We start from the raw sequence: 57,671 nt of genomic DNA, 5'->3' as shown, positions 1-57,671 counted from the left end.
TTCCGGTTGATTGCCGATGTCGGGGGCAGGCTATCACCGGCACGGGTTGGTTCCTAGGACCGCGGTGAAGCTGGCCGATCCCGCGGCGCTCGCCGCCTGGGTTCAATCCGAGTCCAGCAACATCTCGTCGAGCTCGTCGGCATTCTTTCTCAGCGTCATGTAGAGAACCAGGGCGACGATGCAGCCGAGGAAGACCAGGCTGGTGAAGGTGGTGCCGAAGCCGAGGCCGCCATATTCGACGGGCTGCGACAGCCAATCGCCGAAGGACGCGCCAAGCGGCCGCGTCAGGATGTAGGCGAGCCAGAAGGCCAGGATGCCGTCCAGACGGAGCAGATAGTAGGCGAGAGCGATGAGCGCGATGACGCCGCCGAACAGCAGGCCCGTGGTCAGATAGCCCATGTCGAAGCTCTCGGCGACCAGATCGCCGGCGGCGGTGCCGAGCGAGAAGGTGAAGAGGATCGCCAGCCAGTAGAAGATCTCGCGCCGGGTCGTGAAGATGGTGTGGATCGACAGCGTCCGTTCGGCTGCGTACCAGACCGCGAACGTCGCCGCGAGCACCACGGAAAAGGCAATCGTGGTGGTCTGCAGGCGCACGCCGAACGTGTCGACGAGATTGTCGGTGATCAGCGTGCCGACGACGCTGATCAGCACCACCGCCAGCCAGTAGGCCCAGGGCACGTAGCGCTTCTGCGCGAACTGGGCGACAAGGGCGATGACGAGGACGCCGGTCATGATCAGCGAGGTGACGGTCAGTCCGAGCCCGAGATTGACGGCGAGATAGTCGGCCGCCGTCTCGCCCATGGTGACGGCCATCAGCTTGATCAGCCAGAAATCGAGAGTGACGTCGGGAACCCTGTTTTGGTTTGGTGCGGTGGGAAGCGCGAGCATGGCAGATATCCCGATGTCGATGGTTGCGGTGGCGATCCGGCATCCGGACAATAGGCAAGCGGCTTCACCCCAGCCTGTCCGCTGGCATACAAATTCGTAAGGATCGCCGTCGTTGACGCAAAAGGCCTTTACGAAAGCCTCGCGGTGCGCTGATAGAAGGCGAGCGCCTTGTATCCGCCATCAATGGCGTGCCCCAGTGGCCGGGCTCGCACGGAGCGCCCCAGGAAAACCCGAATGACCTACGCCTCCCTCAAGCCGGTTTCGAAGGCTTTCGATCAGCGCAAGCGGCTGATTTTCATCCGCATCGCGGCGGCGCTGGCGGTGCTGCTCCTGTTCCTGACCAAACCGGCGCTCAGCGAAGGCTCGGATGGGCACGAAACGCTCGAACTGGTCGGCTTCTGCCTGGTGCTGATCTGCGTCGTCGGCCGGCTGTGGAGCATCCTCTATGTCGGCGGCAAGAAGAATGAGGAGCTGGTTTCGACGGGACCGTTCTCGATGAGCCAGAACCCGCTCTACTTCTTCTCGACGGTCGGCGCGGTCGGCATCGGCCTGCTCTACGGCTCGCTGGTGGCCGCCGCCGCCCTTGGCGTTGCCAGCTTCCTCATCTTCCGCGTCACGGCGCGCAAGGAAGCCGAATATCTCCTGGGCAAGTTCGGCGCGGCCTATACAGCCTATATCAAGGCGACGCCCCGGTTCTGGCCGAACCCGCTGCTCTACCGCGACAATGACGAGCTGCGGTTCTCGACGCGCGCGCTGCGGCGCACCTTCTTTGACGGACTCTATTTCCTCGCCATCTTCCCGGCCATCGAGCTTATCGAGTATTTGCGGGAGACCGGCGTGATGTTCCCGGCCTTCGTCACGCTTTACTGATCGGCTAGCCGCCCAGCGGATAGGGCATGTAGCCGACGAAGCCTGATATCTTCCAGTTCGCCCCGACCTTCCGGCAGAAATACAGCGTCTGCCATTTCAGCCGGTCGACGCTGCCATCCGCCTTGGCGACGCTGCCGTCGAACTTCTTGTGCAGCACGGCGCGGTCGCCGTCGACATCGATGTCGCGCAGATTGGTGACGCGAAACAGCGCCTCGCGCAGCGGCTCGGCGAATTTGGTCGCCGCCGTCTCCTTGGCCTGGCGCAGCCACTCGTCGCGATAGATTTCCAGCCTGGGGAATTGCAGCCGCCAGGCATCGGCGTTGGCTAGGAAATGCGCGTGCATGCCAAAGAAGCTCTCGGCGACGAAGTCGTTCTCGACCATGGACCAGTCCTGGCCGATGAAGGCGTCGATGTCGCGCCGCACCAGCATCTCCCACAGCGCGTGGCGGTCGGCGTCGCCTGAAGGAAACGGGTTCTTGTCGAAGGTCATTGTCGGGGTCTCCGTCTCGCAAGGGCGTCTGTCCGTCGTGGCGTCGAGCCCGTCCGGCAAGCGCGTACGATGCAAGCGCTTCTGTAATAAAGCAACACGGATTTCGAAGAATGTTGCTTTCCAACAAAGCCCCTATCGGGATCGCCCCGATCGCGGTAAATCTCCCCCCAAAGCGGGTGCCGCCTCGGTGCCTCGCCGCGTCATCGGAGGAGCCATCCCGTGCCCAAGCAGACTTTTGGAACGTCCCACGTGCCGCTGTCGCCCGCCGTGCGGGCCGGCGATTTCGTCTTTATCTCGGGCCAGGTTCCGGTCGGCGGCGACGGCATCGTGGTCAAGGGTGGCATCACGGAACAGACCGAGCAGGTGCTCGCCAACGTCAAGGCCGCGCTGGCGCTGGCCGGCTGCACGATGGACGACGTGGTCAAGACCACTGTCTGGCTGGAGGATGCGCGCGACTTCGGTGCCTTCAACGCGGTCTATGCCAGGCATTTTCCAAAGAATCCGCCGGCGCGAACCACGGTCGAATCGCGGCTGATGATCGACATCAAGATCGAAGTCGAGGCCGTCGCGTACAGGCCGGCCTGAAAGACGAAGCAACAAGGCGGAGGCATCTCCATGCAATTCGACCTCCTGCTGAAGGGCGGACGGCTGATCGATCCGGCGTCCGGCATCGACGCACCACGCGATGTCGCCATCGCCAATGGCCGAGTCGCCGCGGTCGACGCCGACATCCCCGTGACCAGCGCCGCGCAGGTGGTCGATGCGACCGGTTGCATCGTCGCGCCCGGTCTCGTCGACCTGCACAGCCACGTCTATTGGGGCGGCACCTCGCTCGGCGTCGATGCCGACCGGCTCGCCGCGAAAAGCGGAACCACCACCTTCATCGATGCCGGCAGCGCCGGTGCGGGCAATTTTCTCGGCTTCCGCCGCCATGTCATGGAGCGCTCGAAGGTGCGCATCCTGGCCTATGTCAACATTTCCTTTGCCGGCATTTTCGGCTTCTCGCAGACGGTGTCGGTCGGCGAATGCAGCGATCTCCGGCTTTGCGAGCCGCGCGAGGTGGTGGCCGCGGCGCGCGAGCACGCCGACGTCGTGGTCGGCGTCAAGGTCCGCTCCGGCAAGCATGCAGGCGGCACCAGCGGCATCGCGCCGGTGGATCTGGCGCTGGAGGCCGCCGACAAAGCCGGACTGCCGCTGATGGCGCATATAGATGAGCCGCCACCCGGCCGCTCCGAAGTGCTGCCGCGCCTGCGCCGGGGCGACATCCTCACCCATTGCTTCCGGCCGTTTCCCAACGCGCCGGTCTTCGCTTCCGGCGCGGTGCGGCCCGACATGCGGCTGGCGCGCGAACGCGGCGTCATCTTCGATCTCGGCCATGGCATGGGTTCGTTCGACTTCGACGTCGCGCGCGCCATGCTGGCCGAGGGGCTGGCGCCCGACGTCATTTCGAGCGACGTGCATCTCTACTGCGTCGACGGGCCGGCCTTCGACATTCTGGTCTGCATGTCGAAGCTGATGGCGCTCGGCATGCCGGTGGCCGAGGTCTTGCGCGCGGCGACGCAAGCGCCGGCGCGGGCGATCGCCCGGCCGGACCTCGGCACGCTGGCGGTCGGTACCGTCGGCGACGTCGCCGTGCTGCGGCAACGCCCAGGCCGCTTCACCTTCGTCGATGCGGTTGGCGCCTCGCTCACCGCCGATCAGCGGCTGGTATCGGAAGGCATCGTCATCGGCGGCACCTGGTGGCCGAACGAAGCGGTCAACGATGTCGGCGAAACCGAGCGTTTCGCGGCGCATGCGCGACATACGCATGTCGAGGTGGCGGCCCGGCATTTCGGGCACCGGCATGAATGATCAGCCAATCTCCCCCTCGTGGGGGAGATGCCCGGCAGGGCAGAGGGGGGCGCGAAGGAACGCAAACCCTGGCCATCCTGCGACCTGCAAAGAACCTGTGCCAAGCGCAATTGCAATCGGCTGAGAGGCCGGCGGGACAGCGCCCCCCTCTGGCCTGCCGGCCATCTCCCCCACGAGGGGGGAGATCAGCAGCTTCACTGCCTGGCGTTACTAGGCTTGCCATAAACCGGCGTATCGATCCCTTCCATCCGCGCCTTGATCTGCAGCGCGACATACTTCGAATAAAATCGCGACAGGGCCAGATTGCCGCCGTGGAACCATAGGGCTTCCTGTGCGGTCGGTTTCCACATGTTGCGCAATTCGCCTTGCCAGGGGCCGGGGTCGCCCTTGACGCCGGAGCCGAGGCCCCAGCAGGGGCCGACCTTGTCGGCGACCTCGCGCGAGACAAGCGCCGCCACATTCTCGTTCATCGACTGGTAGCCGGTGCAGGCGACGATGGCGTCGGCCTCGAGTTCGCTGCCGTCCTCGAACAGGATGCCTTTCGGCGTCAGTGATTTGATGGCGACGCCGCTGCGGATGCCGACCTTGCCGTCGATGATCAGGTCCGAAGCCCCGACATCGATGTAGTAACCGGAGCCGGTGCGGTAGGCCTTCATCAGCAGGCCGGTTTCGTCGTCGCCGAAATCCAGCGCGAAACCTGAAGCGGCGAGCCGTTCATAGAAAGCGGCGTCGCGCGCGCGGATGACGTCGTAGAGCGCGCGCTGGCCCTTGGGCACCAGCGCGAACGGCGTCGAGGCGACGATCATGTCGGCCTTTTCGGTGGTGATGCCGCGCGCCAGCGCATCCTCCGAAAAGATCTCGAAGCCGACCTGCATCAGCGTGTCCGACTTGACCACGGTGGTCGGCGAGCGCTGGATCATGGTGACGTCGGCGCCGCTCTCCCAGAGATCGACGCAGACGTCATGCCCGGAGCTGGCCGCGCCGATGACAGCGACCTTTTTGCCGCGGAATTTCTCGCCACTGGCATACTGGCTGGAATGCAGCAGTTCGCCCTTGAACTGGTCCGCGCCGGGCAGCTCGATCTTGCGCGGCGGACCATAGGCGCCGGTGGCAAAGACGATATGCTTCGGCTTCAGCGTGATGCGCTGGCCGACGCGATCGACCACCACGGTCCATTCTTTCTCCGCCTCGTCGTAACTGGCGCTGAGGCACCTGGTGGCGACCCAGTAATTCAGCTCCATGACGCGCGTGTACATTTCCAGCCAGTCGCCCATCTTGTCCTTGGGCGTGAAGACGGGCCAGTTGTCGGGGAAGGGAATGTAAGGCAGATGGTCGTACCAGACCGGATCGTGCAGCACGAGGGTGCGATAGCGGTTGCGCCAGGAATCGCCCGGCCTTGCGTTCTTCTCGATAATAATGGTGGGCACGCCGAGCTGACGCAGCCGTGCGCCGAGCATGATGCCGCCCTGGCCGCCGCCGATGACCAGGCAATAGGGCTGCTCCGAGACGCCGAGCTCGCGCGTCTCGCGTGCCCGCGCCTCCGACCAAGTCTCGCGCTGGGGGTCGGCCTTGTGGCGTACGCCGAGCGGCCGCGCCGGTCCCTTGCGCTCCTCGAACCCCCTGAGGTCGGTCATCGCCGTGAACAGGGTGCGGCAGCGCCCATCGCGCAGCCGCATGATGCCCTGGCCGGAAGCCACGGCGGTCTCGAAGGTGAACCAGGCTTCGATCGTGCCTTCGTCCGAGGTCGCCTCGCCAGTGATCCGCCATGCCGTTGGCTTGGTGGTCGCCAGCGTTGACTTGAGCATGGCGATAATGGCCTCGCGGCCTTCCATCGTCGTGACGTTCCAGGTGAAGGTCAGCAGGTCGCGCCAGTAGCAATCGTCGACGAAGAGGTTGGCCGCGGCGAGCGCATCGCCGGCTGCCAGCGCTTGCGCCAGGGAGTCGAGCCATGCGGTGGCCTGTTTCGTCGGTGCTATTTCGAGCATTTCTTCCCTCTTTCTTCTTCCTTCTCCCCTTGTGGGAGAAGGTGGATCGGCGCGCAGCGCCGAGACGGATGAGGGGTGCGCCACGGGGTGCCGTCGGTGCCAAGCTGGAACACCCCTCATCCGTCGCCTTCGGCGACACCTTCTCCCACAAGGGGAGAAGGAAGAACGCCTCATCAATCTCCGAGCGGCTCCATTTCCTTGCCCGTGCGGTGGATCTGGGCGTTGTACTTGATGCGGCGGACCGTCTCGCGGGCGGAGCCGTCGAGCTTGTAGGCCGAGGCCACCGCCAAAAGGTCGATCATTGCCAGGAAGGCATAGCGCGAGGCGGTCGGCTTCAGCGTGTCGGGATATTCGGGCACGGCGACCGTCAGCCTGACGTCGCAGGCGCGGGCGAGCTCGGTGTCGGGCGCCGTCACGGCGATCCCGTTGGCGCGGTAGTGCTTGGCGAGTTCGACGGCCTCGATCACTTCGCGCGTTCGCCCGGTCGCCGAGATGGCGATCACCAGGTCGCCAGGCTTCAGCGTCGAGGCGGTCATGCGCATCAGATAGGGGTCGCATTGGGCGCTGATCGAGATGCCATAGCGAAACAGCCGGTACTGGGTTTCCTGCGCCAGCGCCGAAGAGCTGCCGCCGAGCCCGAACACGGTGACCTGCCGGGCCCGGGCGATCAGCTCGGCTGCCTTTTCCAGCTCACCCGGATCGAGCTGCCGCTCGGCCTCCTGCAGTGCCCGGCGCGCTTCGCCGAACACCGCGTTCCAGAACGGCATGCCGGTGTCGCCCTCCCTGGCCGGCGAGGTGTCCAGATAGAGCGCGCCGACGACGAGGCTCTGTGCCAGCTTCAGTTTGAAGTCGCGCACGCCCTCGCAGCCGATGGCGCGGCAGAAACGGGTCACCGTCGGCTCGCTGACGCCGGCGCGCTGGGCAAGGGCGGCGTTGGAGGCGTCGACGGCGTATTTGACATTTTCGAGCACGACATCGGCGACGCGGCGTTCGGCCGGGCGCAATTCCGCGTAGGAATCCTTGACGAGCGAGATGATGTCGGGAATGCGCCGGACAGGCTCGCCCCCGGCTCCCTCTTCGTCCGCGATCGGATGGCTGGCAGCTTCGGTCATGAAGGCGGTCTTCCCTAGCCCGTTTTCGACCTGACCTCTTATCATGTTTGCACGCCGTCGTTCCATGCGCCCGGCACTGTTGCAACCGATGCGTGCCGCAAGGACGGCACCGCGTGCGCTTGTCTAACTATGTAGGAAAGCAACACGGATTTCAAGGCAAAGAAAATATCATAAAAACAACCGGCTAACACATATCCTAGATTCTGATGATACGCTTACCACCACCGGCGCTTGACAGCAAAGTAGGATAGTTACACACTGATTTCTGGCAGTCTGATGACCTATTGGATCATCACGCAATCTCCGAGGGGCGGATGAACGCGGGCGAAGCAACAACGCCGAAGCTTGGCGTGCAGGCAGCGACCAAGATCTATCACACGGCGTCAGGCGACCTCCTGGCGCTGGACCGCTGCAGCCTCGACGTCAGGGCCAATGAAATCGTCTCGATCGTCGGCCCGTCGGGCTGTGGCAAGACCACGCTGCTGTGGTCAATGTCGGGCTTGCACAGCCTGACCAGCGGCGAAATCCGGCTCGACGGCAAGGCGATCACCGGGCCGCATCCCGATATCGGTATCGTTTTCCAGGAAGCCAACCTTTTGCCGTGGCGCAATCTCGACGCCAACATCCGCTTTCCCTTCGAGATCAAGGGCGAAAAACCCGACCGCGCCTGGATCGCGCATCTCCTGAACCGCGTCGGTCTCGACGGCTTCGGCGGGAAGTTCCCGCGCGAGCTCTCGGGCGGCATGCAGCAGCGGGCTGCGATCGTGCGGGCGCTGGCGCTGAAGCCTTCGGTGCTGTTGATGGACGAGCCGTTCGGCGCGCTCGACAGCTTTACCCGCGAGGAGATGAACCGGCTGGTCGAGGAGATCTGGCTCGACACCAAGACCACCATCGTCTTCATCACCCACTCGATCGAGGAAGCGATTTTTCTCTCCGACCGCGTGGTCGTGCTGAGCGCGCGGCCGGGCAAAGTCGCCAAGGAATATCGCGTGCCGTTCGCGCGGCCGCGTTCGCTGGAGATCATGGCGACGAAGGAGGTTTTCGACCTCACCAACCGGATCAAGATGGACATTGTCGGCGAGCGCACCAGGCCGAAGGCGCCGGAACGCCCGAGTGCCGAGATCGTGAGGATCAGGCCGTGAGCGACGCCATTCCCGAATTCTCCAAGTCGAAATCAGGTGATGGACAGGATGTCAGCCTGAGCAACCTTTCGGCCTTCGCCAGTGGCCCCGGCATCAAGTCGGGCAAGGAGGTGGCGGCCATCCTCGCCGTCGCCGTCATCATCATCGGCGGCATCGAACTGGCGCTGCGGCTGTTTCACGTGCCGCTCTACATCATGCCGCCGCCGAGCTCGATCGGCTATGCGCTGTTCGACGAGTTTCCGCTGATCGCGCCGCATCTTGGCTACACGCTGGTCGAGCTGGTGTCCGGCTTTGCCATCGGCGCGGTGATCGGGCTGGTGCTCTCCGCCGTCATCACCCAGTTCCCCTTCGCGGAAAAGATCGTCGCGCCCTACATATTGCTGCTCGTCACCACGCCGATGCTGGCGCTGGTGCCGCTTTTGATCCTGCGCTTCGGTTTCGGCTACACGCCGCGTATCATCGCGGTGGCGCTGGCAGCCGGGCCGATGGTGATGATCAACGCCGCCACCGGCTTCCGCCGCGTCGACAGCGCCAAGATCGCGCTGGCACGATCCTACGGCGCCAGCACCTTGCAGATCTTCTGGAAGATCCGCGCGCCGATGGCGCTGCCGATGATCCTGGTCGGGCTGATGATCGGCGCCATCTTCGGCCTGCTCACGGCGGTCGGCGCCGAGATGGTCGGCGGCGGCTTCGGCCTCGGCAACCGGCTCACCACCTATTCGTCGATGATCCAGATGCCGCAATTCTTCGCCGTGGTGCTGATCCTGTCGATGCTGGGCATCCTGATCTACGTGCTGTTCTTCCTCATCGGCAAGAAATGGGCGAGCTGGGAGGCTTGAAGCAGAGGGCAATGACCGCGCCCCGGAGACGGGCGACTGACCAACATCAAACAAAAAGGGGAATGCCATGACCAACGACAATTTCATCCACAAGGCGGGAATGAGCCGCCGTACCTTCCTGCAGGTCACCGGCGCCGGGTTGGTGACGGCGACCGCGCTCGGCGCGTCGGGCCTCGAGGCCAAGGCCGAGGCCTATGGAAAATTCACCTGGATCTCGCCGCGCGGCACGCTCGAAGTGCTCGACGACTATCCCTACTGGGCGGCCAAGAAGGCCGGCTATTTCGATGGGCTCGACACCGACATGCAGCCGGGACCGTCCGACGGCACGGCAACGGTGAAGTTCGTCGATGTCGGCCAGGCCGACATGGGCTTTCCCTCGCCCGGCGTGTTCTCCTTCGCCATCCAGAACGGCATGAAGCTGAAGTCGGTGTTCCACATGGGCGCGCGCGACACGTTCTCCATCGCCTTCCGCAAGGGCGAGGGCTCGAACGACCTGAAGAAGCTCGAAGGCAAGACCATCCTGCTCGGTTCCGCCGCCTGGCAGTCGATCACCGATCCGCTGCTGGCCGCGCAAGGCGTCGACATCAAGAAGGTCAAATATGTCGAGGCCGGTTGGCCGACCTGGGGCACCGCGCTTGCCGGCGGCCAGGGCGACGCGGCGCTGTCATGGGAAGGCTTGCGCGCAGAATGGATCGCCAAGGGTCTCGACTTCGAATACTGGCTCGGCGTGAAGAACTCCAAGCTGCCCGCCAACACCTTCGTCGTGCGCGCCGCCGACCTCGCCGATCCCGACAAGAAGGCATTCCTGGAAAAGTACCTGCGCGGCTGGGCGATGGGCCTGGAGTTCGGGTATCAAAATCCGCGCGCGGCGGTCGAGGCGGTGTTCGAGCAGTTCCCGACGCTGGCCAAGAATCTCGGGCCGGAACTCGGCACCACCTCGATCCTGCAGCAGATCAACGTCTTCCGTGGCGACATGGACAAGCGCGGCGGCTGGGGCTCGCACGACATGGCGAGCTGGCAGGGCTTCTTCGACGAGATCCACAAGATCGGCCAGATCACCAATCCGGTGAAGGCCGAGGATGTCTGCACCAACGACCTGATCCCGGCCGCTAACGACTTCGACAAGGCCAAGGTCAAGGCTGATGCCGACGGCGTCAAACTGTCGGAAGGCTTCGCCGCGCTCGATGTCGAGAAGATCAAGGCGCATCTGTTCGATTCGGCGGTGAAGTAGCACCGGCAATTGCCGAAGTCGGCGCCGCCCCTCACCTGCCTGCCGGCATCCTCTCCCCGTATAGTGACGGGGAGAGGGGCGCTCGCGTCGATGATTTCGCCAATCGCTAACGTTGCGGCCAGCTACTTTCTCCCCGTCACTATACGGGGAGAAATGCCCGGCAGGGCAATGAGGGGCGGCGCCAACCTGGCGTGATTTGCTCTGGACGAAGCAACAAGGGCGGCAGCGCGCCGCGCACGATTCAATCAGGAACGGGAGGCAGTAGTGGCCGACAAGGTAAAAGTGCTGGTGGTGGGTCTCGGCAATATGGGTGCGTCGCACGCCAGCGCCTATCACCGCTCCGAGGGTTTTCAGATCGTCGGCATCATGAGCCGCTCGATCAAGAGCAACACCAAGATCCCAGCCGAACTTGCCGGCTATCCGCTCTACGAAGATTTCGACGTGGCGCTGAAGGAGACCAAGCCGGACGCCGTCTCGATCAACAGCTGGCCCAACACGCATGCCGAATACGCGCTGAAGGCGATCGCGGCCAACTGCCATGTGTTCATGGAAAAGCCGCTCGCGACCAACATCCAGGATGCCGAGAAGGTGGTGGCCGCCGCGCGGGCGAAAAACCGCAAGCTGGTGCTCGGCTATATCCTGCGCGTCCATCCCTCGTGGATCAAATTCATCGAGGTCGGCAAAACGTTGGGAAAGCCGCTGGTGATGCGCCTCAACCTCAACCAGCAGAGCAGCGGCAGCGCGTGGCACTGGCACAAGAACCTGATCGATTCGCTGATCCCGATCGTCGATTGCGGCGTGCACTATGTCGACGTCATGTGCCAGCTGACCGGCGCGAAGCCGGTCCGCGTGCACGGCATCGGCGCCAAATTGTGGGCAGAGGCCGACAAGCAGAATTACGGCCACCTGCACGTCACCTTCGACGACGGCTCGGTCGGCTGGTACGAGGCCGGCTGGGGGCCGATGATGAGCGAGACGGCCTATTTCGTGAAGGACGTCGTCGGGCCGAAGGGTGCGGTGTCGATCGTCGCCGGGCAAGCCGCCAGCACCGCTTCCGACGCTGAAGTGTCGAACTCCGCCGACATCGATCGCCACACCAAGACCGATGCGCTCAAGATCCACTATGCCGCGGTCGACGGCGACAAGAATTTCAAGAAACCGGACGAGATCGTCAGCATGGAGGACGAGCCCGGCCATCAGGAATTGTGCGACCGCGAGCAGGCCTTCTTCCTGAGCGCTATCCGCGAGGACCTCGATCTGACCGAGCAGATGGACGCGGCGGTCAACAGCTTGCGCATCGTGCTCGCGGCGGAACAGAGCATCGAGCTGGGGCGGACGGTCGAGCTGGGCTGACGCAAATCCGGCCGCTGGCGCTGGAGGAGGTGCCGGCACGGCCTGATCTTCCAGGGCAAAGATTGGAGCCTCCACAGGGACAATCGTTTCAGGTTCGCGCTGCCCCTCATTGCCCTGCCGGGCATTTCTCCCCGTATAGGGACGGGGAGAAAAACGCGGTCGCTGATGATTTCGCCAATCACCAGCGTTGCAGAAAGAGCGCCGACGATCGCGACAGCCTCCTTCTCCCCGTCACTATACGGGGAGAAGGTGCCGGCAGGCGGATGAGGGGCAGTGCCAACGTCGGCAATTGGCATCGAGAATTGGGAGAGAGACATGATCACCGACAGCCTGTTGAAAACCTACGCCGAGTCCGATGCGCTCGGCCTGGCCAGCTTGGTGCGTGGCGGCCAGGTTTCGCCGGCGGAGCTGGTCGAGGCGGCGATCACACTGGTCGAGCGGTTGAATCCGGCGCTTAACGCAGTCATCCACCGCCTCTACGACATGGCGCGCGCCCAGGCGCGGACAGTCGACACATCGGCACCCTTTGCCGGCGTACCATTCCTGCTCAAGGAACTGGCCTCGTCCTGGAAAGGCGCGCCGAACACCAATTCCTGCCTCTATCTGAAAGACGTCGTCGCCGACTTCGACACCGAAGTCGTTCGCCGCATGAAGGCGGCGGGACTGGTGCTGGTCGGCAAGTCGAACGCGCCCGAAAACGGCTGGTCGATCACGACGGAGCCAAAACTCTACGGCACGACGAAGAACCCGTGGAAGGAAGGCATCACGCCCGGTGGATCGAGCGGCGGCGCGGCGGCGGCCATCGCCTCGCGCATGGTGCCGATCGCGGAAGCAAGCGACGGCGCCGGCTCGATCCGCATTCCCGCCTCCTGTTGTGGCATTGTGGGCCTGAAGCCGTCGCGTGGCCGCGTCAGCCTCGCGCCATTCGGCGACTATTGGTATGGCGGCGCCTATTTTCTCTGCTGCTCGCGCACGGTGCGCGACACGGCGGCCTATCTCGACGCCGTCGCCGGCGCGTTGCCCGGCGAGCCCTATACGCCGCCGGTGCCGGATGCGTCCTGGCTCAGCCTGTCGGCGAGCGCGCCGAAGAGATTGCGCATCGGCTTCACCGTCACGCCGCCCAACGGCACGGCCATGGATCCGGAGGTGAAGGCTGCGGTGCTGGCGACCGTGGCGACGTTGGAGCGGCTTGGCCATGATGTCGACGAGCACGACATGCCGCTCGATGCCAACGGCGTGTGGACGACCTACACCAACATGACCTGCGTGCAGACGGCGGCGACCTTCGACTATCTCGAAACGGTGATCGGCCGGCCGGTAACGCCTGGCGATGTCGAGGCGGTGACCTGGGCGATCATCGAGCGCGGCCGCGCCACCAGCGGCATCAGGCACATCTGCGATGTCGAGCAGCTCAGGCAGGTCGGCCGCGACATTGTCGGCGACCTCAATGGCTATGATCTTTTCGTCACGCCCACCTTGACGCAATTGCCGCGCCCGTTCGGCTATTACGACATGTCGGAGACGGACATCGACCGCTACAACGCCAAATGGACGGACGCCGTCTTTGCCTTCCCGTTCAACATTTCAGGCCAGCCAGCGATCTCGCTGCCGCTCGGCTGGTCGAAAGGCGGCGTGCCGATCGGCGTGCAGCTGGTCGGCCGCTACGGCGACGAGGCGACAGTGCTGGCGGCGTCGGCGCAGCTCGAAGAGGAAATGCCTTGGAGGGACAGGCGGCCGCCGGTGAGTGCTTAGCAGCCAAGGGCCTAAGCATCGGCGTTCGCGCTCTACGGCGCCCCCCTCTGGCCTGCCGGCCATCTCCCCCACGGGTGGGGAGATTGGCGGCTTCGGCGCCGGCTCCTCTTCTTGCCATGTTGAAGATTGGCGACGGCGGCTACGACAGTCGATCTCCCCCCTCGTGGGGGAGATGCCCGGTAAGGCAGAGGGGGGCGCCGTAGAGTGCCAACGGCGATAGGGACCGCTACCCAATCACCTCCAGCCGCCTCGGCAGCCGGTTCATGGCGACCGGTCCATCCGGCGTGATCAGGAACTGGTCCTCGAGGTTGAAACTGGCGAGGCCGTCGATGTAGAGCGGGATCTCGAAAGCCAGCACCATGCCTGGCTCGATCACGACATCGCTGCCGGCCGCGATGAACGGCCATTGTTCGGAAAAAACCGACTGGCCGACGCCGTGGCCGAAATGGCCGCGGCGGTAGGAGCGCAGGCCTTGCCGCGCCAGGCTGTTGGTGGCGACGCGATGCACATGGGCGAGCGTGTTTCCGGGGACAAGCTCGGCCAGGCCATTCTCGAAGGCGCGCTCGGCAATGGCGTGCAGCTCCGCCTGGTCCGCCGAGGGCGGGCCGAAGGTGAAGTTGCGCGACATGTCGGAGGCGTAGCCGCCGACCGTGCAGACCATGTCGCATTTCAGCGGATCGCCAGCCACGGCCCCGGCGTCCGCGCCCTTGGCCTGGGCGCCGAGCGTCACATATTCGGCCGTGATGACCGGATGCGAAAGCCCGGCCGCCGCCGTGGCGACGCCTTGCCGGTAGAGCGCGACGAGGTCGCCCTGGCGCATGCCGGCCATGGCATCGACCTGCAACCGCTCCAGGCCGGCCTCGGACAGGAGGATGCCTTGCCGCAGGAGGTCGATCTCGCGCTGCGACTTGACGGCGCGCAGCCGGTCCAGCACGGGCGAGCCGTCGACGACGGGGCAATCAGGCAGCAACGCCTGGATGGCGGCAAAATCGGCGGCGGCAATGAAGTCGAGGTCGAGGCCGAGCGTGGCGCGCTCCAGCCCGAAATCGAGAAGCATGGCTTGCAGCTGGCGCACTGAGCCGGCGAGATCGAAAGTGGCGGGCCGCGAGAAATCCGGCGCGCGGTCGAGCGAAGCCAGGCCAGCCTCGATACGCTCCGCCAGAGGAAGGCTGTGAGGCCCTGTCTCGACCGGCGCGGATTCGATCCAGATCGGGTGCGAACGCACAACCATTTCGGGCGCCGAGGTCCGCAGCTGCGCCGCGTTGAAGTCCGCGACCACGACGCCGATCGGCAGGTCCTGACGGGCGGGGATGACGACGAAGCCGGCGCCGGCGCGCCGGAACAGGCCGGCCGGGCCGATCGACGCGCCGGTCGCATAATGGAAGGCCTCGGGCGCGCAGAGCACCAGCGCCGCGATGCCGGCGCGTTGCATCAAATGTGTGGCGCGCTGGCGATCGACAAAGCCCGTCATGAAATTTCTCCATATGCCCGAACCGGCAACGGAGCATTAAGGGTGCGGACAATCAAGCGGCCGACAATGGCTACTTGATCGATTCCAGCTTGGTCAGCGCGGCGGTGAAGCCGGCCAGCGATACCGGGATGGTGACCGGCTTGCGGGTGACGGATTCCATGCCGATGTTCAGATTGGTTCCCGATTTCATCGCCTTGACCAGATCCGGCGGCAGCGGCGTGGCGGCATAGGCGCCGTTCTGGTCGCTGGTCTGGATGGCGATGGTCGTCTTCTGGCCCTGGTCGACCTGATAGCTGGCGCCGGACGGCAGGAACAGGCCGTGCGGCAAAGCGAGCAGCATGGCAAGGCTGCCATTGGCATTGTCGCGGCGCACCGTCACGGTGAGCACGCGCTGTCCTGTCTTGGCTTCGGTCAGGTTCTGCGACAGCTGGCATTGAAGCTCGGCGTTCGCCGAGCCGCTGGAGCAGTTCACCGCCCAGGGATTGGCGTCGGCCGGCTTGGGCGGGGCCGATTGGGGCTGGGCCGGTTGGGGCTGGGCCGGCTTGGCCGCGTCCTCGGCAAGTGCGGGTCCAGCGACCGACAGGATGAGCCACAGAGTGACAATACCTACGGCCAAGCCTGAAATATTAGCTCTCGCTAAAGCAACTGTCATATTCCTTGTGCCCCGGCTGGTATTCCCGCAGTACGGCTTGATACAACACTCCAACCCGGCCTGGAAGCCGCGAGTCCAGCCAAGCAAGCCGGCAAATTTACTGTGTCCATATTGCCACAGGGAAGAACTTTGGCGGACGACCACAGCAGCCGCATCTTTAGGGACTCGCTATACAATAGAATTCCAGTAAATATCGGCACGCGGGACGTGTAGTCCCAGAAGGGCTCGCCAGGGGATGGGAACTACCGAGAAGTCTCGGCAAGTTGGTGGGATGGCGGCGCGTGGGGAGGGTTTCCACGTGCGCGCCGGCTATCGCCGTTCGAGTATTGCCAGGCATCTCTGGAAGACGACGGCGCTTACGTCGCTGGCACTGGCGCTCTCGGGCGCGGCTGCCTATGGCGACGATGCCGGTCTCTGGCAGCCGCAGATCCGGGCCATTATCGGCGCCGACAACAATGGCGGCAACGCTGCGCTCGAAGGCTTCATCCCGATCAAGCAGACCGCCGAATCGGTGCTGTTCCTGGATGTCCGGGCCAAGCACGATTTCAAGGATGCCTTCGGCCAGGATATCGGCCTTGGCATCCGCCGCATCGTCAACCCCGACCTGATGCTCGGCGGATACGCCTATTTCAATGCCGAGAGCTACGGCGGCACCCAGTTCACCGGCGGCACGCTGGGCGTCGAGGCGATCACGCCGAATTTCGACGCGCATGTGAACGTCTTCGTGCCGATCAAGGGCGACTCGACCGACCACTCGACCAGCTCAACCCTGTCGATGGTCTCCAACCAGCTGATCGAGCAGATCTCGGTGCTCGACCATCGCGATTACGCGGCCTGGGGCATCGAAGGCGAGATCGGCGCCCAGGTTCCGGTCAACCTGCCCGACAAGCATTCGCTGCGGCTGGATATTGGCGGTTATCATTTCGAGGATCCGCACGGCGATGACGGCAGCGTCACCGGCGCCAAGGCCGGCATCGAATATGAGATCGGTGATGTCTTCGGCACCGGAACGTCGCTGACCTTCACCGGTGAGGTGCGCAACGACAACCGCGACGACACCCAGTTCGCCGGCAGCGTGCGGCTGAACATCCCGTTCAATCCGGGCCACGGCTCGGACAGCACCGGGGCCATCGGCACGGACCCGGTCTATCCGGCCAGCGAAGGCCTGCGCAAGCGCGTCAACGAGCGGGTGCGCGGCGATATCGGCGTCAGGGTCCAGTCGCAGGACAAGATCGGCGGCTCGACGACGCGCGTCGCCATCAACGCCGCCACCAATGCCGCGTTCGGCAAGTTCTATTTCGCCGATGGCGGTTTGGCCGGCGCCGGCACGCAGGCCGACCCGACGACACTGGACGACGCGGTCACCAAGGCCGGCAATGGCGGTTTTGTCGTTGCCCTGGGTGGCAGTGGCAATCTGACGACTGCCGGCGTGACACTTGCCACTGGCCAGACCGTGATCGGCGGTGGCCAAAGCGTCACCGCGAAACTGTCCGGCGGCGGCACCGCCACCTTCAATCTGGGCGGCAGCGACGGCACGATCCAGGGCACCAACGTCGCCAACAACGTCATCACGCTCGGCACCGGCAACACGCTGAACGGCATCACCATCACCGGCGGCGCCGACGGCATCTTCGGCAACAACGTCACCGGCACGACGCTGACCAAGGTCACGGTGACGGGCGCCGGCGGCAACGGCGCCGAGTTCACCGGCAATTCTACCAACGTCAAGGCGTCCGATTTCACGTCCACGAATAACGGTCTCGACGGCCTGCACATCGAGGACAACGGCACCTACAATTTCACTGGCACGACGCTGCTGTCGGGCAATCTCGACGACGGCCTCGATATCACCGGCCAGGGCACCTACACCTTCGCGACGGTCAATGCGCTTGATAATACCGACCGCGGCATCACCGTGCAGGGCACGTCGAGCGGCGGCAGCTTCACCACCACCGGCGGCACTATCTCCGGCAATGGCGGCGTCGGCGTCTACATCGACCCGATCACCGCGCATGTGGTGCTGGATTCGATCAGCCAGACCGGCGGCACGTCGGGCGTGGTGCTCGACCACGTCTCGGGCAGCTTCACCGTCAACGGTTCGACGACGATTTCCAACACGACCGGAGCGGCGATCCAGATCACGGATTCGCCGGCGACAATCCGCTTCGGCGACATCAAAATCACCAATCCCGGCGCCGGCGGCATGTCGTTCAGCGGCGTCAACGCCGCCGTAGTCGCCGGCAACATCGTCATTTCCGGGCTGGGCGTCGGCTCTGGTCTCGACTTCTCCGGCAGCCAGACCAATTTCACCGCGCAGTCGCTCAACATCACCGGCCCAGGCGCCGCCGGCACCATCGGCATCGACCTCGCCGACACCACCGGCGGCGCCTCGATCATCATCACCAATGGCGGTTCCATTTCGGGTGTCGACACCGGTGTGCGCTTCGGCATAGCGGGCTCGCTGGCCCATTCGGCCAATGCCGAATTCAGCTTTGGCGGCGGTTCGATTGCCGGCAGCACCGCTTCGCTCGACGCGCGCGGCCTCAACCAGACGCTCGGCCACTACGCGTTCGGCTCGACCACTTTCAGCGGCGATCAGCTGTTCGACCAGCAGAATGTGATCTTCGTCGGCGGCGTCGGCTCGTCGGGTGATGGTTCTTCGACATCGAGCCTGCTCGCGATAAACCTGGCCGACGCCAACACCCAGAACAATGCGATCTTCGTGTTGGTCAACGAAGGATCTCCCATCGATACTGCCAACGGCTTCTCGCTCAGCGACGGGCAGACGCTGGCCTCGTTCGGCAATGGCCGCTCCTTCTCGCTCGGCGGCGTGCCGATCAACGTCACGGGCGACAACATCCAGCACGACCAGGTCGTTTCGGATCCGGGCGGCGGCGCGGCGACGCTGACCAATTCCGGCTCCGGCGGTGTCGTGACAGTGGCCAACGGCAATTCGCTGCTCGACTTCAACATTTCGGGCGGCAGCGACGCGGGCATCAACGCAACCTTGATCAACGGCCTGACGATCCAGGGCGTGACCCTCAGCAATGTCGACACAGGTCTTTTCCTCGGCAGCGTGACCGGCACGGTTTCGGTCCACGATCTCAATGTCCAGAATGCGAGCCAAACCGGCATCGAGCTTGTCGCCTCGAGCGCGACCGTCAATTTCACCGGCAACACGACGATCGGCAATGCCACCAATGTCGGGCTGTCCGCCAAGAATTTCGATGGCACCGCCACTTTCGACGACCTCGATATTACCGGCGGCGGCATAGGCGTCTCTATCGTCAACGACTCGAGTGGAACCCTGACTTTCGGGGCCGGCAGTTCCATCACCGGCACGAGCAGCAACGCCTTCTCGATCAGCAGCTCCACGCCCAACGTCACCTTCAACGGCACCATCAATCAGACCGCTGCCGCAAGCGCGGTGACAATCTCCAACATGACCGGCGGCAGCGCCACTTTCGCCGGCAAGATCACGGCCAGCACGGGCGCGGCCAACGCGATCGACCTGACCGGCAACACCGGCGGCGCGATCAACTTCACCGGTGGGCTCGACCTGACCGCGGATGGCGGCTTCGCCTTCAGCGCCGTCAATGGCGGTACGCTGACGGCAACCGGCTCCGGCAACACGGTGGCGACCGGTCTCGGACCGGACGAGAAGGGCATCCAGATCGCCGGCATGACGATCGGGACTGCCGGGGTGAACTTCTCCAGCGTCACCGTGGATGGTTCCGGCGGCGGCGTTTCGACCGGTATCGCCATCAGCAACACCAGCGGCGGCAACGTCACCTTCGGTGGCGTCGACCTGTACCGTATCAGCGGCGTCGCCATCAGCCTCAACAATGTCGCCAGCGGCGTCTACAGCTTCAACGGCACGACGAAGATCGACACGGTGGTCGGCGGAGGCCCCGGCTTGCTGGTTCAAAACAGTGCCGCGACCGTCAGCGTCAACAATCTCGTCACCACGAATATCGCCGGCGCCGATGTCAGCCTGACCAACAACACCGGTACCATCGGCATCGGCGGCACGATCACCAACTCCGGTACCGGCAACGGCGTCGTCGTCTCCGGCGGCAGCGCTGCGATCACGGTCTCGGCCGATATCTCCAGCTCAGCCACAGCACCGGGTACGGCGGTCAAGGTCGATGGCATCACCGGCGGCTCGGTGACCTTCAGCGGCGCGATCAGTTCGACCAGCACCGGTAGGCTTTTCGAGATCGGCTCGGCGGCTTTCCTGAGCGGCGGCACGATCAGCTTCACAGGCCCGTCACTGTCGGCGACAGGCGGCGGTGGAGCGTCTGCCATCGACCTCATCGGCACGGCCAAGTTGAACGTTACCGCTCCGCTGTCGATCACCAATGCCGCGAGCACCGGCCTGGTTGTCGGCAGTGTCGACAGCACCGCATCGGCAACCTTCGGAGCGGTCACGGTGACGGGCGCCGGCCCCGGCATCGCCATCGCCAACACTGCCGGTTCAGTCACCTTCGGCACGACCCAGGTCACGCTGGGCTCTGCCGCCAACGTGGCCGGCATCAACTTCTCATTCACCAATGCCGATGTCAGCTTCGGCACGACCACCGTGACGATGGGCGCCGGCGCCAACCAGAGCGGCATCAGCTTCGCAACTGCCAGTGCCGATGCCAGCTTCGGGGCAACCACCGTGACAATGGGCGCTGGCGCCAACCAGACCGGCATCAACTTCAGCGGCGCCTTTGCCACGGCCGATTTCGGCGTGACTCATATCACCGGCAACGGCGACCTGACCTCGCGCGGCATCGACCTGTCGTCGACGCAAGCCGACAAGACCATCACCTTCCAGGCCGGCTCCAGCATTTCCAATGTCGGCGTCGGCGTCGAACTGTCGTCGGGCGGCACCACGGCGACATCGGCCAATGCCAACTTCACCTTCGGCGACGGCAATGCGGGCAATGGCCTGCAGTCCTCCATCAGTGCGGCAGCCGGCGGCTACACGGTCAACACCATCGGGCTCAATCCGGCGCTCGGCAATTACAATTTCAACGATGTCGCCTTCACCGGCAGCGCGCATCTGGCCAGCGCGGTTGGTGGGACCATCATGGTCTCGCAGAACGGCGGCGTCATCGCCGCCGGCACGGACGGGCTGAGCGCGGATGTGAGCACCATTTCGGTGACCGCCGCCGACGCCATGAGCGGCAGCGGTGTGGTCTTCGCCTTTGTCGGCACGGTCGATCTCAGCGGCACGCCGTTCACGCTCGATTCGGGCCAGTCGATCACCGGCTTCGGCAACGGCAACTCGATCCTCACCTCCGGCACGGTCCAGCCGATCAACGTCCAGGGCAATCTCGGGGCAACCGGCGGCAACGTCACCGGCGACGAGGGCGTGGTCAAGAGCACGGGCAGCGATACCCTGCACCTGCTCGGCAGCAATCAGGTGAAGAACACCGCTTTCGACTTCAGCGGCGGCAGCGGCTCGGTCTTCCTCATCGACGAGAGCGCGGTCGGCTTCGGCAATGCCGGCGGCATCGTCGTTGACGGCGTCACGGTCAGCAATGTCGCCGTTGGCCAGACCGCCTTCAAGGTCGACGGCCTCACCACCAACGTGTCGATCACCAACAACAACATCAACGTCGCCGGCACGCTGCTCGCCGCCGATGGCGGCGATGGCAACATCACGCTCACGCGCGGCAATTTGCCCAACAGCGGCCCGGCCGGCACGCTGACCGGCGGCGGTGTCACGATCTCCAACCGCACCGGCGGCCTGGTCAATTTTACCGACAAGGCGACCATCGGCGGCAACGGCGTTTCGCTGACCAGCAACACCGGCTCCACCATTACCTTCGCGGATGTGGACATCACCACCAATGGCGCGACGGCTTTCACCGCCACTGGCGGCGGCACGGTCAATGTCACGACGGGCACGATCAGTGCCACGGGCGCCCAAGCGGCGGCGCTCGACGGCATCACCGCTGGTATCAACTTCGCCTCGACCAACGCCACGTTCGGCTCGGGCAACGGCATCGACCTGCAGGCTCTCAGCGGCACAGCCGCTTTCGGCACCGGCACGCTGACCAACACCGGCGCGGGCACGTCCTTCAATATCGGCTCGGCGACCGATCAGAGCGGCGGCAACGCCGTTATCTCCTATGGCGGCACCATCGCCAGCAACGGCACGGGCGCGGCGGTTTCGATCCAGGAACTGACCGGCGGCTCGGTGACGCTGTCGGGCAACCTCACCGACAACAACGCGGCAGCCGGCGGCAACATCATAGTTGCCGCTATCGACAACGGCACGGCGGCGACCGTTGCCTTCTCCGGCGCCACCAAGCAGATCAGCTCGGGCGCGACCGACGGCGTCAGCCTGACTGGCAATCCGAACGGCACGATTGACTTCAGCAATGGTGGCCTTGCCATTACGACAACGACCGCAACGGGCTTCCATGTAGCCTCCGCCGACACGGTCAGCGTCAGCGGCAGCGGCAACACCATCACCACGACGACCGGCACCGCGCTCGACCTCGGCAACGCGACAGTCGGCGCCGGCGGCGTCACCTTCGATTCCATCACGGTCGCCGGGGCGGCGACCGGCATTGCGCTGAACAATGTCAGCGGCGGCGCCGTCAGCCTCGGCGCGGTCGACCTGGAAGGCATCACCTCGCGTGGCGTCGACATTTCCGGCACGATCGGCTCGACGCTTGATTTCACCAGCCTCAACATCGGGCTCGGCGCCACCAACGCGATCGGCCTCGACCTCAGCGGCGCCGCGCTCGGCGCCAGCAACATCACGGCTGGCGATTTCGACGTCGATGGCGGCAGCTTCGCCGGCACGATCGGCATCGACATGGCCGGCACGACCGGCACCGGCACGATCCAGCTCGGCGACCTCGTCAACAACAACCCCGGTCCGAGTGGCCAGACCTCGACCATCGCCAATGTCGGCTATGGCGTGCAGTTCTCCAGCACCACCAACGCCAAGCTGGTCTTCGGCGACGGCCAGGGTCCGGCCGAATCGTCGATCGCCACCACCGGCGGTCAGGTCATCCACGCCACCGACACGCTGCCGACCAATGGCAACTACAATTTCAACGACGTCAATTTCACCGGCGACATTTCGAACCTGTCGACGATCAGCGTCTACTACGTCGTTGAAGGCGGCACCGGCGACGGCAGCCTTGCCAATCCGGGTAGCTATATCGGCGCCCAGGCGTCCACCGCCAACGTCGTGGTGCTGATCGACAAGAACGTCAACGGCAGCCAGGAAACCATCGATCTCAGCGGGACGTCGTTCCAGCTCGACGACGGACAGGTGCTGCTCGCCTTCAAGAGCGGCGACGCTGCCGTCGATGTCTCGCAGCTCGGCGTCGACGCCAGCGGCGGCGCCGGGGCGTCGTTCCATTTCACCACCGTGCAGAACTCGACGGTCGTCTCGGCCCCCGCCGGCATCGATACGCTGCGGCCTGTCCTGCAGAGCAACAACGCCGGATCGGTCGTCAGCCTGGCGACATCAGGCTCGGGCCTGATCACCGGTGGCGTCCAGAACCTCATCATCAGCAACACCGGCACCGGCGCCGGTATTTCCGGCAGCGCGTCGGCCGCCTCCAGTTTCTTCCTGAGGAACAACGACATCGCCGCCGGCGGCAGGGCGCTCGATTTCATCACCAGCGGCGGCGCAACGGCCGACAAGCTGCTGCTGTCGATCGACGGAAACACGCTGAAATCGACGGGATCGGCGCTGGCAGCGTCGTTCGTCGGCCAGAACATCAACGCGACGCAGAATTCGATCGCTGTCAGATCTTTTGCCGGCAACACGGTCACCGGCGGTACCGGCGGCGGCCTCGCCTTCAGCAATGTCACCTTCGATTCGACCGGCGCCGGCGGCACGGTCTCGGTGGGTACGCTCGACATCGGCACGACAGGCGCGCGGGTCCAGGGCGACGGCCTCAGCCTGACCAGCACCAGCGGCACGCTTGATCTCGGCACGTTCACTGTCTTCAACAACAACGGCACCGGCCTGCTGGTCGATGCCAAGGGTCCGCCAGCCACCACTTTTGCGCTCAACAGCAGCGGCGGCTCGGTCGACACCACCAGTGGCACCGCCATCGATCTCGACCCGTTGACGGTTGGCATGACGATCGGCAGCGTCACCGCGACCGGCGGCGCGAGCGGCATCATCTTCGACGGCGTCGCCGGGACCTTCACCGTCACCGGCGCCACCAACATCTCCGGCATGGCGGACGCCGGCATCAGCGCGGTAAACACCAATGCCGGCACCTTCAACTTCAACACGGTGACGGTCAACAACGTACTGTCGACCGGCGGCGGCATCGGTTGGGCCAGTGGTACGCTCAACGTCGGCGGCCTCGCCGACATCGACACGACGAGCGGCGCGGGCCTTACGCAGACCGGCGGCACGACCAGCTTCACCGGCGGCGTGACGATCGATACCACGACCGGCGTCGGCATTTCCGGAGGGGGTGGCGCCACGATGGGCATCACCGCCACTGGCGGCGCCGAAAGCGTGAATTCAACCAGCGGCACGGCGATCGCCTTGTCCAACGTCGCTGCAACCATCGCCCTGGATTCGACCTCGTCCGGCGGCGGCAGCACCAATGTGAACCTTGTCAACACCAGCGGCACGGTTAACCTTGGCTCGGGCGCGCTGACCGGCGCCGCGGCTGTCTCGTTCATCGTGAGCGGGGGCACGGCGGCAGTCAGCTATTCGGGCAGCGCCACCATGTCGGCCGCCGCCGGCACAGCCCTTGAAGTGCAGAACCGATTGGCCGGGGCCGGGCTCGTCTCGCTGAGCGGCAACCTGACGTCCAATGGCAATGGTATCTACCTGAACAACAATACCGGCGGCACAGTGACCGCCTCGGGGGCATCCAACAATTTCACCGGTGCGGGTTCCGGCGTTACGATAGTCAACAACACCGGCGGCACCTTCAACATCAACGGCGCAAGCTATACCATCGCTATGAGCTCGACCGGCGCGGGCGTCGCGATCAGCGGCAACAGCGCCCCTGTGGCGATCAATTTCGGCGGCGGTGGGCTGGCGATCACCACGGCGGCGGGCACGGGGTTCAGCGCCACGGGCGCCGGCACTGTTACCGCCGGCGGAAGCGGCAACACGATCGCCACCACCAGCGGCGGCACCGCACTGAACCTCAGCGGCATCACGATCGGCGCGGCGGGGCTCAACTTCTCCTCAGTATCCACCACCAGCGCCACGACCGGCATTTCGCTGGCCAATGTCGCCTCCTCGGGCGGCGGCGCCATAGCGCTCGGCACGGTCAGTCTGCAGGGCATCACCTCTCGCGGCGTCGACGTCACCGGCACGCAGGGTGCGGCGCTTTCCTTCAACGGTCTCGACATCGGCCTGAACGATAACGCGGCCGTGGCTTTCGACCTCAACGGTTCGACGATCAACGCGGCGATCACGGCCAACGATTTCGACGTCACCAATGCCGCCGCCGCCGGCACCTCGATCGGCGTCGACCTGCGAGGCGCCACCGGCGGCCAGACGGTGCGGCTCGGCGATGCGAACCTCGCCGGCAACAGTTCGAGCATCGCGGGCGTCAACACCGGCGTGTTCCTGAACGGCACGACGAACGTCGCCTTCACCTTTGGCGACGGCGATACCGCCGACCAGTTGTCGACCATCAGTGCCAGTGTCGGCATCGACGCTTCCGTCGCGCCGGCCGCGGGCACCTACAATTTCAAGGATGTGAACTTCCAGGCCACGCCTGGCCTCGGCTTCGGTGTCGGCAAGGTTTATTTCGTCGGCGCGGCGTCGACCGGCGACGGCAGCGGCCGCGACCAGAATAATCTGGCGACGCTGGCCGACGCCGAATTCAACGCGGCCGCAACGGACATCATCGTCCTCGTCAACGATGGCGGCACCATCACCGCACAGGGCACCAATGGCAACGACACGCTGAACCTGCTGACCGGCCAGCAGGTGCGCGGCTTCGACAATGGCAACATCAACCTGGCGCTGACGGTGCCGTCGACGATCCAGCTGGCCAGCAACACCATCTCCATCGCCGATCAGACGCCGGGCGGCACCACCACGCTGACAAGCGCCGATGGCAGCAGCGTCATCACGCTTTCGGCCAGCGGCAACATCATCGACGGCTTTACCATCAACGGCGACGACGGCGCGGGCGTGAATGCCGCGATCGGCATCAGCGGCGCGACGGCGAATGCCACGATCAGCAACATGACGATCAGGAACGTCACGGCCGCCGACATCGACTTCGGCGCCGGCGCAACCGGCACGACGACGCTGACCAATGTCTCCCTCATCGCGGCCTCGGCCGCGACCGGCATCAAATTCGGCGCGGCCTCCGGAACGGTCACCGCCACCAATGTCGATACCACGGGCGGCAGCGGCCTGTCCGTGATCGGCGGCAATGCGGCGTTCGGCTTCGACAGCACGAGCTCGGTCACCAGCGTTATCGGCACCGCGGTCAGCATCACCAACCGCACCGGCGGCAGCTTCGGCTTTGCCGGCGCGGTGACGTCGAACATCGGCGCCAGCGGCGTCGTCATCTCCGGCGCGACGGCAGCCAACACAGTCAGCTTCACCGGCGCCGTCACCCACAATAATGCCACCGGCGCCGCCGTCTCGATCAACAATGGCGGCCAGGCCTCGACCGTTAGCTTCGCCAACCTCGTGGTCACAACGGGCGGCTCCAACACGGCCTTCACCGCGACCAATGGCGGGACGGTCAATGTCACCACCGGCTCGATCAGCGCGAGTGCCGCCCAAGCGATCAACCTCAACGGCATCGCGGCCGGCATCAATTTCACCTCGACCACTTCGGGCGGCGGCGTCAACAATGTCGCCCTGACCAACGTCACGGGCACGGTAAACCTGGGCACCGGTGCGCTGAGCGGCGCCTCGGGCACCGCGTTCGACGTCAGCGGCGGCACCGCGGCCATCACCTATGGCGGGTCGATCGCCAAGACGAGCGCCGTCGGCAACGTCATCAGCATCGCAGGCCGCACCGGCGGCACGGCCACCTTCAGCGGCACGGTGTCGGCAACCGGCTCCAGCGCCGGCATAGCGCTTTCCAGCAACGGCGGATCGACGATCAATTTCACCAACACGCTGACGCTGACCGGCTCGAACGTCGCCGGCTTCAGCGCGACGGGCGGCGGCACGATCAGCGCCACCGGCACCGGCAGCGTGATCAGCTCGGGCACGGCCACAGCACTCAACGTCGCCAACACGACGATCGGTGCGAGCGACCTGACGTTCCAGCGCATCAGTTCCAGCGGCGGCAGTGCCACCGGCATTATCCTCGACACCACGGGTGCCCTGGGTGGCCTGCATGTGACCGGCAATGGTGCAACGGTCGGCGCCTCGGGCGGCGGCGTCATCTCCAGCAAGACAGGCGCGGATGGCAGCACCGCGCAAGGCGTCGGCATCTACCTGAACGGCACGACGGATGTGCAGCTCAACGGCCTGCAGATGAACGACTTCCAGAATTACGGCATTCTGGGCAACAACGTCACCGGCTTCACGCTGGACCATACGATCATCAACGGCAGCAATGGCACCAGCGTTGCCGGAGTCGGCGAAGGCAATGCCTATTTCACCGGCCTCAAGGGCACCGCTACGGTTTCGAATTCCACCTTCACCGGCGCGGCGCTGGACGCATTCCACGTCTTTAACAACAATGGCGAGACTCTCAACCGGATCACCATCACCGGTTCGACCTTCGCGACCAACGCCGCCGCAGGAAACTCGTCAGGCGACGCGCTGGTGTTCCAGGCGACGAACGGCGTCTTCAACGCGACCGTCCAGAGCTCGACATTCACCTCCGCGCGCGGCGACCTGTTCCAGCTTGATCTGCACGGCAACGTCCAGTCGGATCTGGTGTTCGGCGGCGCCACTGGAGCGCTCGGCAACACGCTGTCGAACAACAACCAGAACATCGTCTCGGGCGGCGGCGGCATCACGATCAGTTCGGGCGGCGCCGGCGACGTGGCGAACCTGACCTTCAACATCGCCCACAATACGATGCGCGATGCGCTGGGCACGGCTCTGGGCATCAGCACCGGCTCCGGCGCCAGCTCGTTCAACGGCACGATCGATTCGAACACGATCGGCGTCGCCGGCGTGGCGAACAGCGGATCGGCCCAGGGCAGCGATATCGGCTTCGTCACGTTGGGCGGCGCCGATTCCAGCGTGACGATCACCAACAACCTGCTCTATCAGTACAACAATGATGGCATTCTGCTGCAGACGGGTGATGCGGTCGATGGCGGCAACCACAAGCTGACGGCCGTGGTACAAGGCAACACCGCCAGCAATCCAGGCACATTCGGCAACCACGGTTTCGAACTGAACGCCGGCACGGTTGCTGGAGACGCCCAGACGGTCTCGCTGACCCTCGGCGGTGCTGGCGGCCTGGCCAACAATTTCACAGGTTCGGGTGCCAATGGTGGCACAGACATGCGTCTCCGCACGCGGTTCGATGTCCATGTTGGCTTGCATGGCGGCGCCGCGGCTTACGCGGGCGCGGCAACCGATGCCGCGGCTGTCATGAGCTATGTGCAAGCCATCAACAGCGGCACTGTCAGTGTCACGATCGGCACCGGTGGTACGGCGGGCTTCTATTCGACGCCATAGTCTGAACGGGCGACGAACTCGCCAGGCGATTCTTACATACGCCTCAATCGAGGCCTGTAAAGTATATAGTTAACAATATACTTGAAGTTGCCAGTAAGCGATCCGGTGGAGATTTATGAAAATTTATCCGGATTAAGTATTACCAGTAGACTTATAATTCGTGACGTGTATAGTCCGAAGCGGCAGTGGGAGGGTATCGCATGTCAGAGCCGTTTCTGTCCGAAATCCGCATCATGTCCTTCGGTTTCCCGCCCAAGGGGTGGGCGTTCTGCGACGGCCAACTGCTTCCCATAAATCAGAACCAGGCTCTGTTTTCACTGCTCGGCACGACCTTTGGCGGCGACGGCCGGGTAAATTTCGGCTTGCCGGACTTCCGGGGCAGGGTCCCGATCCATGTCGGCAACGGGCATGACCTCGGCGGGCGGGGCGGCGAGCAATCCCACACGCTGTCGATTGCGGAATTGCCGACCCATGTTCACCAGGCGAGAGCGACGAACGCCAACGGCACGGTGCCCCTGAACTCCGGGAATTTCCTGGGGGCTTTCAACAATGGCTATGCGCAGGCTACCAACCTGACCTCGTTGCACCCTGCCAGCATCGCCAATGTTGGCGGTTCGCAGGCGCACCTCAACATGCAGCCTTTCCTGACATTGAACTTCTGCATCGCCCTGCAGGGCATTTTCCCGTCGCAGACCTGAGGAAACGCGATCATGGCACAACCCTATGTTGGCGAAGTTCGCATGTTTGCCGGCAATTTCGCGCCGGCTGGGTGGATGCTCTGCGAAGGACAACTGCTGCCTATCTCGGAAAACGAGACGCTGTTCCAACTGATCGGCACCACCTATGGCGGCGACGGCGAAAGCACTTTCGCGCTGCCCGACCTGCGTGGCCGGCTACCGCTCCATCAGGGCAACGGCTTCACCCTGGCCGAGACTGGCGGCGCGGAGGAAATCACGCTGTCGATCCAGCAGATCCCGGCTCACTCGCATCCCATGCTGGCATCGGGCCAAACCGGTACCGGGACCAATCCGGGCGGGAATGTCCTCGACCAGACGACGGGGACGATCTTCATGTACATCGATGGCCAGGCGCCCGATGGGCCGATGGCCGCGACCATGGTGTCACCCGTCGGCGGCAGCCAGCCGCATAGCAATTTCCAGCCGTATCTATGCATCAACTTCATCATCTCGCTGTTCGGCATTTTCCCGTCGCAGACCTGAGAGGACCGTCATGGCCGATCCGTTCGTTGCGGAAATCCGCATTTTCCCGTTCAATTTCGCGCCCAAGGGCTGGGCGCTGTGCGACGGGCAGATTTTGCCGCTGTCGCAGAACACGGCGTTGTTCTCGTTGCTCGGCACGACTTATGGCGGCGACGGCAAGTCGAACTTCGCGCTGCCCAATCTCCAGGGCAGCGCGCCAATGCACCCCGGTCAGGGACCTGGCCTGTCACTGCACGATCTCGGAGAGAGTAGCGGCTCGGAGACGGTGACGCTGCTCCAAAGCGAAATACCGATCCATGCGCACAACGTTATGGTCGGAACCCAGGACGTCGCCGACGTCCAGGTGCCCAGCCCGTCGAGAATTCTCGGCAAGTCGGGTGGCGCTTTCGCCTATGTTCCAGGGACGCCGATACCCGCGCTGACGCCAATGAACGACAACATGCTCGCGCCTGCCGGCGGTGACCAGCCGCACAACAATCTGCAGCCTTATCTCACCTGCAATTTCTGCATCGCCCTGCAGGGCGTGTTCCCACCGAGAACCTGATTTTCGAGCCAACAAGGCGGGGCCGTTACCATGGCTAACGAAGACGCTCACTTACCCTCCCATGCGGCGCCAACCGGGCACGTGCCAGGCGTGTCGTTCTTCGAACTGTCGCGGCTGATGGTCGTCGGCATCGATTCCGCGGCGGGACGGCTGATCCAGAAGGCCCAAGTCGCGCCCAACGGGGCGTGGCCTGCCGCATGGTCTCCCATCGCCGCCGGCGCCTGGGTGATCATGACCGCGGGTCTCACCAAGGACGGGCGCGTCGCCGTGGTGGCCCAACCGACCGGCACCACCAACCTGTCTTTCATCACGGAGGACGCCAACCAGGTCGGTCCGGTCGAAAAATGGAACCCGCCGGTCGGCATTGGCGCGCCGCCCGGCGCAACAAGCTACCAGAAACTCTCGATGGCGCGCGACGCTGACGGCCGCGTCGAAATCTTCCTCACCGACAATCAGGGCCGCATCTGGTGGATCTACCAGAACCCGGACGTGATCGTTCAGGTTCAGAAAACCATCACGCCGCCCGGCACCACGACGCCGATCGTCGTCACCGTCGACGAGCTCAGGCCGCCCGCACAGCCCTGGAGCGCCTGGATACAACTGACCGGCCAGCTCGTGGCGGTCACGGCGCTGCGCCAGGCGGACGGCCGCATTGCGCTCTTCGGCATCAACTCAGCCCTTCATCTCTATCGCTGCCAGCAGGCCAAGGCCCAAGCGCTGACGGTGGCCGACTGGACGCCATGGGTGCAGATCGACGCCGGCTATCCTTTCACGGAAATGGCGCCGATCGTCGGCCCGCTGGGCGCCACCAATCTTTTTGCCATGACGCAGCCGGGCCAGGTCCTGCATACCAAGCAACTGCCGGCGGGCTCCGACACCTGGACGAACTGGGCGACGCCCGGTTACAGCAGGGTTCCCAGATACACGCTCTGCGCCGGCATCCAGGGGGACGGTGACATCATGCTGGTCGCCTCCGACCAGCAGCATGTCCACTCGTTCAACGCCCAATACGACGCGGCCACCCAAAACTGGTCTGGATGGCGTGATTTCAGCGCCTCCGGCGCCAACACACGGCTGTCGCTCGACTACAATGCCGATGGTCGCCTTGCCTTGTTCAGCATGATGATCACGAACGATGGGACCAATGGTCTGTGGACGATCAACCAGATGGCCATGGACAGTTCCGAATGGGAGTGGAGCTGGACGGCTCTGGCCACCGGCAACCTCAAGCAGATCGCGGTGGTGCGCGACCTGACGCCGCCGGTCTGACGTTGACCGCAAGCGGCGTGGCTTTGGTCTATCCCGCTCCGGCGTGGTCCCGGTCACGGCAGGCCGGCCTCGCTTTCCGTGCCGCCGCGGAGGCGGACATTGCCTTCCTGTCGCGGCTCTATGCCTCGACCCGCATGGAAGAGCTCGCCGTGACGGACTGGAGCGAGGCGCAGAAGGCCGCCTTTCTCGACATGCAGTTCCAGGCGCAGCACGCGCACTACCACAAGCACTATCCGCAGGCCGACTGGCTCGTGGTGAGCCATGCCGGGCAAGACATCGGCCGGCTCTATGTCGAGCGCTGGCCAAGCCAACACCGCATCATCGACATCGCTTTTTTGCCTGTGCATCGCCGCAAGGGCTATGGTGGCGCCCTGTTGCGCGACCTGAAAGACGAGGCATGCTTAGCCGGCAAACTAATATCGATCCATGTCGAGAAGAACAACCCAGCAAGGCGGCTCTATTTCGATCTCGGCTTTGTCGTCGTCGAGGACAAGGGCGTCTATGATCTGATGGCCTGTTCTCCGGCGGATCCATGATCGTTGGTTGGCGCTGCCCCTCACCTGCCTGCCGGCATCCTCTCCCCGTAAACGGGGCGAGGGGCGCTGTCATCGCCGCTTTCGCCAATCACAAGCGTTGCAGAAAATGCGCCGGCGTTGCGGCCAGCCGCTCTCGCCCCGTTTACGGGGAGAGATGTGCGACAGTGAGGGGCGGCGCCGACGGCTAAGATTGTCGCTTTTTGGCCCTGCAGCTCAAAACCGGCGTTAATTGAACACCGCTTCGTAGGTCCGGCCGGCCGCGTCGGCTGCAACCGGCACGATGAAGATGTCGTGGACCCCGCTGGTGCCGGCAAGGCTGTAGGTCGCCTGCGGCAGCGCGATCTCGCGCGGTCCCCGGAACAGCAGGGAAAAACCGCCGCCCGGGCGCGGGCTGGCCGCGATGCGGTTGACGGCGCTCAGTTCGAGCGAGATACGCCCGCCTCCGGTCTCGACGATGAACGCCTGCCCGATCGCTTGTTCGAAATCCGCGGCCGCCGCCATTGCGCTCGCCTCAAAGCCGTTTGCAGCACTGTCGCCGCTTCGCCGCGAGCTGTCCAGAACTGTTTAATTCCCGTCGTTCAGAACGGAAAATCGTCGAACACTTTCCTGGGGTTGTGCGCCATCGCGCGAAGCGCTCGGCGCCCAAGACAATTCACCGCCGCAAACCGCAAAATACAGCAGCCCATGTCCTTTTGCGCGTGCCGGCGACACTGTAGTACTTTGTTCCGATACGCGCCTGGCGCAACAAGACAGAGCTTCGGCAGCGACGCCGGACGCTGATTGGCCGGCTTGAACGGCTTGCGGGAGAAAAGGACGGACGATGGCTGAAAGTGGTGCGAAAACAGGGACGGCGCCGGCAAAGGGGGGCGACGCCATGCCGTTGTTCTATACGAGGCCAGAGGCGCTCAACCCGATCCGGCACGGCTCGCTGGGGCTGACCGCGCGCAGCGATTTTTCCTTCGCGGGCTCGGCGCACGCCATTCCGGTGGTGGCGTCGGAGATGCCGGCGGCGATGCGCTCCTACCCGATCGTCTTCATCGGCGCCGGCAAGGCGCCTGTCATCATCACCGGCGTGCGCCAGGACGAAAACCTGTTCGTCGATGCCGACGGCATGTGGAACGCGCCGCATTACATCCCGGCCTATGTCCGCCGCTATCCCTTCATCCTGGCCGAGGACCCGACGTCGGCCGGCCGGCTGACGCTGTGCGTCGACCGGGCGAGCGAGCGTGTCGTCGACCAGCTCGTGGCACCGTTCCGTGACGACAAGGTGCTGCCGTTCTTCAGCGGAAACGAACCGACCGAGGCCACCAAGCAGGCGCTCGCCTTCTGCAACCAGTTCCAGATCGACTTCAGGGCCACCCGCGAGATGGTCGACAAGATCGACGCGCATGGCCTGTTTTCGCCGCGCCAGAGCAAGGTGACGCTGGAAGGCGGCGAAGTGCTCAACCTCACCGATTTCCAGGTGATCGACGAAGCGGCCTTCAACAAATTGAGCGACGAGGCTTTCCTCGACCTCAGAAAGTCAGGCGCGCTCGACCTGCTCTATTGCCACCTCGCCTCGACCAACAGCTGGACCTCGCTGGTGCACCAGGCGTCGGTCCGCAAGGCGGAGGGGGCGAAGGGCTGATTTCTGGCGCTCATGGTTGGGGCTCTCAAGAACGCCCAAAGTCGAACGGCCTTCCGGGAGCCGGGGTTCGTCCGTAACAAGGAGCGAGCTGAAAGACTTGGGGGAGGCCGCCGCGGAAGCCGCATGATCAAGCAGATGCTTGGCCCGCGGACATCATGAACCCTGGCAAGATTTCGCCGGCATGAGGGCAGAGCCGTTGATACCGATGTGACTTGTGACTTTACGGCTAGTCACAGCTTTTTTGCTTGGAAGTGACCAGCTTCAGGGACACAGTGATGGTTCCATCCTCAGAGCCGCTTACGATGGTTTCCTCGAAAGTTTCATTCTTGATGCGAACGTAGTATTCCCCGGGTGAAGCCCCGTCTTGTGCTTTAACTTTAAAGGTAATTGTCGTCGTATCTTCAATGGTTACGTCGTTGTCGAATACCACTAGATATGGCTCGCTCTTTAAAGTGCCAGCATCGATAAAGTCAATTACCAGGTATTCCGTGTCGTTAAACCAACCACGGTCTGGGGCTACCGTCACACTGACCGTAACCGGATCTCCGCCTCTTACAGCATTCCCTTCAGGTGTATCGACACGTACTATATCTACTCTCGCCATGGCCCATCTCCCTTCGGCCTTCTCAATTAACGATCGAAAACGCTAGTCCATATCGCCGCGCCCGCCGCGGTTCATGGCGCCACCGGACCGTCCCATCGCACCGCCGGACCTGCCCATGGCGCCGCCGGATCGCCCCATCGCACCGCCGGATCTGCCCATTGCTCCGCCCGATCGACCAAACGAACGCGGGTCCAGCTCAGCACTCAACAGGACATCTTCGAGCGTTCCGGTGTCGAGTTCCAGCCGCATTGTCAGGTCACTCTTGTCGTAGACCCAGACCTGCATTCCGCGCGCGAACGAGCCTATCTGCGATGACAGTCCGGTATAGGCAGGGTCGCTTGGACCGCGGCTCATGACCTTGAGATCGGTGTCCCCCGGGGCCGGATAATCAACGACAGTGCCAGGCCCATGGACAAGAAGTATGGTCGGTCGGGCCAGCTCGTAGAACTGCGCTTCAAAGGTGAACGCATAGATCCTTGCCAGCAGGCTACCGGAAGCGTCGATCTGGTTCTGCAGGAATCTATTGTTGCCAAGCCTTGGAGGCCGTCCCCCATCGACCCTCTTCTTGAGCTTCAAATCTTCAAGAACTCTACCGAACAAATGTATGGTTGAGGTACTTAGAATGGTTTCAGTCGTCATGGATCACCCCATCATCTGCATGTCGGTCAAAGGTCGGCGCCACTTCTGGACATCCAATATTTCTCGAAATAGCTCATGTCCGGCAGGCGCGCCTGGTCTAGTGGATGAGCGATTCGGCCCTCATGAACATGGCTCTTTCGGTTTGGCTTCGTCAGGCGAGGCCCGGCACGGTAGCGAAAAATCCCTCTTCGGTCGAAATCCCGGAAGATGATCCTCGATAGTTCTCCTCCGGTCATGCTGTCGTCGACCGCGAGCATCGTTCTCGCCACGTCACGGTAGTCCAGGAAATCCGGGGCGAGAGCCCAAAGCGTCTCGGCGAGATAGGTACCCACGATATCCCGCGCGTCGAGCAGCGCTTCGACGAAACCTTCCGGGTTGCGAGCGAAATCGCGGTCAAAGACTTCCTGGATCGGCAGCTCGGCGGCTGGATCGATCTCGGCGAGGTCGGCAAGATTTTCGGCCTCCGGCGAGATCAGTCCTCGAGCCACCAAGCTCTCGTGAAAGACATCGACCAGAATGTCGAAGACGGCGCCCGTGAGAGGTTGTGACAGTGCATGCTCGTCGGTCCAGCCGTCGGCAAAGTCGGCCATCGTCCGCTTGTTGTTGGCCTCGCGTATCTGGCGGTGCGGCGAGAATTCCGAGAATCGAGAGAGTTGGTTGGCGATGTAGAGGTTCCCACGCGTCACCGTCAGGACATTATCGATCACGGAGGGAAAATGCATGGCCGCGATCAACGAAACGCAGTCCGAAAAGGCCTCCTGAAAGCCCAGATATTCGGGGAACTCAGCGCCCGGGTTCGGTATGCCAAGGACGCTGTAGACGAATGCATGGCCAACCTCGTGCGCGATAATATCGAAGTCGAGGCTGAACGGGAGCGTGCGTCCGTCCTTCACGAATTGGCTGCCGAGCTCAAGGAAGCCATAGCCGTATTGGGCGTTGTCCCAACCTGGCAGGATCGAAATTTCCAGACGGTCGTAGTGATCGTGGAAATGCCAGGTGATCGGCTGGCCGATGTAACGCTCCCAAACGTCGAGGGTGAAGCGCGCGCACCCGAACGCGTGGGCTGCTTCGAAGCCGGGCGTCGAGGGCTGATAATGATCGAAATTGCCTTCCTCATCGGGAACGGCCGGATCGAGGATCGCTCGCGTCCAGGGCGGCAGGGAGATAACGGGCGTACCCAACGGGCCGTGGTTGACGCCATAGGGCCGCGTCTTGTCGACCGGCTCGACGACATACATACGATCGTCGGACGGGCCAGCTCCGACGCTGCCTCGCGGGGAAGAAACCGTAATGATCTCGGGGCTTGACGTAGGGTCTTCGAACGGAGGCTGAACAAACAGCCTGAACCGGGTACCCATTCCCCACCTCTCGGTTATATTAGTAACATAACATAATATCCGTGAGATGGCGAGGGCGTTGGTTTGTCGGGTTAATTCTTCCTGAAGGACGGTTCTTGATTGTCGGCAACAAAATTGCCCCAAGAACAATGCGTATCGCTACTGCAGGAGCTGGAGCAACTTCTGGTAGCGGGGATGACTGCGAACAGAGGCGAAATCGGAATCGTTCTTGAACCAGAGTCTCATCTCGGCGCCAGCCTGCGGTAGCCACACTTCCAAAAGGTCGATCGAGCGTTCGAATTCTCCCAGCAACGCATAGGTACAAGCGGCGTTGTATTGGACGTTGATATCGCCAGGGTCGATTTCCAGAGACCGGCCAAGCCACTTCGCGGCCTTCTCGCGTTCACCAAGGAAGGCCAGCACGATCGCTCCCAGGCAGGCACAATTGGCGTTCTCCGGATGCAGACGGAGTTCCTCTTCCGCTCTCTCCAATGCGATCCGCGCATAAAGCTCCGCGTCGTTCTGTTGGCCGAGAGTGCGGAAGACGTTCACCAGCATGACCGGTGCGCCGTAGTCGGTCGGTTTAATCTCCATCGCGCGCAGGAAGTACGTCGCGGCGAGCTCGAACTGGCCGCCGGTCACGCAGAACTCGGCATAGTAGCGGTTGGCCTCGTGGCAGTTGGGGTCGAGCGTGAGGGCCTGTTCGAACGCCGCCGCGGCCTCGGAGCGGCGGTCGGCGAGGGACAGGGCAAAGCCCCTGGCTGAATGCGCCTCGGCCAGATTCGGGTCCAGAGCCAGGGTCTTGTCGGCGGTCGCGAGAATGTCGTCCACCTGGATCGAAGAGCCGTAGATCGACTGAAGGCGTACGTCGCAGACCGCCAAGCCTGCATAAGCGCGGGCATATCCCGGATCAAGCTCGATGGCCCTGATGTAGCTTTGTCTGGCCATCAGGTGGTTCGCTCTGGTCGCGATGTGGCTGTAATCGCGGCCTCGAAGATAATGCGTATAGGCTTCGACACTGTCCGTCGGCGCCAGCTCGATAGCCTTCTTCTCTTCGGGCAGGAGCCTGACCCTGAGCTGCGCCACGACCGCCTTGGCGATTTCGTCCTGCACGGCGAAGATGTCGGTGAGGTCGCGGTCGAAGCGGGCAGCCCAGACGTGTCCGTCCGTGGCGCCCTCGATCAGCTCGGCATTGATCCTGACCCGGTTTCCCGCCTTGCGGACGCTGCCCTCGACAATGTAGCCGACGCCAAGTTCCCTGGCGATGCGTTCCATCTTGTCGGTCCTGCCCTTGAAGGCGAACACGGTATTGCGGCTGAGCACGAACAGGCCGGAGACGTTCGAGAGGTCGGTTATGATATCTTCCGTGATGCCGTCGCTGAAATACTGCTGGTCGGGATCATTGCTCAGATTGGCGAAGGGGAGGATCGCCACCGACGGCTTGTCGGACCGCACCAGTGTCTGGACGCTCCTGGCTGCAATATGCGTCTCGACTTGCGAGACGCCCTGGTCCCAATTGGCGAAATAGACGTGCACCGGCTGAGCAATGTTCTTGACGGTCCTGGCGCCCTGATCGGCGAAGTCGACGCCCAGCTTGTTGCCGACCTCATGGCGCACCACTTCCGAGCAGGCGATGCCGCCGGGTATTGCGAGCCCCTGCAGCCGCACCGCAAGATTGACGCCGTCGCCATGGAAATCATCACCGTCGACGATGATGTCGCCAAGGTTGATGCCAATGCGGAACTTGAAATGCCGGGCCTCGGGGATGCCGACATTCCGCTCGGACATGCCGCGTTGGATCTCGACCGCGCAGCGCGCCGCATTGATTACGCTGCCGAACTCCACCAGGAAGCCGTCACCCATCACTTTAAAGATGCGCCCACCGTGCTTGGTGACGGTCGGATCGAAGAACTCCCGTCGATGCTGCCGAAGGAGATTGAGCGTGTGCTCCTCGTCGGCCTCCATAAGACGGCTATAGCCGACCACATCAGCCGCCAGGATCGCCGCCAGCCGACGCTCAACATGCTCCTCGGACATGTCGTCTCCTGAAATCGCGGACAATAATTCCGCCTGATTTAGTTTTAACTGATTTACCTCCTCGGCGCCAACGTCGCTGAAACGGTCGCTCGCGGTCGCCGACCGGGTGGCGCGGCGCCAGTCGCACCCCAAGCGATCCGGCCGTACGGTCGACGTCGTTCACGGGAATAGCAACGAACGGGGGTGACCCAGAACATCGTTCCTCGACCTGCGCAAAACCGGCACGCTCGGCCTGCTCCATCGCCATCTTGCCTCAAGGTTCTGATTTGTCCATGTCGTGGTTCCGGAACGAGGACACTTCCGGGCGACATGCATCAACTGGTTGTTTTCGCCGCAATTCCCCCTACATGCGGCGGCTTTCATGCCTTCAGGTCAGTGTGACTGTCGAAACGTCGTCGTGATCCAGTTCTTGCTGCAGCATGATCTTGTCCGAAAGCAGTTCCATTGCCGCGACGGTCTTGCGGGCCGCCCTTGGGCGTGGCGCTGCAACGCCAAAACTGCTATTTAGGGCAGCGAACCGCAAGCTGGCGACCAGGCACCGCCATGCGGATCGCAATGAAGGAGCGGGTGGCATCGGTGGGTACGCCGGTGCAAGGGTCGTGGAGGCGGGGGGCAATGTCAACTTCATTGCGCGTGGATCGCGCCGGTTGGCGCGCTGGCGTTTCTTTGTTCCGTGGCAAATGGCCGATCGCTTCCAATGAGCATGCCTCAATGGAGAACACATGCTCCTGGCCGAGTTTCCGCCATCTGGCTCGACTTGGCCAAGATGCGGGCTTTTGTCGTGCACAAGAAAACTCGAATACCATACTCCAGCAACAGTTGGCTCAGGATGACGTTCGATCCATGATCTGATGGCTCGGCGAAGCAGAGGGGTGAACCGGGATGATAATGGCCGACTTGATACTCGATACTTTTCAGTTCTTCCTTCTGGTGACAAGGCGAAACAGCCGTGGCGCGGCTTTGATCTTCCGGAGGGCCGTAGCGCGCATCGTGCCGGCCCTCATCGTGCTTGCCCTGGCCTCGCTGCTTTTCCCCAATCTCTCACAGTCCAAAGAGGCCGCTTTGCGCCCCGGATTTGACGCCTGGACCGGCGACTACGGCGGAATGGAAAAGAGACGTCTTATCCGAATCCTGGTCCCTTACAGCAAGACGATCTACTTCATCGACCGTGGTGAGCAACTTGGCACGGCGGTCGAGTTTGGCCAGGCGCTTGAGCGGCAGATCAACAAGAACAAGAAAAAGGAAATCGAAAAAATTCGTGTGGCCTTCGTGCCGGTGGCCCGGGACCGGCTGCTTCCCGCGCTCATCGAAGGGCGCGGAGACATTGTCGCGGCAAATCTGACGATTACCCCATCACGGCAGCAGATCGTCGACTTCACGGATCCCCTGGCGAGCGGCGTGAAAGAAATCCTGGTCACCGGCCCGGCCGCGCCGAAAATCGCCGCCATCGACGATCTCGGCGGCAAGGAAATCCGCGTTCGCGCGAGCAGCAGCTATTTCGAGCATCTGCAAAAGCTCAACAGCGACCGGCGCGCGGCGGGCCAAGCCGAGATCGGCATCGCGCCGATCGACGAAAATCTCGAGGATGAGGATCTTCTGGAGATGGTCAATGCCGGCCTGCTGCCCTGGTGCGTGGTCGACGGCCACAAGGCGCGGATCTGGTCCAGGGTCTTCGATAACATCGAACTGCACGATGACATTGCGATAGCGCAGGACGGGGAAATCGCCTGGGCGGTCCGTAAGAACAGCCCGGAACTGATGAAAAGGCTCAACGCTTTCGTCAAGCAATACAAGGTCGGGACGACCTTCGGCAACATTTTGAAGAAGCGCTACTACCAGGATGACAAGATGGTGCGTTCCGCCTACGAGCAGTCCGAGGTCGATAAATTCCAGGCTCTGCGCGACGCCTTCGAGAAATATAGCGCTGCCTACAAACTCAATGCGTTGCTGCTGGCCGCGCAGGGATACCAGGAATCGCGTCTCGACCAGAGCGAACGCAGCTCTCGGGGCGCCGTCGGCATCATGCAAATGTTGCCGTCGACTGCTGCCGATAAGGCGATAGGCATCAGCGGCATAGCGGAAAGCTCGGATCGCAATATAGAAGCGGGCGCAAAATACATGCGTTATTTGTCGGCAACCTATGTGAACGATGCCGAACTCGACCCAGTCAACAGGGCGCTGTTGACGCTTGCCGCCTACAATGCCGGGCCTGGCAACTTGCGCAAATTTCGCAGTGCCGCGAAGACGATGGGCCTCAACCCCGATCTATGGTTCGGCAATGTGGAGAACGGCGCCGCGAAGGTGGTTGGGCGCGAAACGGTTCAGTATGTCGGAAATATCTACAAATATTTTGTGGCTTATACGCTGCTCGAGGAGCAGAAAGCGCGGCGTGGCGTGAACAAGGCGCAGTCAGAGTAAATCAGCTCGTATTTCGGCATGGCTGGCTCAATGATATGGATATGCAAGAGCTGACCGACCGTTCCTACCGGCATCTGCAGGCCATGAACTGACTGGGGCGACGAGGCCGCGACTTGCGCCGCCACCGATGAATAGTTTGCCGGCCTGTCACCGGTCGGTCATTTTTGAAGAGAGCGACGCTCACGGCAGCGATAGCCAATACCAACGCGATCCATTGCCGCGTGAGCTCGTCTGGCCGCCACGTTGATCAGCTCGACCATGACCCGGCCTCCCGGGACGGCAGGCTCCTGACGCTGGATGAGCCTCCGCGACATGGACGCGCTGCCGCTGCGTCGGCTCATGTCGGCGGAAGCCCAGGCCCATCCGATTTGCCTGCGCCACCGCCCTTCGCAGGCTTGAGGTGGCTGCGCTTCAACCGCCACAGAAAACGAAAAAGCCGCGGCGAACCGCGGCTTTTCGATGCTTGATCCCCTGAAGGAAATTGGAGCGGGTGAAGCGATTCGAACGCTCGACCCCAACCTTGGCAAGGTTGTGCTCTACCCCTGAGCTACACCCGCTCACACGGCGTCTTGGCCGCAAGCCGGGCCTATATGGCTGAAGAGCGCGGCGATTGCAACAGGGAAATAACAGGCTTTTTGCTGCCCGGCGCCATGATGCAGGCAAGCCGCCCGTGACAAGGCTTCTCGCCGGATCTGGGGGCCGTGTTGGGCGGCGGCCCGACCATTGCCGCCTCGTCGCGGCGCGCACCATCGCCGCGTGCATGGGAATAACCGGCTTTCGCGGCGGCGCGCACCAGGCTTGCGCAAAAATGATTCCGATTCCGTGGCCGATGCGATAAACGGCATGGCCGCAAACCAGCCGAAGAAGAAATCCAATGCCGAAGACCGAAGCCGAGCTTTTCGCCTTTCTCGCCGAACTGGGCATCGCCGTTTCGACGAAACGCCACCCGCCGCTCTATACGGTGGCCGATTCGCAGGCGCTGCGCGGCGAAATCGCCGGCGGACACACCAAGAACCTGTTCCTGAAGGACAAGAAGGACAATTTCTTCCTGGTCACCGTCGGCGAGGACGCGGTCGTCGATCTCAAGCAGATCCATCAGTCGATCGGCGCCGCCAGCCGGGTTTCCTTCGGCAAGCCGGAAATGCTGATGGAGCTTTTGGGCGTCACGCCGGGCGCCGTCACCGTCTTCGGCGTCATCAATGACAGGGAAAACAGGGTCAAGCTGGTGCTCGACAAGGATTTGATGGCGCATGCCGTCATCAACGCGCATCCGCTGACCAACGAGGCGACGACGTCGATCGCGGCGGCCGATCTCATCAGATTCGTCGAGGCAACCGGGCACGATGCTGCTATCTTGAAAGTCTCGGCATGATCGCCACATGGATGGCGAAGCCGATTTCCAATTGAGACATGGCGCCGAGCCGCGGGCCGGCAGCGCGACCGAAAGGGTGACGAGATGAGCGACAACAATCCGTTTGGCGGATCATTCGGAAACAATGGCGGCCAGTATGCCACCACGGTGCAGTATGGCGGAACGGCCACGGCGCCGGCGAAGGCAGCGCTTGGCGATGCGCCCGCGGGCGCCCGCGCCGGCGATGTCATCAAGGACACGACGACCGCCGCCTTCGCCGCCGACGTCATCCAGGAATCGCGCCGCCAGCCGGTGCTGGTCGATTTCTGGGCGCCGTGGTGCGGCCCTTGCAAGCAGCTCACGCCGCAGCTGGAAAAGGCGGTCAAGGCCGCCGGCGGCAAGGTCAAGCTGGTCAAGATGAACATAGACGACCATCCCTCGATCGCCGGCCAGCTCGGCATCCAGTCGATTCCGGCGGTCATCGCCTTCAAGGACGGCCAACCGGTCGACGGCTTCATGGGCGCCATTCCCGAGAGCCAGATCAACGAATTCATCACCAAGGTCGGCGGCCAGGGCAATGGCGCGCCGCCGGTGGCCGAGGCGCTGGCGGCGGCCGTGGAAGCGCGCGACGCCGGCGACATGCAGGCCGCCGCCGACATTTATGACGCCATCCTGGCGCAGGCGCCGGAGACGGTCGAGGCGATTGGCGGGCTGGGCGAGCTGCTGTTCGAAGCCGGCGACACGGAAGGCGCCGAGGCGTTGCTGGCAACGGCGCCCGAGGCCAAGAAGGACGCGCCGGCGCTCGCCGCCCTGCGCGCCAAGATGGCGCTTGCCGCGCAGGCGGCCGAACTCGGCAACCCGGCCGAATTCGAACGCCGGCTTGCAGAAAATCCCAAGGACCATCAGGCGCGTTTCGATCTGGCCATGATCCAGAACGCCAGGGGCGATCGCACCGCGGCGGCCGACAATCTGCTGGCCATCATCAAGGCCGACCGCGCCTGGAACGAGGACGGCGCCAGGACCCAGTTGCTGCAACTGTTCGAGGCTTGGGGCATGACCGACGAGGCGACGCTTGCCGCGCGCCGCAAATTGTCGGCGTTGCTGTTTTCCTGAGCCGGTTATCGGTTGTTTTGTCGCAGAGGCTTGCGGCGTCGGGCCTGAGCGCCAGATAGGACAGGGCAGGGTTGACGCTTCGCAATCGAAGCGATCGGAGGAATGAGGTGCAAGCGGGAAACGCGCATTACCGGCTCGCCAAGGATTTGCCGTTGACGATCCCGATCTTTCCGCTCGAGGGCGCGCTCCTTTTGCCGGGCGGCCGCATGCCGCTCAACATCTTCGAGCCGCGCTACCTGCAGATGGTGGACGAGGCGGTCGCCGGCTCGCGTCTCATCGGCATCATCCAGCCCGGTCTCAATGGCGCATTGCGCGAGGATGGCGAGCCGGAGCTTTGCAATGTCGGCTGCATCGGTCGCATCATCGCCTTTTCAGAGACCGGCGACGGTCGCTACCTGATTTCGCTGCAAGGCGTGTGCCGGTTCCGCATCGCCCACGAGCTGACGGTCAAGACGCCGTTCCGCCAGTGCAAACCGGCACCCTTCCTGGCCGATCTCGACGAGGAGCAGGCGGCTGATGAAATCGACCGGCCGGCGTTGCTGCGGGCCTTTCGCGCCTATCTGCAGGCCAACGATCTGGAAGCCGACTGGGAAAGCGTCAGCCGGGCCGAAAACGCCATGCTGGTCAACGCGCTGTCGATGATGGCGCCCTATGGACCGGCCGAGAAGCAGGCGTTGCTGGAAGCCGCGGACCTGAAGACGCGGGCCGAGACGCTGATCGCCATCACCGAGATGACGCTGGCGCGCGAGAATGAGGATTTTGGCTCGAGCCTGCAGTAGGATGTGCCGATATTCAGGTGATGCGGGCCTGCAAATGGCGGCTTTCTGCGCTTCCGGGGCTCACGTGCGAAAAGTACGCTCCGCTCCGGTTCTCGGAAGCCGCCATTTTCGACTTGGCCTGACCTGAATCTCAACACATCTTCCGATAGTTGGTCAGGAGGCGACACGATGGCGGCGGATGGGCGTGACGGAAAGAATTTCAATGTCGACCCCAAGTTGCTGGAACTCCTGGCCTGCCCGCTGACCAAGGGGCCGCTAGCCTGGGATCCGGAGCGGGGCGAACTGATCTCGCGGGTCGCCAAGCTTGCCTATCCGGTACGCGACGGCATACCGATCATGCTGCCCTCCGAGGCGCGAACCATCTCGGCCGAGGATGTGCTGGCGCCGCCGAGGCTGGGTGGGCCGAGTTAGAGTTCTTAGCTGATAGTAGAGTTGCGAGAGGCTGGCGGGCCAGCGCCCCCCTCTGCCCTGCCGGGCATCTCCCCCACAAGGAGGGAGATTGGCTGTTACCTCGGCTTTCGCCAACCTTCAACTTTGTCAGAGGAGGCGGGGCGGCGACGCTGCTAATCTCCCCCCATGTGGGGGAGATGCCCGGCAGGGCAGAGGGGGGCGCCGTAGAGCGTCCACGCGGCTTGTTCCCACGTGCTTACTGAAAATTCCGTCCCTTGGGCATGACGCGTTCCGCCTCTTCCGACAGCGTTGCGAGATCCTGTCCGGCCGGCGCATTGCGTGGCGCGGGTCTGCTATCTCGATCAGGAGCCTCTGCCTTCGCGGCCGCAGAGGAGGCACCCGGCGCCCCGGCCCCGCTCACTTTCTCCAGCAGCACGGTCAGCCAGGGCGTCAGATCCTCGATCTTCTCGGCGACGATATGGACGACACCTGATTCCGACTGCAGCTTCCCGGTGACCTTCACAAACCGGGCGCCCATGACGATGGGCCGGAAGCGGGTGAAGGTCCTTTCCCAGAAGATGACATTGGCGACGGCCTTGTCGTCTTCCAGCGTGAGAAAGATCGCGTTGCCCTTGCCGGGGCGCTGGCGCACCAGCACCAGGCCGGCAACGGAGACCCGCCTGCCGTCGCGCACGGAAGGCAGGCTGGCATTGGGGGTGACGCCGGCGCGGTCGAGCCGCTCGCGCAGGAAGGCGACCGGATGCGCCTTCAGCGACAGGCCGAGCGAGCGGTAATCGTGGATGACATGCTCGCCGAGCGGCATTTTCGGCAGTCTCGTCTCGGGCTCCAGCTCGCGTAGGCTGAGTGCCGGCTGGTCGAACAGCGGCAGTTTCTCGGCGGCGCTCTTGCCGTCGAGCGCGCGGACCTCCCACAGTGCCGCGCGGCGGTCGAGGCCGATGGACCGAAAGGCGTCGGCCTGCGCCAGCTTCTCGATCTCGTCGACATTGAGGCCGGAGCGCAGCCAGACATCCCGGACGGTCGAGTAGCCGGCGCCGCGCCGGGCGACGAAAGCCTCCATGCGTTCCTTGGAAAGTCCCTTGATTTGCCTGAAGCCGAGCCGCAGCGCATGGCTTGTCTCGATGACGCCGCGCATCCCGGCATGACGCGGCAGGATGCGGGCCGGGTCGAAAGGCGCCTTTTCCAAAGTGCAGTCCCAGACGGAGAAATTGACATCGACCTCGCGGATGTCGACGCCATGGTCGCGGGCGTCGCGCACCAGCTGCGCCGGCTGGTAGAACCCCATCGGCTGCGAGTTCAGGATCGCGGCGCAGAACACGTCGGGATAGAAGGTCTTGAACCAGCAGGAGGCATAGACGAGCAGCGCGAAGGAGGCGGCGTGGCTTTCGGGAAAGCCATATTCGCCGAAACCCTCGATCTGCTTGAAGCAGCGCTCGGCGAAGTCCTTTTCGTAGCCTCGGTCCGTCATGCCGTCGATCATGCGCTGGCGGTAATTGCCGATGGTGCCGGTGCGCTTGAAGGTGGCCATGGCGCGGCGCAGTTCATCGGCCTCGCCCGGCCTGAAGCCGCCGGCGACGATGGCGATCTTCATCGCCTGCTCCTGGAACAGCGGCACGCCCAGCGTCTTGCCGAGTATTTTTTCCAGCTCCGGCTTGGGATATTCGGCTTTTTCCTTGCCTTGGCGGCGGCGCAGATAGGGATGCACCATATCGCCCTGGATCGGGCCTGGCCGCACGATCGCCACCTCGATGACCAGATCGTAGAATTCGCGCGGCTTCAGCCGTGGCAGCATCGACATCTGGGCGCGCGATTCGATCTGGAAGACGCCGAGCGTATCGGCGCGGCAGATCATGTCGTAGACACGAGGGTCCTCCTTGGCGATCGTATCCAGGGTCAATGGCCTGCCATAGTCGTCTCTCACGCCGTATTGGGTTTCGAGCAAGGTGAAAGCGCGCTGGAGGCAGGTCAGCATGCCGAGCGCCAGTATATCCACCTTGAGGATCTTCACCGCGTCGAGATCGTCCTTGTCCCATTCGACCATCTTGCGCTCGTCCATCGCCGTCTTGACGATGGGGACGATTTCGTCGAGCCGGTCCCTGGTGATGACGAAGCCGCCGACATGCTGGGAGAGATGGCGGGGAAAGCCCATGATCTCGTTGGCGCGTTCCATCACATGCCGCGATATGGGATCGCTGCGGTCGAGGCCGCCGGCCCTGGCTTCCTTCTCGCCGAGCTCCGAGGTCGACCAGCCCCAGATCGAGCCGGAAAGCGACGCCCGGACATCCTCCGACAGGCCCATCGCCTTCGACACTTCGCGCAGCGCCGAACGGCCGCGATAGCTGATGACGGCGGCGGCGAGCGCCGTGCGCTTGGAGCTGTATTTCGTATAGATGTACTGCATCACCTCTTCGCGCCGCTCATGCTCGAAATCGACATCGATATCCGGTGGCTCGTTGCGTTCCTCCGAGATGAAACGCTCGAAGAGCGTGTCGATCTTGTCCGGTCCCACCTCGGTGATGCCGATGCAGAAGCAGATGATCGAATTGGCGGCGGAACCACGGCCCTGGCAGAGAATGCCTTGGCCGCGAGCGAATTTGATGATGTCATGGACGGTCAGGAAATAGCGGGCGTAATTCAGCCGCTCGATCAGGGCGAGTTCTTCCTGAATGCGTTTTATGACGCTGGAGGGGACACCAGCGGGAAAGCGCCGGGCCGCTCCCTCCCGGGCCAGGCGCTCCAGCTCCGCCTGCGGGCCGAGGCCCGATTCCGTCGGCTCGTCGGGATAATTGTACTGAAGGTCGCCGAGCGAGAAGGTCAGCTCTTCGCCGAAACGCAGCGTCTCCGCCAGCGCCCGCGGATGCCTGCGGAACAGGCGCGCCATCTCCAGCGGCGGCTTCAGATGGCGTTCGGCATTGGCGGTCAGCTCCAGCCCTACCTCGGCGACCGGAACATTGAGGCGGATCGCGGTCAGCACATCCTGTAAGGGGCGGCGTTCGGCCGTGTGGTAGAGCACGTCGTTGGTCGCCATCAGCGGAATGCCGGTGCTTTCGGCAAACGCCGCCGCCTGCTCGATCCTGAAGCGGTCATGGCCGGCATAACAGGGCGAGACGCCGAGCCGCAGGGCGCTGCCGAACCGGCCCTCGAGTTCCCGCAGCAAGGCCAGACTGTCCTGCGCGTCCTGCGCCAGATCGGGCAAGACCGCCAGCGACATCCGGTCCCCCCATTCGAGCAAGTCGCCGCGCTGGAGCAAGGTGGCGCCCTTTTCGGTCTCGTCGCGCAGATTGGCCTGGGTGAGCATGCGGCACAGATGCCCCCAGCCCGTGCGGTCCCTGGGATAGGCGAGAATGTCCGGCGTGCCGTCGCCAAAAACCAGCCGGCAGCCAGGATGATAGGCAAGCTTTTCGACCTTGGCCTGCTGCCAGGCGCGCACCACGCCGGCCACGCTGTTGCGGTCGGCGAGCCCGATCGCGGAGAAACCCATGAGCTTGGCCGCGACCACCAGTTCCTCCGGCTTGGAAGCGCCGCGCAGGAAGGAGAAATTCGACTGGATGCCGAACTCGGCATAGGGGATGACGGTCAGCGCGTTCATGCGAAGACCCCGTGCATGAACCAGCGCGGCGGGATCTGCGAGGCGCTGCCGTAAAGGCCTTGCCGGTAGAGCCAGTAGCGGCGGCCATCGGCATCCTCGATGCGGAAATAGTCGCGTGTCGATGCCGCCGGATCGCCCGGCGCCTCGCGCCACCATTCGGCGGCGATGCGTTCCGGACCCTCGGCACGGGTGACGCGGTAGAGCGCGCGGCGCCAACGAAAATGCAGCGGCGGTCCCTCCGGCATTTCGGTGGCCGGCACATCGATGGGCTCGGGCGCGCGGAACAGCCGGATTGGGCGTTCCGGCGGGAAGATGGTCATCGGCGCCGGCATCCTGTCCGGCTTCTTCGGCGGCGTGGTCCGGCGCGGCGCCTCGCTGAAGGGGACGATGGCGACGGCGCGTTCGGGCAGATGGCTTTCCACAGGGACAGGCTGGAGAACCGCGCTCTCGCCGAGGCGGGCGCGGATGCGGTCGGCGAACAGGGCTATGTCGGCACCGTCGTCGGCCGCTTCACCGGTCAGATCGGTCTGCTGCGTGTCGAAAGCGGCGACAGCCAGCACCGAGAGGCGCACCAGGTCGAAGCCATAGCCGGCATCGATATGCTGCTCGAGTGCTGCCAGCCTTTCATGGAACAATTTCCGGATCAGCAAGGGTTCGCGCATCGGCCGCGAGGTGCCGAGCGCGATGCGGCTGACGGCGCCGTCGACGCGAAAGAGCAGCAGCGCCAGCGTCCGGGCGCCTTCGCCGCGGCGTTCGAGGTCGGTCTTCAAGGTCGTCGCCAGCATGCCCACCAGCCGCTCTATCTCCTCCGTCAGCGTGACGGGTTCGGCGAGATGGCGTTCGACTGAAAGCGGCGCGACGGGAAGGCGCGGCGAGATCGCTTCGTCGAGACGGCCAAGCGCCTGGTCGAGGCGCTGGAGCAGCAAGGCGCCGAAGCGGCGGGCAAGCGGCGCGCGCGCCGCGGCCATGACGGCGCCCGCCGTGCGCAGCCCGACGCTTTCCAGGCTGGCACGGGTTTCCGGCGCTATGCGAAGGGCGGCCAGCGGCAAGGGAGCAAGCAAGGCTTCCTCCTCGCCCGATAGAACGATGCGGTCGCCGCAAAAGCGTGCCGCCGCCCAGGCCGCCCCGGGCGTGCCGGCAAGCCCGGCGCGGACGTCGAAACCCTGATGCAAGAAGCGCGACAGGATTTCGTCGAGCATGGCGCGTTCGCCGCCGAACAGATGGGTGCAGCCGGTGACGTCGAGGAACAGGCCGTCGATGCTGTCCAGCGCCACCAGCGGCGTGTAGCGGTCGCACCAGTCGGCAAGGCCCTCGAGCAGGCGCCGGTCGGCCTCCGGATCGGCTTCGACGATGTCGATCGACGGATGCATGGCGCGCGCATCGGCAATCCCCATGTCGCGCTTCAGGTGCAGCGCCTCAGCCCGCTCGTCGAGGGCTGAGATGCGCTGCGCGTTGCCCTGGCGGTGGCTGATCACGAGCGGTGGGTGAGATGGCGACGGATGATCCGAGGGTCGGGAACGCCAGGATTTCCCCAGACGCTGCCGCAGGATCCTTTCGGCCGCCAGATAGGGAAACCACAGGGACAGGATTCTCTGCCCGCTCTTCCTCGCCCCTTCTTTCGTCGAATACGCGTTCATCGGGGTTCCACTCCAGTATGAATTGTCCAGGCAAGGCCGTGCGGCTCTTGCCGATGCTGATGGTGAAGGCGGGGTGGCCGATCGAACCGGCGAGCGGCCCGGCGACTGTGGCGCGCGGCACGGCCGGCGCCGACGCGGCGATGAGGCGGACAGGCGCCGCCGTCGGTTCCGGCTCGGCCGCCTGCCGCAGCAGGAACACCGGCCGGCCGGCACCTTGCGCCCGCGCATGCAGGCGGCGCGTCGCGGTCAGGTCCAGCCGCTGCGGATTGCCGCGGATTTCCAGAATGACGGCGGCAAGCGCCGTCATGCGGGCCGCCTCCTCGGCGACCCACAGCGCATCGACAAGCCTGGGCGCCTCGGAAAACAGCAATTGCCCGGGCTCGATGCCGAAGGCGGCATGCAGCCCCCTGGCGTAGGGAAAGCCGGCCTCGTGGAAAATTTCCGATGTCCCGATCCATAAGACAGGTAGCCCCTGCGCCTGGTTGAGGATCAGGCTGACGAGCGACAGGGCGAAGCCGGCCACGGCTCCCGCATCGCGGGTTTCCAGGCCATGGATTTCGGTCAGGGCGGCTTTCGGCAGGCCGCCGCCGAGCGCGGCATCGAGCCGCTCGACGCCGATGGGCAGGAAAGCATCCGGCAAGGCCGCGGCAAGGCCGCGCCGGATGATTGTCAGATCGCCGCCCGGCGTGGGGTCAGCGCTGGCGCCGGCATCAAGGGGCGCCGCCGCCGGCGCCTGCAAGCGCTCGGGCAACGTTCCCTCGATTTTCGCGATCTGGCGGCGCAGGGCAAAAACAGTCTCCCGCGCCACGGCGGTCATCGCCATGACGGTCAGCTTCCACTCACAATTGTTCCTGTTATGTTCCTATTGATTCCAGAGGGCGCTGGAAGAGTCAAGCAGAGTCATAAGGAATTTATTCCTCTCCCTGCGCGACGCCGGCGTATAGGCGTCATTTGCCTCGACCGGTGCGAGCGCCTATATGCCGGGATTAAAGGACAAAGCATGGCCCGCATCTACAAGACCCGCACCTGGCATGGCGAACTTGCGCCCTCGATGGAAGAATTGGAGTTCCTGGCCCTGGAGGCCTACGCCCATCTGCCGGAGGATTTTCGCAAGCTGACCGGCGAGATCGTCATCCAGATCGCCGAATTCCCGACCGACGAGATCATGGACGATTTGTCGTTGGAGACACCGTTCGACCTGCTCGGCCTGTTCGAGGGGCGCGGCATCGCCGAACGCTGGAACCCGCAAACCGGCGAAGGCCCCAACCGCATCACGCTCTATCGTCGCGCCATGCTCGACTACTGGGCCGAAAACGAGGAATCGCTGGGCGACATCGTCACCCACGTGCTGATCCACGAGATCGGCCACCATTTCGGCCTGTCGGACGATGATATGGAAAAGATCGAAGAGGCTGCTGAATAGGCTGTGCCTTCGTCATCCTAGGGTCTGCGCCGCGTCGCTTCGCTCCTTGCTTCGCCCTAGGATGACGAAGAGAGAGGGCCGCGGCGCTTTCCCCTACCAGTCGCTGAGCTTGGTATCCGGCCCGTATTCCTGGCCGTCGACATCCTTCACCACGGCCTGGCCGCAGCGCATGGTCTTGGCTTTCTTGTCATAGGCATAGGTCGGCGAGCCGAACAGGTGCCAGCCCTTGTTCAGCGCCGCCGTCACCTTGTGGCAGAAGCTGGCGTCGTCCGGGGCGGTGAGAAAGCGGTAGAGTTTCATCGTCCAATTCCTGTCGTGTATCCCAAGTCGGCGAATATCATGCCCCGATGGCGGCCGCCTTCGCCAGCAGTTTTTCGGCCTGAGCCAGGTGCAGCCGCTCGACCATCCTGCCGTTCAGCGCGATGACGCCCTTGCCGCTGTTTTGCGCCAGCGCGAAGGCATCCTTCACCGCGCGCGCCTCGGCCAGAGCCTGCGCCGACGGGGCAAAGGCGCGGTTGGCGGCCTCGATCTGCGATGGATGGATCAGCGTCTTGCCGTCAAAGCCCATGGCGGCGGCCTGCGTGCATTCGCGGGCGAACGCGTCCAGGTCGCGAAAATCGTTGAACACCCCATCGAGCATGTCGAGGCCGCCGGCGCGTGCCGCCAGCAGCATCTGCATCAGCCATGGCAGGAGATAGGCGCGGTCGGGCGTCGCCTGGACGCCGGTATCCTTGATCAGATCATTCGTTCCGGCAATGAAACAATCCAGCCGCGAGGCGGGGTCGCGGCCGAGCTCGGCGATGGCGCCGATGTTGAGCATGGCCTTGGGCGTCTCGATCATCGCCCATAGTTTCACGCTGTCGGGGGCAAAATTGTCGTCCAGCACATCGCCGACCTCGAGCACGTCGCGCGGTGTGTCGACCTTGGGCAGCAGGATGCCGTCCGGTTCCGCCTTGGCCACGGCGGCAAGATCCTCAGTGCCCCATTCGCTGGACAGCGCATTGACGCGCACCACCATCTCGCAGCGCCGGCCATTGCGGTCGGCACCAGGGCGATTGGCGAAAATGCCGGCCAGTTTCTCGCGCGCGGCGATCTTGTCGGCGGGAGCGACGGCGTCCTCCAGATCGATGATGACGGCGTCGCAGGCAAGCTGCGCGATCTTGGCCAGCGCCTTGTCGTTGGAGGCCGGGACATAGAGCACGGAGCGGCGCGGACGGTAGGTTTCCATGCCCGATCTATGCCGGTTGCGGTCGGGCGAGGCAAGCGTCCGACCGATACCTGATACGAGCCAACCGCGAAAGCTTGCGCCGTCCCTTGCCTGTCCTCCGCAGCCGTTGCCGAAGGGCGCCCTTCCTCTCCCCCCTCCGGAGGGAGAGGAAAGGAGCCTGGCTGGGGCAGCGCCAACGCGTCCGCAAAGAATGGCGGGCAGTGCACCAGCCCTGCGCGAAAACTGCACGCGCATGCCGAAAACCTCCTCGTATCTGCCCCGCCAACTTCATGCCGGCCCGCCACAAGGCGGCATGCAAAAGCGAGCAAAACCCCGTTGGTCCCTGCCCCACAGGCTGCGCAGCGAAGGCTGGTGGCTGGCCGATCCACCACGTGCGATGGCGACCCTCATCCCTTTCGTCCGCAAACGAGCTCCGACGGCCCGACTGGAAGCCATGGGGACGATCAGGTCATGACAGTGTTGCTCACTGCGGCGCCAAGCTATTGCAGCCGCGTCGGCGTTGCCCTGCTGCTGGTCGCGATCGCCGATTTCCTGTTCTACGGCCAGCCCCCCGGCATCACGGTTCTCCTGTTCGCCATCCTGATTGCCGCGGCGGTGGTGGCCGTGCATCCCGCCGCCTTCAACGATGGCAAGGTGTGGCTCAAGTCAGCCGCCTTGCTTGTCGCGCTGCTGCCGCTGGCCGAGACTATCAGCCCTTTGTCGGTCTCGATCGCGCTCGCGGCCCTGGTGGCGTTCGCGCTTTCGCTGAGTGGCCGGCTGCGGCACCGCATGGCGCGCATTACCGGCCAGGTCATGCTGTTCGGGCTGGCGGCGCCGGTCCGGTTCCTCGGCGATTTTCTGCAGTGGCGAAGGGCGGCGCGGCGGTTCGGCGGGCATCGCATAAGGCTGGCGGCGATCGCGGTCTGGGTCATGCCGCTGACGCTGGGCGCCGTCTTCGTCGCCCTGTTCGGCGCCGCCAACCCGGTCATCGAATACTGGCTGTCGCTGATCGATCTCATCAAGCTGCTCGACCTGATCCAGCTGACGCGGATTGCCTTCTGGCTGTTCGTGCTTGCCGGCGTCTGGGCCTTTCTGCGGCCGCGCCTGCCGCGATTCCGGCGGCGTATTTTCCGGCCAGATCATCCCCCTGCCGATGCCCAGCCGGCGGCTGGCCCGGACAGGCATGTTGTCGAGGACATCGTCTTCGGCAAGGCGGCTATCCTTCGAGCGCTCGTTGTCTTCAACATCCTGTTCGCGATGCAGAGCGGGCTCGACGCCACCTATCTGTGGGGCGGGGTCGCGCTTCCCGATGGCTTGAGCTACGCCGCTTACGCGCATCGCGGCGCCTATCCGCTTGTTGTCACCGCGCTGCTTGCCGCCGGTTTTGTCCTTGCGGCGCTGAGGCCCGGCAGCGAGGCATCGAACGATCCGCTTATCCGCCGCCTGGTCTATGCCTGGGTAGCGCAGAACATCATGCTGGTCGCCTCGTCGATCCTGCGGCTCGACCTCTATGTCGGCATCTATGCGCTGACCTGCTGGCGCGTCGCTGCTTTCGTCTGGATGGGGCTGGTGGCGGCCGGGCTTGCGCTGATCATCGCCCGCATCGCGCTCGAAAAATCCAACGAATGGCTGCTCTCCGCCAATCTTCTGACGTTATCCCTGGCGCTTTATGCCTGCTGTTTCATCAACTTCGCCGCGCTGATCGCCAATTACAATGTCGCCCATTCCCTTGAAATGACCGGCCAGGGCATTCCCCTCGACGCCTGGTATCTGCGCTCGCTCGGCCCGGGCGCGTTTCCGGCGCTCGACCGCTTCTACGATCGTCAGGGCAAGACGGCCGATGCCGGCGCCGTCGGCGAACTGGCAAGGTTGCGCGGTGTCGATGAAGGCTGGTATCGCAGCATGCAGGAAAACTGGCGGAGCTGGAGCTTTCGCGACTGGCGCCTGCTTCGCTATCTCGACAGCAGGCAGCCGATCATTGTTCCTGGCGTCGCAGAACCCGTGCCGGACCGCTGAGCCATGCCGCATTACATCCTCGTCGCCGACGACGACCCGCATATCCGCGAAGTGATCTGCTTCGCGCTGGAAAAGGCCGGCATGAAAACGGCTGCCGTGGCCGATGGCGCCGCCGCCCTGCAGGCGATCGAACGGCGCACGCCCGACCTTGTCGTGCTCGACATCGGCATGCCTGAGATGGACGGGCTGGAGGTCTGCCGGCGGCTGCGCCACACATCCAACGTGCCGGTGTTGTTCCTGTCCGCGCGCGATGAGGAGATCGACCGCATCCTTGGGCTCGAAATGGGTGGCGACGATTACGTCACCAAGCCGTTCAGCCCGCGCGAGCTGGTCGCCCGCGTCAACGTCATCCTGCGGCGCGCCCGCCCCGTCGCGCCCGAACCCGCCGACGACAGGCAGTTCGCGCAGGGCAAGCTCACCTTGGCGCCGGCCAGCCACGCGGCCGCCTTCGACGGCAAGCCGCTGGCCCTGACGGGGATCGAGTTCTCGATCCTGAAAGGGTTTCTGGCGCGGCCCACCCATGTGCTCGACCGCGAGGCGGTGATGGCCAGTGCCTATGCGGGCAAGATCCATGTCGCCGACCGCACCGTCGACAGCCATATCCGCAACATCCGCGCCAAGCTGGCGGCGGTGGGTTGCCCGGAGGTCATCGAGACGGTGCATGGCGTCGGCTTCCGGCTTGGCCGATGCGGCTGACGACGTCCAGCAAATGGATTGGCAGCAAGTGGATCGGCCGCAAATGGCGGCCGCGCCTCGCCACGGTCGTCGTCGCCATCCTGATCCTGGTGATGGCGCTGCCGCTGGTCGGCCTGTTCTTCTTCCGCCTCTATGAGAACCAGCTGATCCGCCAGACCGAGGCGGAGCTGATCGCGCAGGGTGCCGCCATCGCCGCCATCTATGCGCAGGAGGTGCGCGACGCCGGCATTTTGCCGGAAAAGCTCGGCGCGCCGATGCCTGGGGCCAATGGCGGCGCGAGCCGAAGCGCCAATCCCGAATCGCCCTATCGGCCGATCGAGCCGCAGCTCGATCTCGCCTCGGATTACGTGCTTGCGACCCGGCCTGCCGGGATGCCCGCCACGGCCGATCCCGCTTTCGCCGCGATCGGCGCGCGCCTGACCGGCATTCTCGATGCGACGCAGAAGACCACGCTGGCCGGTTTCCGGCTGCTCGATCCCGCAGGTGTCGTCATTGCCGGGCGCGACGAAATCGGGCAGTCGCTTGCCGGGGTCGAGGAGGTGCGGGCCGCACTTGCCGGGCGCTATGCCAGCGCGCTCCGGCTGCGCATCCCCAACCAGCCGGCGCCGCCGCTCTATTCGGTCAGCCGCGGCACCAAGGTGCGCGTCTTCGTCGCCCTGCCGGTTGCCGTCAACGGCAAGGTCGCCGGCGTGGTCTATGTCTCGCGGACGCCCAACAACATCATAAAACATCTCTATGGCGAACGCGGCAAGGTGACGGCGGCGGCGATCGCCATCCTCGGCGGCACGCTGCTCATCGGCCTCGTCTTCCTGCGCACTGTCAGCCGGCCGATCTATGCGCTGATCGACCGCACCCGGCGCATCGCCGCCGGCGAGCGCGACGCGATCCGGCCGCTCGATCATCACGGCACGCGCGAAATGGCCGAACTGTCCGCCGCGTTTCTCGACATGGCGGAGAAACTGCAGGCGCGCTCGGATAGCATCCAGACCTTTGCCACCCACGTCTCGCATGAGCTCAAATCGCCGCTGACGGCGATCCAGGGCGCGGCCGAACTGCTGCGCGATTCCGGCTCGGCGATGGATGATGACGAGCGGCGGCGCTTCTCCAACAATATCGTCACCGATGCCGGACGGCTCAACCTGCTGGTCCGGCGTCTGCTCGACCTGGCGCGGGCCGAAAACCTCGCGCCCAGCGGCGAAAGCACCTCGGTCAGGTCGGCGCTGGCGCTGCTTCCCGTCGACACCAGGCTGGCGGTTGGCGTCGAGGCCGGCGGCGATCTGGCCTTGCGCATCTCGGCCGAGAACGGAGCAATCGTGCTTGGCAATCTCATCGACAATTCGGCCAGGCACGGCGCGACGCAAGTTTCGATCACTGCCGCAAGCGCCGGCGGCAAGGCGACGGTGCTGGTCAGCGACGATGGCGCCGGCATTTCGCCAAGCAACCAGGCGCGCATCTTCGAGCCGTTCTTCACCACGCGGCGCGCTACCGGCGGCACCGGCATGGGCCTCGGCATCGTGCTGGCCCTCCTGAAAGCGCATGATGGTACGATCAGGTTGGTTGACTCCGAGCGCGGCACGCGCTTCGAGATCACTTTGCCGGTCGCGTAGAGTGTGGACGGCGGATCGGAGAAAAAAGTGCGCTACGACATCGTCATCATCGGCGGAGCCATCGTCGGCTCCTCGGTCGCCTACTATCTGCGCGAGGAAGGGTTTTCCGGCTCGATCGCGCTGATCGAGCGCGATCCGCAATTCGCCCACGCGGCGACGACGCTATCCATGGCCTCGATCCGCCAGCAATTCTCGATTCCGGAAAACATCCGCCTGTCGCAATTCACGCTGAAACTGTTCCGGCGGCTGAAGGAAGAATTCGGCACTGACGCCGATATCGGTTTTCGCGAGGGCGGCTATCTCATCCTTGCCGGCGAGGCCGGGCTGCCGATCCTCAGGGCCAACCACGAGGCGCAGGTCGCCGAGGGCGCCGACATACTGCTCGAGGACGCTGACCAGCTGACGCGCCGCTTCCCTTGGCTGTCGGCGGAAGGCATCACCGCCGGCGCCTATGGCCGCACCGGCGAAGGCTGGTTCGACGCGCATGCGATGCTGACGCTCTTCCGCAAGGCGCTGCGGCAGAAGAAGATCGACTTCATCAGCGCTTCGGTCACCGGTATCGAGCGGCAGGGCGACCGCGTCACCGGCGTCAGCCTCGATAATGGCGACCGGATCGAGGCCGGCACCGTCATCAACGCCGCCGGGCCGAATGCCGGCAAGGTCGCCGCCCTTGCCGGGCTGGCGCTGCCGGTCGAGCCGCGCAAGCGCAACGTCTTCGTCTTCGAGGCGCGCGAGAAATATGCCGACATGCCGCTGCTGGTCGATCCCTCGGGCATCTATGTCAGGCCGGAAGGCTCGGTCTACCTGACCGGCGGCGCCGAACCGGAAGAGGGCGACGGCCCGGCCGATCCCGGCGATTTCGACGTCGACTGGCCGCTGTTCGAAGAGGTGATCTGGCCGGTGCTGGCAACCCGCATCCCGGCCTTCGAGGCGATCAAGCCGACGCGTGCCTGGGCCGGGCATTATGACTATAACACCCTCGACCAGAACGCGGTGATCGGCCCGCATCCCGAAGTGATGAATTTCCTCTTCGCCAACGGATTTTCCGGCCACGGCCTGCAGCAAGCGCCGGCGGTCGGCAAGGCGCTGGCGGAACTGATCGTGCATGGCGGCTACCGGACGATCGATTGCTCGGCGTTTGGCTACGAACGGGTGGCCGAGGGCCGGGCGTTCCGGGAATTGAATGTGATTTGAGGCGCCTGGCCTGGCCTGCCTCTCCCTTCTCCCCTTGTGGACCTGTTGCGTAATTGGCTGGTTGTGATTCTCTGAGATGAAAGCTCGGAGGGAATCGCAATGGCGGTGAAGCAGACGGGTCAGTTGAGCTTGGCGGAGGCTTTCCTGGGCAACAGGCTGGCTGGC

General features: G+C 64.1%; 41 protein-coding genes and 1 tRNA gene. 25 read left to right on the top strand and 17 right to left on the bottom strand.

Annotated features, from left to right (window positions below):
• Positions 1-102: 102 nt before the first annotated feature.
• A complete protein-coding gene (locus EN861_RS33485; protein WP_135867732.1) occupies positions 103-888 on the bottom strand; it encodes a hypothetical protein in 786 nt (261 codons plus the stop codon).
• A 234-nt stretch (positions 889-1,122) separates the two neighbouring features.
• On the opposite strand from EN861_RS33485, the gene EN861_RS33480 reads away from it, so the two are divergent.
• Positions 1,123-1,758, top strand: a complete 636-nt coding sequence (locus EN861_RS33480; RefSeq protein ID WP_135867731.1) for an isoprenylcysteine carboxylmethyltransferase family protein — start codon at positions 1,123-1,125, stop codon at positions 1,756-1,758.
• Between the two features lie 4 nt (positions 1,759-1,762).
• Here EN861_RS33480 and EN861_RS33475 read toward each other — a convergent pair whose 3' ends face one another.
• Positions 1,763-2,248 carry a hypothetical protein gene (locus EN861_RS33475; protein WP_127873604.1) on the bottom strand — a complete coding sequence of 162 codons (486 nt, stop codon included), beginning with the start codon at positions 2,246-2,248 and terminating at the stop codon, positions 1,763-1,765.
• A 219-nt stretch (positions 2,249-2,467) separates the two neighbouring features.
• Here EN861_RS33475 and EN861_RS33470 point away from each other — a divergent pair, with 219 nt between their 5' ends.
• A complete protein-coding gene (locus EN861_RS33470; protein ID WP_127873603.1) occupies positions 2,468-2,833 on the top strand; it encodes a RidA family protein in 366 nt (121 codons plus the stop codon).
• A 30-nt stretch (positions 2,834-2,863) separates the two neighbouring features.
• Positions 2,864-4,099, top strand: a complete 1,236-nt coding sequence (locus EN861_RS33465; RefSeq protein ID WP_135867730.1) for an amidohydrolase/deacetylase family metallohydrolase — start codon at positions 2,864-2,866, stop codon at positions 4,097-4,099.
• 194 nt (positions 4,100-4,293) lie between these two features.
• Here EN861_RS33465 and EN861_RS33455 read toward each other — a convergent pair whose 3' ends face one another.
• Both EN861_RS33455 and EN861_RS33450 read right to left on the bottom strand, forming a co-directional pair.
• Positions 4,294-6,084 (bottom strand): NAD(P)/FAD-dependent oxidoreductase, encoded by a 1,791-nt coding sequence (locus EN861_RS33455; protein WP_135867736.1) that lies wholly within the window; start codon positions 6,082-6,084, stop codon positions 4,294-4,296.
• A 173-nt stretch (positions 6,085-6,257) separates the two neighbouring features.
• On the bottom strand, positions 6,258-7,196 hold the full coding sequence (locus tag EN861_RS33450) for a MurR/RpiR family transcriptional regulator (RefSeq protein ID WP_135867729.1): 939 nt from the start codon (positions 7,194-7,196) through the stop codon (positions 6,258-6,260).
• A gap of 314 nt (positions 7,197-7,510) precedes the next feature.
• Between EN861_RS33450 and EN861_RS33445 the strand changes: the two genes are divergently transcribed.
• The 5 genes from EN861_RS33445 (at position 7,511) to EN861_RS33415 (ending at position 13,513) form a co-directional block, all read left to right on the top strand.
• On the top strand, positions 7,511-8,338 hold the full coding sequence (locus EN861_RS33445) for an ABC transporter ATP-binding protein (protein ID WP_135867728.1): 828 nt from the start codon (positions 7,511-7,513) through the stop codon (positions 8,336-8,338).
• Positions 8,335-9,177, top strand: a complete 843-nt coding sequence (locus tag EN861_RS33440) for an ABC transporter permease (protein ID WP_135867727.1) — start codon at positions 8,335-8,337, stop codon at positions 9,175-9,177. The genes EN861_RS33445 and EN861_RS33440 overlap by 4 nt, the downstream gene beginning before the upstream one ends.
• Before the next feature lie 67 nt (positions 9,178-9,244).
• Entirely contained in the window at positions 9,245-10,408 is a 1,164-nt protein-coding gene (locus EN861_RS33435; RefSeq protein ID WP_135867726.1) for an ABC transporter substrate-binding protein, read from the top strand.
• A 264-nt stretch (positions 10,409-10,672) separates the two neighbouring features.
• The gene (locus tag EN861_RS33425) at positions 10,673-11,761 is read left to right on the top strand and encodes a Gfo/Idh/MocA family oxidoreductase (protein WP_135867725.1); all 1,089 of its coding nucleotides are present in this window, start codon (positions 10,673-10,675) and stop codon (positions 11,759-11,761) included.
• A gap of 315 nt (positions 11,762-12,076) precedes the next feature.
• Complete coding sequence (locus tag EN861_RS33415; RefSeq protein ID WP_135867724.1) at positions 12,077-13,513, top strand: amidase; 1,437 nt, start codon at positions 12,077-12,079, stop codon at positions 13,511-13,513.
• Between the two features lie 226 nt (positions 13,514-13,739).
• Here EN861_RS33415 and EN861_RS33405 read toward each other — a convergent pair whose 3' ends face one another.
• Positions 13,740-14,984 carry a Xaa-Pro peptidase family protein gene (locus EN861_RS33405; protein WP_135867722.1) on the bottom strand — a complete coding sequence of 415 codons (1,245 nt, stop codon included), beginning with the start codon at positions 14,982-14,984 and terminating at the stop codon, positions 13,740-13,742.
• Between the two features lie 70 nt (positions 14,985-15,054).
• The gene (locus EN861_RS33400; protein ID WP_245512167.1) at positions 15,055-15,600 is read right to left on the bottom strand and encodes an invasion associated locus B family protein; all 546 of its coding nucleotides are present in this window, start codon (positions 15,598-15,600) and stop codon (positions 15,055-15,057) included.
• Between the two features lie 307 nt (positions 15,601-15,907).
• Between EN861_RS33400 and EN861_RS33395 the strand changes: the two genes are divergently transcribed.
• The 6 genes from EN861_RS33395 to EN861_RS33370 all read left to right on the top strand — a co-directional run bounded on the left by EN861_RS33395 (position 15,908) and on the right by EN861_RS33370 (position 31,824).
• Positions 15,908-28,255 (top strand): hypothetical protein, encoded by a 12,348-nt coding sequence (locus EN861_RS33395; RefSeq protein ID WP_189343800.1) that lies wholly within the window; start codon positions 15,908-15,910, stop codon positions 28,253-28,255.
• A gap of 200 nt (positions 28,256-28,455) precedes the next feature.
• Positions 28,456-28,953 (top strand): tail fiber protein, encoded by a 498-nt coding sequence (locus EN861_RS33390; protein WP_127872743.1) that lies wholly within the window; start codon positions 28,456-28,458, stop codon positions 28,951-28,953.
• Positions 28,954-28,965: 12 nt separating this feature from the next.
• Positions 28,966-29,475 (top strand): tail fiber protein, encoded by a 510-nt coding sequence (locus EN861_RS33385; RefSeq protein ID WP_135867720.1) that lies wholly within the window; start codon positions 28,966-28,968, stop codon positions 29,473-29,475.
• Between the two features lie 10 nt (positions 29,476-29,485).
• A complete protein-coding gene (locus EN861_RS33380) occupies positions 29,486-30,019 on the top strand; it encodes a tail fiber protein (RefSeq protein ID WP_135867719.1) in 534 nt (177 codons plus the stop codon).
• Between the two features lie 30 nt (positions 30,020-30,049).
• Complete coding sequence (locus tag EN861_RS33375; RefSeq protein WP_189343799.1) at positions 30,050-31,288, top strand: hypothetical protein; 1,239 nt, start codon at positions 30,050-30,052, stop codon at positions 31,286-31,288.
• Between the two features lie 17 nt (positions 31,289-31,305).
• Entirely contained in the window at positions 31,306-31,824 is a 519-nt protein-coding gene (locus tag EN861_RS33370; RefSeq protein WP_245512166.1) for a GNAT family N-acetyltransferase, read from the top strand.
• A 225-nt stretch (positions 31,825-32,049) separates the two neighbouring features.
• Here the strand turns inward: EN861_RS33370 and EN861_RS33360 are convergent, their stop codons facing one another.
• Complete coding sequence (locus tag EN861_RS33360; RefSeq protein ID WP_135867717.1) at positions 32,050-32,325, bottom strand: hypothetical protein; 276 nt, start codon at positions 32,323-32,325, stop codon at positions 32,050-32,052.
• Positions 32,326-32,644: 319 nt separating this feature from the next.
• Between EN861_RS33360 and EN861_RS33355 the strand changes: the two genes are divergently transcribed.
• Positions 32,645-33,451, top strand: coding sequence for a SapC family protein (locus EN861_RS33355; RefSeq protein WP_135867716.1), 807 nt, complete (start codon positions 32,645-32,647; stop codon positions 33,449-33,451).
• 226 nt (positions 33,452-33,677) lie between these two features.
• Here EN861_RS33355 and EN861_RS33350 read toward each other — a convergent pair whose 3' ends face one another.
• The 4 genes from EN861_RS33350 to EN861_RS33335 all read right to left on the bottom strand — a co-directional run bounded on the left by EN861_RS33350 (position 33,678) and on the right by EN861_RS33335 (position 38,068).
• A complete protein-coding gene (locus EN861_RS33350) occupies positions 33,678-34,055 on the bottom strand; it encodes a hypothetical protein (RefSeq protein WP_127276717.1) in 378 nt (125 codons plus the stop codon).
• Positions 34,056-34,097: 42 nt separating this feature from the next.
• Positions 34,098-34,694, bottom strand: coding sequence for a hypothetical protein (locus EN861_RS33345; RefSeq protein WP_135867715.1), 597 nt, complete (start codon positions 34,692-34,694; stop codon positions 34,098-34,100).
• Positions 34,695-34,720: 26 nt separating this feature from the next.
• On the bottom strand, positions 34,721-36,052 hold the full coding sequence (locus EN861_RS33340; protein WP_135867735.1) for a hypothetical protein: 1,332 nt from the start codon (positions 36,050-36,052) through the stop codon (positions 34,721-34,723).
• 138 nt (positions 36,053-36,190) lie between these two features.
• The gene (locus EN861_RS33335) at positions 36,191-38,068 is read right to left on the bottom strand and encodes an adenylate/guanylate cyclase domain-containing protein (RefSeq protein WP_135867714.1); all 1,878 of its coding nucleotides are present in this window, start codon (positions 38,066-38,068) and stop codon (positions 36,191-36,193) included.
• A gap of 888 nt (positions 38,069-38,956) precedes the next feature.
• Between EN861_RS33335 and EN861_RS33325 the strand changes: the two genes are divergently transcribed.
• Positions 38,957-40,486, top strand: a complete 1,530-nt coding sequence (locus EN861_RS33325; protein ID WP_127276725.1) for a lytic transglycosylase F — start codon at positions 38,957-38,959, stop codon at positions 40,484-40,486.
• A gap of 482 nt (positions 40,487-40,968) precedes the next feature.
• Here the strand turns inward: EN861_RS33325 and EN861_RS33320 are convergent.
• Positions 40,969-41,043: transfer RNA gene (locus EN861_RS33320), tRNA-Gly, on the bottom strand.
• Between the two features lie 317 nt (positions 41,044-41,360).
• Here EN861_RS33320 and EN861_RS33315 point away from each other — a divergent pair.
• The 4 genes from EN861_RS33315 (at position 41,361) to EN861_RS33300 (ending at position 44,140) form a co-directional block, all read left to right on the top strand.
• Entirely contained in the window at positions 41,361-41,858 is a 498-nt protein-coding gene (locus tag EN861_RS33315) for a prolyl-tRNA synthetase associated domain-containing protein (protein WP_127281199.1), read from the top strand.
• Positions 41,859-41,942: 84 nt separating this feature from the next.
• Positions 41,943-42,950, top strand: a complete 1,008-nt coding sequence (gene trxA, locus EN861_RS33310; protein WP_135867713.1) for a thioredoxin — start codon at positions 41,943-41,945, stop codon at positions 42,948-42,950.
• A 107-nt stretch (positions 42,951-43,057) separates the two neighbouring features.
• A complete protein-coding gene (locus EN861_RS33305) occupies positions 43,058-43,729 on the top strand; it encodes an LON peptidase substrate-binding domain-containing protein (protein ID WP_127281055.1) in 672 nt (223 codons plus the stop codon).
• 168 nt (positions 43,730-43,897) lie between these two features.
• Positions 43,898-44,140 carry a Trm112 family protein gene (locus tag EN861_RS33300; RefSeq protein WP_127872755.1) on the top strand — a complete coding sequence of 81 codons (243 nt, stop codon included), beginning with the start codon at positions 43,898-43,900 and terminating at the stop codon, positions 44,138-44,140.
• Between the two features lie 235 nt (positions 44,141-44,375).
• On the opposite strand, the gene EN861_RS33295 is transcribed toward EN861_RS33300, so the two are convergent.
• The 3 genes from EN861_RS33295 to EN861_RS36505 are packed head-to-tail and all read right to left on the bottom strand — an operon-like array spanning position 44,376 to position 50,186.
• Positions 44,376-47,726 (bottom strand): error-prone DNA polymerase, encoded by a 3,351-nt coding sequence (locus tag EN861_RS33295; RefSeq protein WP_135867712.1) that lies wholly within the window; start codon positions 47,724-47,726, stop codon positions 44,376-44,378.
• Positions 47,723-49,201 (bottom strand): DUF6504 family protein, encoded by a 1,479-nt coding sequence (locus EN861_RS33290; RefSeq protein WP_135867711.1) that lies wholly within the window; start codon positions 49,199-49,201, stop codon positions 47,723-47,725. Before EN861_RS33290 ends, EN861_RS33295 begins: the two co-directional genes overlap by 4 nt.
• The gene (locus EN861_RS36505; RefSeq protein WP_135867710.1) at positions 49,143-50,186 is read right to left on the bottom strand and encodes a hypothetical protein; all 1,044 of its coding nucleotides are present in this window, start codon (positions 50,184-50,186) and stop codon (positions 49,143-49,145) included. The genes EN861_RS33290 and EN861_RS36505 overlap by 59 nt, the downstream gene beginning before the upstream one ends.
• Before the next feature lie 177 nt (positions 50,187-50,363).
• Here EN861_RS36505 and EN861_RS33280 point away from each other — a divergent pair, with 177 nt between their 5' ends.
• Entirely contained in the window at positions 50,364-50,786 is a 423-nt protein-coding gene (locus EN861_RS33280; protein ID WP_127280999.1) for a metallopeptidase family protein, read from the top strand.
• Positions 50,787-50,879: 93 nt separating this feature from the next.
• On the opposite strand, the gene EN861_RS33275 is transcribed toward EN861_RS33280, so the two are convergent.
• Positions 50,880-51,086 carry a DUF1737 domain-containing protein gene (locus EN861_RS33275; protein ID WP_027145959.1) on the bottom strand — a complete coding sequence of 69 codons (207 nt, stop codon included), beginning with the start codon at positions 51,084-51,086 and terminating at the stop codon, positions 50,880-50,882.
• A 37-nt stretch (positions 51,087-51,123) separates the two neighbouring features.
• Entirely contained in the window at positions 51,124-52,014 is an 891-nt protein-coding gene (locus tag EN861_RS33270; RefSeq protein ID WP_135867709.1) for a CoA ester lyase, read from the bottom strand.
• A 450-nt stretch (positions 52,015-52,464) separates the two neighbouring features.
• On the opposite strand from EN861_RS33270, the gene EN861_RS33260 reads away from it, so the two are divergent.
• The 4 genes from EN861_RS33260 to EN861_RS33245 are packed head-to-tail and all read left to right on the top strand — an operon-like array spanning position 52,465 to position 57,506.
• The gene (locus tag EN861_RS33260) at positions 52,465-54,009 is read left to right on the top strand and encodes a DUF4173 domain-containing protein (protein WP_135867707.1); all 1,545 of its coding nucleotides are present in this window, start codon (positions 52,465-52,467) and stop codon (positions 54,007-54,009) included.
• Between the two features lie 3 nt (positions 54,010-54,012).
• Positions 54,013-54,705 carry a response regulator transcription factor gene (locus EN861_RS33255; RefSeq protein ID WP_135867706.1) on the top strand — a complete coding sequence of 231 codons (693 nt, stop codon included), beginning with the start codon at positions 54,013-54,015 and terminating at the stop codon, positions 54,703-54,705.
• Positions 54,696-56,312, top strand: a complete 1,617-nt coding sequence (locus tag EN861_RS33250) for an ATP-binding protein (protein ID WP_135867705.1) — start codon at positions 54,696-54,698, stop codon at positions 56,310-56,312. The genes EN861_RS33255 and EN861_RS33250 overlap by 10 nt, the downstream gene beginning before the upstream one ends.
• A gap of 27 nt (positions 56,313-56,339) precedes the next feature.
• Positions 56,340-57,506: an FAD-binding oxidoreductase gene (locus tag EN861_RS33245; RefSeq protein ID WP_135867704.1), complete on the top strand. Its 1,167-nt coding sequence runs from the start codon at positions 56,340-56,342 to the stop codon at positions 57,504-57,506.
• Positions 57,507-57,671: the final 165 nt, after the last annotated feature.

The organism is Mesorhizobium sp. M8A.F.Ca.ET.218.01.1.1, assembly GCF_004791165.1.
In the GTDB taxonomy this organism is placed as follows: Bacteria; Pseudomonadota; Alphaproteobacteria; order Rhizobiales; family Rhizobiaceae; genus Mesorhizobium.
The sequence above is the reverse complement of the archived record's forward strand: the minus strand, read 5'-3'. Positions and strand labels throughout refer to the sequence as shown.

Coding starts and splice junctions, on each gene's coding strand:
- EN861_RS33465 (WP_135867730.1), top strand. CDS start 2,864: ATGCAATTCGACCTCCTGCTGAAGGGCGGACGGCTGATCGATCCGGCG.
- EN861_RS33450 (WP_135867729.1), bottom strand. CDS start 7,196: ATGACCGAAGCTGCCAGCCATCCGATCGCGGACGAAGAGGGAGCCGGG.
- EN861_RS36505 (WP_135867710.1), bottom strand. CDS start 50,186: ATGGCGATGACCGCCGTGGCGCGGGAGACTGTTTTTGCCCTGCGCCGC.
- EN861_RS33255 (WP_135867706.1), top strand. CDS start 54,013: ATGCCGCATTACATCCTCGTCGCCGACGACGACCCGCATATCCGCGAA.
- EN861_RS33275 (WP_027145959.1), bottom strand. CDS start 51,086: ATGAAACTCTACCGCTTTCTCACCGCCCCGGACGACGCCAGCTTCTGC.
- EN861_RS33390 (WP_127872743.1), top strand. CDS start 28,456: ATGTCAGAGCCGTTTCTGTCCGAAATCCGCATCATGTCCTTCGGTTTC.
- EN861_RS33455 (WP_135867736.1), bottom strand. CDS start 6,084: ATGCTCGAAATAGCACCGACGAAACAGGCCACCGCATGGCTCGACTCC.
- EN861_RS33485 (WP_135867732.1), bottom strand. CDS start 888: ATGCTCGCGCTTCCCACCGCACCAAACCAAAACAGGGTTCCCGACGTC.
- EN861_RS33355 (WP_135867716.1), top strand. CDS start 32,645: ATGGCTGAAAGTGGTGCGAAAACAGGGACGGCGCCGGCAAAGGGGGGC.
- EN861_RS33385 (WP_135867720.1), top strand. CDS start 28,966: ATGGCACAACCCTATGTTGGCGAAGTTCGCATGTTTGCCGGCAATTTC.
- EN861_RS33475 (WP_127873604.1), bottom strand. CDS start 2,248: ATGACCTTCGACAAGAACCCGTTTCCTTCAGGCGACGCCGACCGCCAC.
- EN861_RS33260 (WP_135867707.1), top strand. CDS start 52,465: ATGACAGTGTTGCTCACTGCGGCGCCAAGCTATTGCAGCCGCGTCGGC.
- EN861_RS33415 (WP_135867724.1), top strand. CDS start 12,077: ATGATCACCGACAGCCTGTTGAAAACCTACGCCGAGTCCGATGCGCTC.
- EN861_RS33325 (WP_127276725.1), top strand. CDS start 38,957: ATGGCCGACTTGATACTCGATACTTTTCAGTTCTTCCTTCTGGTGACA.
- EN861_RS33300 (WP_127872755.1), top strand. CDS start 43,898: ATGGCGGCGGATGGGCGTGACGGAAAGAATTTCAATGTCGACCCCAAG.
- EN861_RS33345 (WP_135867715.1), bottom strand. CDS start 34,694: ATGACGACTGAAACCATTCTAAGTACCTCAACCATACATTTGTTCGGT.
- EN861_RS33375 (WP_189343799.1), top strand. CDS start 30,050: ATGGCTAACGAAGACGCTCACTTACCCTCCCATGCGGCGCCAACCGGG.
- EN861_RS33350 (WP_127276717.1), bottom strand. CDS start 34,055: ATGGCGAGAGTAGATATAGTACGTGTCGATACACCTGAAGGGAATGCT.
- trxA (WP_135867713.1), top strand. CDS start 41,943: ATGAGCGACAACAATCCGTTTGGCGGATCATTCGGAAACAATGGCGGC.
- EN861_RS33445 (WP_135867728.1), top strand. CDS start 7,511: ATGAACGCGGGCGAAGCAACAACGCCGAAGCTTGGCGTGCAGGCAGCG.
- EN861_RS33360 (WP_135867717.1), bottom strand. CDS start 32,325: ATGGCGGCGGCCGCGGATTTCGAACAAGCGATCGGGCAGGCGTTCATC.
- EN861_RS33250 (WP_135867705.1), top strand. CDS start 54,696: ATGCGGCTGACGACGTCCAGCAAATGGATTGGCAGCAAGTGGATCGGC.
- EN861_RS33340 (WP_135867735.1), bottom strand. CDS start 36,052: ATGGGTACCCGGTTCAGGCTGTTTGTTCAGCCTCCGTTCGAAGACCCT.
- EN861_RS33480 (WP_135867731.1), top strand. CDS start 1,123: ATGACCTACGCCTCCCTCAAGCCGGTTTCGAAGGCTTTCGATCAGCGC.
- EN861_RS33270 (WP_135867709.1), bottom strand. CDS start 52,014: ATGGAAACCTACCGTCCGCGCCGCTCCGTGCTCTATGTCCCGGCCTCC.
- EN861_RS33280 (WP_127280999.1), top strand. CDS start 50,364: ATGGCCCGCATCTACAAGACCCGCACCTGGCATGGCGAACTTGCGCCC.
- EN861_RS33295 (WP_135867712.1), bottom strand. CDS start 47,726: ATGAACGCGCTGACCGTCATCCCCTATGCCGAGTTCGGCATCCAGTCG.
- EN861_RS33405 (WP_135867722.1), bottom strand. CDS start 14,984: ATGACGGGCTTTGTCGATCGCCAGCGCGCCACACATTTGATGCAACGC.
- EN861_RS33380 (WP_135867719.1), top strand. CDS start 29,486: ATGGCCGATCCGTTCGTTGCGGAAATCCGCATTTTCCCGTTCAATTTC.
- EN861_RS33435 (WP_135867726.1), top strand. CDS start 9,245: ATGACCAACGACAATTTCATCCACAAGGCGGGAATGAGCCGCCGTACC.
- EN861_RS33315 (WP_127281199.1), top strand. CDS start 41,361: ATGCCGAAGACCGAAGCCGAGCTTTTCGCCTTTCTCGCCGAACTGGGC.
- EN861_RS33395 (WP_189343800.1), top strand. CDS start 15,908: ATGGCGGCGCGTGGGGAGGGTTTCCACGTGCGCGCCGGCTATCGCCGT.
- EN861_RS33335 (WP_135867714.1), bottom strand. CDS start 38,068: ATGTCCGAGGAGCATGTTGAGCGTCGGCTGGCGGCGATCCTGGCGGCT.